45 protein-coding genes and 1 other RNA gene (1 of these 46 running past the window's edge) are annotated in these 57,671 nt (G+C 70.8%); 18 read left to right on the forward strand and 28 right to left on the reverse strand.

The genetic code is table 11. The features are described from left to right. Positions 1-111: 111 nt before the first annotated feature. Positions 112-1,335, reverse strand: a complete 1,224-nt coding sequence (locus tag MT346_RS14700) for a S9 family peptidase (RefSeq protein ID WP_243563844.1) — start codon at positions 1,333-1,335, stop codon at positions 112-114. A gap of 23 nt (positions 1,336-1,358) precedes the next feature. On the opposite strand from MT346_RS14700, the gene MT346_RS14705 reads away from it, so the two are divergent. The 5 genes from MT346_RS14705 to MT346_RS14725 all read left to right on the forward strand — a co-directional run bounded on the left by MT346_RS14705 (position 1,359) and on the right by MT346_RS14725 (position 7,205). Beyond that, positions 1,359-1,943, forward strand: coding sequence for a DUF3000 domain-containing protein (locus tag MT346_RS14705; protein WP_243563845.1), 585 nt, complete (start codon positions 1,359-1,361; stop codon positions 1,941-1,943). Continuing rightward, positions 1,936-3,324: an HRDC domain-containing protein gene (locus MT346_RS14710; RefSeq protein ID WP_374202532.1), complete on the forward strand. Its 1,389-nt coding sequence runs from the start codon at positions 1,936-1,938 to the stop codon at positions 3,322-3,324. Before MT346_RS14705 ends, MT346_RS14710 begins: the two co-directional genes overlap by 8 nt. A 133-nt stretch (positions 3,325-3,457) precedes the next feature. Continuing rightward, positions 3,458-4,669, forward strand: coding sequence for a thiolase family protein (locus MT346_RS14715; protein ID WP_243563846.1), 1,212 nt, complete (start codon positions 3,458-3,460; stop codon positions 4,667-4,669). A gap of 2 nt (positions 4,670-4,671) precedes the next feature. Then, positions 4,672-6,810, forward strand: a complete 2,139-nt coding sequence (locus MT346_RS14720) for a 3-hydroxyacyl-CoA dehydrogenase NAD-binding domain-containing protein (protein WP_243563847.1) — start codon at positions 4,672-4,674, stop codon at positions 6,808-6,810. A gap of 116 nt (positions 6,811-6,926) precedes the next feature. Next, positions 6,927-7,205, forward strand: a complete 279-nt coding sequence (locus tag MT346_RS14725) for a hypothetical protein (protein ID WP_243563848.1) — start codon at positions 6,927-6,929, stop codon at positions 7,203-7,205. Between the two features lie 166 nt (positions 7,206-7,371). On the opposite strand, the gene dxs is transcribed toward MT346_RS14725, so the two are convergent. From dxs to dut, 5 genes are all read right to left on the reverse strand, one after another. After that, positions 7,372-9,309, reverse strand: a complete 1,938-nt coding sequence (dxs, locus tag MT346_RS14730; protein ID WP_243563849.1) for a 1-deoxy-D-xylulose-5-phosphate synthase — start codon at positions 9,307-9,309, stop codon at positions 7,372-7,374. Between the two features lie 108 nt (positions 9,310-9,417). Continuing rightward, positions 9,418-12,255 carry an aconitate hydratase AcnA gene (acnA, locus tag MT346_RS14735; RefSeq protein WP_243563850.1) on the reverse strand — a complete coding sequence of 946 codons (2,838 nt, stop codon included), beginning with the start codon at positions 12,253-12,255 and terminating at the stop codon, positions 9,418-9,420. Between the two features lie 128 nt (positions 12,256-12,383). Then, positions 12,384-13,166, reverse strand: coding sequence for a DUF3159 domain-containing protein (locus MT346_RS14740; protein WP_243563851.1), 783 nt, complete (start codon positions 13,164-13,166; stop codon positions 12,384-12,386). A gap of 107 nt (positions 13,167-13,273) precedes the next feature. Next, a complete protein-coding gene (locus tag MT346_RS14745; RefSeq protein ID WP_243563852.1) occupies positions 13,274-13,996 on the reverse strand; it encodes a DUF3710 domain-containing protein in 723 nt (240 codons plus the stop codon). Further along, positions 13,993-14,457 (reverse strand): dUTP diphosphatase, encoded by a 465-nt coding sequence (dut, locus tag MT346_RS14750; protein ID WP_243563853.1) that lies wholly within the window; start codon positions 14,455-14,457, stop codon positions 13,993-13,995. Before dut ends, MT346_RS14745 begins: the two co-directional genes overlap by 4 nt. Positions 14,458-14,522: 65 nt before the next feature. On the opposite strand from dut, the gene MT346_RS14755 reads away from it, so the two are divergent. Then, positions 14,523-14,954, forward strand: coding sequence for a DUF3093 domain-containing protein (locus MT346_RS14755; protein WP_243563854.1), 432 nt, complete (start codon positions 14,523-14,525; stop codon positions 14,952-14,954). 116 nt (positions 14,955-15,070) lie between these two features. Here MT346_RS14755 and MT346_RS14760 read toward each other — a convergent pair whose 3' ends face one another. Beyond that, positions 15,071-15,370 (reverse strand): DUF4193 domain-containing protein, encoded by a 300-nt coding sequence (locus tag MT346_RS14760; RefSeq protein WP_031263038.1) that lies wholly within the window; start codon positions 15,368-15,370, stop codon positions 15,071-15,073. Between the two features lie 250 nt (positions 15,371-15,620). On the opposite strand from MT346_RS14760, the gene sepH reads away from it, so the two are divergent. Further along, the gene (gene sepH / locus MT346_RS14765) at positions 15,621-16,637 is read left to right on the forward strand and encodes a septation protein SepH (RefSeq protein ID WP_243563855.1); all 1,017 of its coding nucleotides are present in this window, start codon (positions 15,621-15,623) and stop codon (positions 16,635-16,637) included. Positions 16,638-16,716: 79 nt separating this feature from the next. On the opposite strand, the gene MT346_RS14770 is transcribed toward sepH, so the two are convergent. Next, on the reverse strand, positions 16,717-17,868 hold the full coding sequence (locus tag MT346_RS14770; protein ID WP_243563856.1) for an alkaline phosphatase family protein: 1,152 nt from the start codon (positions 17,866-17,868) through the stop codon (positions 16,717-16,719). Positions 17,869-17,912: 44 nt separating this feature from the next. On the opposite strand from MT346_RS14770, the gene MT346_RS14775 reads away from it, so the two are divergent. Beyond that, a complete protein-coding gene (locus MT346_RS14775; protein WP_243563857.1) occupies positions 17,913-20,399 on the forward strand; it encodes a DNA topoisomerase (ATP-hydrolyzing) subunit A in 2,487 nt (828 codons plus the stop codon). A 388-nt stretch (positions 20,400-20,787) separates the two neighbouring features. On the opposite strand, the gene MT346_RS14780 is transcribed toward MT346_RS14775, so the two are convergent. Continuing rightward, positions 20,788-22,914: a type IIA DNA topoisomerase subunit B gene (locus MT346_RS14780; protein ID WP_243563858.1), complete on the reverse strand. Its 2,127-nt coding sequence runs from the start codon at positions 22,912-22,914 to the stop codon at positions 20,788-20,790. A 201-nt stretch (positions 22,915-23,115) separates the two neighbouring features. Here MT346_RS14780 and MT346_RS14785 point away from each other — a divergent pair, with 201 nt between their 5' ends. Further along, positions 23,116-23,340, forward strand: a complete 225-nt coding sequence (locus tag MT346_RS14785; RefSeq protein ID WP_071300931.1) for a hypothetical protein — start codon at positions 23,116-23,118, stop codon at positions 23,338-23,340. A 71-nt stretch (positions 23,341-23,411) separates the two neighbouring features. Here the strand turns inward: MT346_RS14785 and MT346_RS14790 are convergent, their stop codons facing one another. From MT346_RS14790 to MT346_RS14815, 6 genes are all read right to left on the reverse strand, one after another. Beyond that, the gene (locus MT346_RS14790) at positions 23,412-23,861 is read right to left on the reverse strand and encodes a hypothetical protein (RefSeq protein WP_243563859.1); all 450 of its coding nucleotides are present in this window, start codon (positions 23,859-23,861) and stop codon (positions 23,412-23,414) included. A gap of 139 nt (positions 23,862-24,000) precedes the next feature. Beyond that, positions 24,001-24,774, reverse strand: a complete 774-nt coding sequence (locus MT346_RS14795; protein WP_243563860.1) for a type 1 glutamine amidotransferase — start codon at positions 24,772-24,774, stop codon at positions 24,001-24,003. After that, positions 24,771-26,030 (reverse strand): MurT ligase domain-containing protein, encoded by a 1,260-nt coding sequence (locus MT346_RS14800; protein WP_243563861.1) that lies wholly within the window; start codon positions 26,028-26,030, stop codon positions 24,771-24,773. The genes MT346_RS14795 and MT346_RS14800 overlap by 4 nt, the downstream gene beginning before the upstream one ends. Positions 26,031-26,037: 7 nt before the next feature. Next, on the reverse strand, positions 26,038-27,318 hold the full coding sequence (locus MT346_RS14805) for an RNA polymerase sigma factor (RefSeq protein ID WP_243563862.1): 1,281 nt from the start codon (positions 27,316-27,318) through the stop codon (positions 26,038-26,040). A gap of 195 nt (positions 27,319-27,513) precedes the next feature. Continuing rightward, positions 27,514-28,839, reverse strand: coding sequence for a nitrate/nitrite transporter (locus MT346_RS14810; RefSeq protein WP_243563863.1), 1,326 nt, complete (start codon positions 28,837-28,839; stop codon positions 27,514-27,516). Between the two features lie 145 nt (positions 28,840-28,984). Continuing rightward, on the reverse strand, positions 28,985-29,917 hold the full coding sequence (locus tag MT346_RS14815) for a proteasome assembly chaperone family protein (RefSeq protein ID WP_243563864.1): 933 nt from the start codon (positions 29,915-29,917) through the stop codon (positions 28,985-28,987). A gap of 76 nt (positions 29,918-29,993) precedes the next feature. Between MT346_RS14815 and MT346_RS14820 the strand changes: the two genes are divergently transcribed. The 3 genes from MT346_RS14820 to sucB all read left to right on the forward strand — a co-directional run bounded on the left by MT346_RS14820 (position 29,994) and on the right by sucB (position 34,595). Further along, on the forward strand, positions 29,994-31,475 hold the full coding sequence (locus tag MT346_RS14820) for a leucyl aminopeptidase (protein ID WP_243563865.1): 1,482 nt from the start codon (positions 29,994-29,996) through the stop codon (positions 31,473-31,475). A gap of 170 nt (positions 31,476-31,645) precedes the next feature. Further along, the gene (gene lpdA / locus MT346_RS14825) at positions 31,646-33,019 is read left to right on the forward strand and encodes a dihydrolipoyl dehydrogenase (protein ID WP_243563866.1); all 1,374 of its coding nucleotides are present in this window, start codon (positions 31,646-31,648) and stop codon (positions 33,017-33,019) included. Positions 33,020-33,083: 64 nt separating this feature from the next. After that, positions 33,084-34,595, forward strand: a complete 1,512-nt coding sequence (gene sucB / locus MT346_RS14830) for a 2-oxoglutarate dehydrogenase, E2 component, dihydrolipoamide succinyltransferase (RefSeq protein WP_243563867.1) — start codon at positions 33,084-33,086, stop codon at positions 34,593-34,595. Positions 34,596-34,678: 83 nt separating this feature from the next. Here the strand turns inward: sucB and MT346_RS14835 are convergent, their stop codons facing one another. Then, the gene (locus MT346_RS14835) at positions 34,679-35,500 is read right to left on the reverse strand and encodes a hypothetical protein (RefSeq protein WP_243563868.1); all 822 of its coding nucleotides are present in this window, start codon (positions 35,498-35,500) and stop codon (positions 34,679-34,681) included. Between the two features lie 127 nt (positions 35,501-35,627). On the opposite strand from MT346_RS14835, the gene MT346_RS14840 reads away from it, so the two are divergent. After that, on the forward strand, positions 35,628-36,341 hold the full coding sequence (locus MT346_RS14840) for a DUF4191 family protein (protein WP_243563869.1): 714 nt from the start codon (positions 35,628-35,630) through the stop codon (positions 36,339-36,341). Positions 36,342-36,574: 233 nt separating this feature from the next. On the opposite strand, the gene MT346_RS14845 is transcribed toward MT346_RS14840, so the two are convergent. Then, the gene (locus tag MT346_RS14845; RefSeq protein ID WP_243563870.1) at positions 36,575-37,012 is read right to left on the reverse strand and encodes an RDD family protein; all 438 of its coding nucleotides are present in this window, start codon (positions 37,010-37,012) and stop codon (positions 36,575-36,577) included. Between the two features lie 141 nt (positions 37,013-37,153). Between MT346_RS14845 and glnA (MT346_RS14850) the strand changes: the two genes are divergently transcribed. Beyond that, positions 37,154-38,578 (forward strand): type I glutamate--ammonia ligase, encoded by a 1,425-nt coding sequence (glnA, locus tag MT346_RS14850; RefSeq protein ID WP_071275783.1) that lies wholly within the window; start codon positions 37,154-37,156, stop codon positions 38,576-38,578. Between the two features lie 390 nt (positions 38,579-38,968). Here glnA (MT346_RS14850) and MT346_RS14855 read toward each other — a convergent pair whose 3' ends face one another. The 6 genes from MT346_RS14855 to MT346_RS14880 all read right to left on the reverse strand — a co-directional run bounded on the left by MT346_RS14855 (position 38,969) and on the right by MT346_RS14880 (position 48,829). Continuing rightward, a complete protein-coding gene (locus MT346_RS14855; protein WP_243563871.1) occupies positions 38,969-40,396 on the reverse strand; it encodes a UDP-glucose/GDP-mannose dehydrogenase family protein in 1,428 nt (475 codons plus the stop codon). Next, complete coding sequence (locus MT346_RS18475) at positions 40,393-41,904, reverse strand: glycosyl hydrolase (protein ID WP_243563872.1); 1,512 nt, start codon at positions 41,902-41,904, stop codon at positions 40,393-40,395. The genes MT346_RS14855 and MT346_RS18475 overlap by 4 nt, the downstream gene beginning before the upstream one ends. After that, entirely contained in the window at positions 41,897-43,504 is a 1,608-nt protein-coding gene (locus tag MT346_RS14865) for a glycosyltransferase family 2 protein (protein ID WP_243563873.1), read from the reverse strand. Before MT346_RS14865 ends, MT346_RS18475 begins: the two co-directional genes overlap by 8 nt. Before the next feature lie 501 nt (positions 43,505-44,005). Continuing rightward, on the reverse strand, positions 44,006-46,960 hold the full coding sequence (locus MT346_RS14870; RefSeq protein ID WP_243563874.1) for a bifunctional [glutamine synthetase] adenylyltransferase/[glutamine synthetase]-adenylyl-L-tyrosine phosphorylase: 2,955 nt from the start codon (positions 46,958-46,960) through the stop codon (positions 44,006-44,008). A 148-nt stretch (positions 46,961-47,108) separates the two neighbouring features. Further along, entirely contained in the window at positions 47,109-48,446 is a 1,338-nt protein-coding gene (gene glnA / locus MT346_RS14875) for a type I glutamate--ammonia ligase (RefSeq protein WP_243563875.1), read from the reverse strand. Positions 48,447-48,652: 206 nt separating this feature from the next. Further along, positions 48,653-48,829: an SPOR domain-containing protein gene (locus tag MT346_RS14880; protein WP_111107370.1), complete on the reverse strand. Its 177-nt coding sequence runs from the start codon at positions 48,827-48,829 to the stop codon at positions 48,653-48,655. 97 nt (positions 48,830-48,926) lie between these two features. On the opposite strand from MT346_RS14880, the gene MT346_RS14885 reads away from it, so the two are divergent. The 4 genes from MT346_RS14885 (at position 48,927) to rnpB (ending at position 53,357) form a co-directional block, all read left to right on the forward strand. Further along, complete coding sequence (locus MT346_RS14885; protein WP_243563876.1) at positions 48,927-51,056, forward strand: hypothetical protein; 2,130 nt, start codon at positions 48,927-48,929, stop codon at positions 51,054-51,056. Between the two features lie 70 nt (positions 51,057-51,126). Beyond that, positions 51,127-52,011: a type I methionyl aminopeptidase gene (gene map / locus MT346_RS14890; RefSeq protein ID WP_243563877.1), complete on the forward strand. Its 885-nt coding sequence runs from the start codon at positions 51,127-51,129 to the stop codon at positions 52,009-52,011. After that, on the forward strand, positions 52,008-52,757 hold the full coding sequence (gene ppgK / locus MT346_RS14895) for a polyphosphate--glucose phosphotransferase (protein ID WP_243563878.1): 750 nt from the start codon (positions 52,008-52,010) through the stop codon (positions 52,755-52,757). Before map ends, ppgK begins: the two co-directional genes overlap by 4 nt. 243 nt (positions 52,758-53,000) lie before the next feature. Beyond that, positions 53,001-53,357, forward strand: an RNA gene (rnpB, locus tag MT346_RS14900) — RNase P RNA component class A. 167 nt (positions 53,358-53,524) lie between these two features. Here rnpB and MT346_RS14905 read toward each other — a convergent pair. From MT346_RS14905 to MT346_RS14925, 5 genes are all read right to left on the reverse strand, one after another. After that, entirely contained in the window at positions 53,525-54,259 is a 735-nt protein-coding gene (locus tag MT346_RS14905) for a zinc ribbon domain-containing protein (protein WP_243563879.1), read from the reverse strand. 2 nt (positions 54,260-54,261) lie between these two features. Next, entirely contained in the window at positions 54,262-55,116 is an 855-nt protein-coding gene (locus MT346_RS14910) for a Nif3-like dinuclear metal center hexameric protein (protein ID WP_243563880.1), read from the reverse strand. A gap of 56 nt (positions 55,117-55,172) precedes the next feature. Further along, entirely contained in the window at positions 55,173-56,396 is a 1,224-nt protein-coding gene (locus MT346_RS14915; protein ID WP_243563881.1) for a hypothetical protein, read from the reverse strand. Between the two features lie 108 nt (positions 56,397-56,504). After that, positions 56,505-57,050: an alpha/beta hydrolase gene (locus MT346_RS14920; protein ID WP_243563882.1), complete on the reverse strand. Its 546-nt coding sequence runs from the start codon at positions 57,048-57,050 to the stop codon at positions 56,505-56,507. 36 nt (positions 57,051-57,086) lie between these two features. Beyond that, positions 57,087-57,671: the 3' portion of an AraC family transcriptional regulator gene (locus MT346_RS14925; protein WP_243563883.1), read on the reverse strand. It continues 375 nt past the right edge of the window; the window shows 585 of its 960 coding nt (coding positions 376-960); its start codon lies beyond the right edge, outside the window — the gene reads right to left on this strand; its stop codon occupies positions 57,087-57,089.

The following is a 57,671-nucleotide window of genomic DNA, read 5'->3' on the forward strand; positions in this document are numbered from 1 at the left end:
CCGGGTGCAGCGCCAGGTGCGCGCGCAGGTGGCGGTGCAGTAGACAGCACCACCGACGGACCGGAGGCCCGGTGCCAGCTGGCACCGGGCCTCCTGTCCGATCCGGCGAGACTACCGGGCCGCGCGCTGGTCGCGCGGCTGCACCACCTCGGTCAGCCACGCCAGGATGCGGGCGTCGAACCAGTCGGCGTCGTGGTTCCAGAGCTTGGTGTGCCGCGCGACGTGGGCGACCTCGAGCCGCACCAGGTCCGGGCGGGCTTCAGCCAGCGCGTGCGAGGCCGACGAGGGCACGAAGCCGTCGTCGTCGCTGTGCAGCAGCAGGATCGGCACGGTGAGTTCGTCGGCGCGGGCGACCATGTCGAGCTCGCGCAGGTCGACGGGCTGCTGCAGACCGGCCAACCGGTGCAGCACCGGCGTCCGCAGCACCCGCTGGGCCACCTTGCGCACGACCCGGGGCAGCCGGAGCGCCCGGCTCTGCGACTTCAGGACCGCGTGCCAGTCGACCACGGCCGACTCGAGCACGACACCGTCGACCAGCTGCGCCAACGGTGACCGGACCAGGGTCTGCAGGACGACCGCGCCACCCATCGACCAGCCCATCAGGACCACGCTGGTGGCGCCCTGTCCCTCGACCCAGCGGAGCGCCGCGTCGACGTCCTCCCACTCGGTGGAGCCCAGCCCGTACCGGCCGTCCACGCTCTTGGGCGCGACACCGTCGTTCCGCCACGAGGCGAGCAGCACCGAGTACCCCGCTGCCCGGAACACCGGCAGCGCGCGGATCGTCTCGGCACGGGTGACACCGCGGCCGTGCACCAGGACGGCCCACGGGGCGGCGGGGTCGTCGGCACGCACGACCCAGGCCGGAGCCGGGCCGTTCGGGGTCGGGACGTCGATGTCCTCGACGGGGACGTCGAGCTCGCCGGGGGTCAGGTAGAACCAGCCGCCCCACCGACCACGACGGGCCGTGGTCGGGTCACCGGCGTCGACGGCGATGATGCGCCGGGTGACGGTGGCGGTCGTGGTCTCGAGGACGTCGCCGACGCGCATGTGCCCGGTCCCGCCGCCGAACCACAGGCTGTAGCGGCCCTGCAGCTCGGTGTCGGGCGTGCGCTCGAGCACGACGGTCGCGCGCTGCAGGTCCACGGCCAGGATCGGGACCCGCTCGGTGCGCTTGCGGTCCGGGGTGACGACCATCCGGGCGATCGCGGCGACGAAGCCACCGACCACGGCGGTGCCGACGACGGCTGCGGCCAGACCGGCGCCCAGGGCGACCAGGCCGGCGGAGCGTGCGGTCTCCTGCACCACGTCCTCGGCGGGTCGCACGGAACGGGACATGGTCCGGAGCCTAGTCTGCATCCGTGTCCGAAACCCCTGAGCCCGAGGCCTTCGCGCAGCTCCGCGCGTACGTCGCCGCGGGCGGGACCCGTGCCGAGACGACCATCACCGAGATCCCGTCGCCCTCGCGCCTGGCGCCGTTCTCGATCGCCCTGGCCGCGGACGTGTCCGGCGTCGAGCACGGCGTCGACTCCGACCTGGGGACCGGCCGGTTCATCGCGTTGTACGACCCGTCCGAGCCCGAGGGCTGGGCAGGGGCGTTCCGCATCGTGACGTTCGCCCAGGCGCCCCTGGAGCCCGAGATCGGTGTCGACGAGTTCGTCGCCGACGTCACGTGGAGCTGGCTCGTCGACGCCCTGGCAGCGCAGGGTGCCGAGTACGACCGGGCGTCGGGCACCGCCACCAAGATCATCTCCCGCGGCTACGGCGAGCTCGCGGCGCAGGGCGACGGCGCACAGCTGGAGCTCCGGGCGTCGTGGACGCCGCGCGGCACCGACCTCGTCGCGCACGTCGAGGCGTGGGAGGAGATCGTCACCATGCTCGCAGGACTGCCACCGTCGTCGGACGGCGTGACGCTGCTCGGCCCCAGGAGGCTCGCCCGTGACTGACCCGAACAACCCCTTCCTGGCGCCGAGTGCGCCGCCGGCGGCTGCACCCGTCGCCGCTGCTGCGGCGGCGCCCGTCGCTGCTGCTGCTGCGCCGTCGGCTGGTGCTGTGCCCTCGTTCGAGGCCGGGCACGACGCCGTCAAGGTGATCGAGGACCGGTCGGACTACCTGGCGGCCGTCGCGGCCATCGCAGCGGGCCACGGGCCGGTCGCGGTCGACGCCGAGCGGGCCAGCGGCTACCGCTACTCGCAGCGGGCGTACCTGATCCAGGTGTTCCGACGCGGAGCCGGGGCCTTCCTGTTCGACCCGATCGCGATCGGCTCGTTCCAGGAACTGCAGGACGCCATCGTCGACCAGGAGTGGCTGTTCCACGCTGCCTCGCAGGACCTGCCCTGCCTGCTCGAGGTCGGGCTGGTCCCGACCCGCATCTTCGACACCGAACTCGGGGCACGCATCGCCGGCTTCCCGCGCGTCGGACTCGGCGCCGTCGTCGAGCAGCTGCTCGGCATCACGCTCGCCAAGGCCCACTCCGCTGCCGACTGGTCGACGCGCCCGCTCCCCCAGTCGTGGCTGGTGTACGCCGCGCTCGACGTCGAGCTGCTGCCCGACCTGCGCGACGCCCTGGCTGCCGTGCTCGACGACGCCGGCAAGTCCGACATCGCCGCGCAGGAGTTCGACGCCGTGCTGCACCGCGCGCCGAAGCCGCCGCGGGCGGAACCGTGGCGGCGCCTGTCCGGCATGCACGCGCTGCGCGGCACCCGGGCGCTCGCGATCGCCCGGTCGCTCTGGAGGGCGCGCGACGCGTTCGCGCAGGAGTCGGACACCGCGCCCGGCCGGATCATCCCGGATGCCGCGATCGTGGCCGCCGCCGCAGCGGCTCCCGAGACCCGCAAGGACCTGGCCGCGCTCAAGGCCTTCACGGGTCGCGCGAGCCGCTCCGAGATCGACCGCTGGTGGGCCGCCGTGGACGAGGGGCGCACGACCGACGACCTGCCGAAGCTCCGCGGCAAGGGCGAGCCCACGCTGCCCCCACCTCGCGCGTGGGCCGACCGGAACCCCGCTGCCGACCGTCGGTACAAGGGTGCTCGCGCAGCCGTCACTGCCGTCGCCGAACAGCTGGACGTCCCGCTCGAGAACCTGCTGACCCCGGACACGCTCCGCACGATCGCCTGGGAGCCGCCCGCGGCCGTCGACACGGCATCGGTGGGCGCTGCGCTCGCGGCCCTCGATGCCCGCCCCTGGCAGGTCGAGGCCACCGCCGGCGTGATCGCCGACGCGTTCACCGCGGCTGCCCGAGGGGTGTCCGCCAGCACGGAGGACGACCGTTCCCCGGTTGTGGCAGAAGGACAGGACGACGCCGCTGCGGGTCCCGCGGCGTCGTAGGAACCGACCAACCGAGGTGCATGCCCTCAGCCCGGGGGCATAGCGTCGGGACCGTCGTCGGGGTACGCCCCGACCAGGGTCGGAGCGCACCTGTCGCCCCGACTCGATCGATGTGGATCTGTGGAGGCCAGCTTTGCCAAAGGCATCAGACGTCGTCTTCGTCGACGGCGTGCGGACACCGTTCGGACGCGCCGGGGAGAAGGGGGTGTTCTGGCGGACCCGCGCCGACGACCTCGCCGTGCACGCCATGCGTGGACTGCTCGACCGGAACGCGTCCCTCGACCCCGCGGCCGTCGACGACGTCGCGGTCGCTGCCACGACGCAGCAGGGTGACCAGGGCCTGACGCTCGGACGCACCGTCGGCATGCTCGCCGGGCTGCCGAAGACCGTGCCCGGCTACGCCATCGACCGGATGTGCGCCGGCGCCATGACGAGCGTGACGACCCTCGCGGGGGCCATCGCCTTCGGGGCGGCCGACATCGCGATCGCCGGTGGTGTCGAGCACATGGGCCGGCACCCGATGGGCTTCAACTCGGACCCGAACCCCCGCTTCATCGCCGAGCGCATGGTCAACGCCGACGCGCTCGTGATGGGCAAGACCGCCGAGCGCCTGCACGACCGGTTCCCGGCGATCACGAAGGACCGCACCGATGCGTTCGCCGTGCAGTCGCAGCAGCGCTACGCCGCCGCGTGGGCAGCGGGCAAGCTGCAGCCGGACCTGGTCCCGATCGAGGTGAACACCGGGCAGGGCTGGGACATCGTGACGACGGACGAGCCGCCGCGCCCGGGCACCACGCTCGAGGCACTGGCCGCGCTCAAGACCCCGTTCCGTCCGCACGGTCGTGTCACCGCCGGCAACGCCGCAGGACTCAACGACGGTGCGACCATGAGTCTCATCGCCTCGGACGCCGGTGCCAAGCAGTTCGGCCTGACCCCGAAGATGCGGATGGTGTCCTTCGCCTTCGCCGGCGTCGACCCCGAGGTGATGGGCATCGGTCCGGTGCCCGCGACGGACAAGGCACTGGCCAAGGCCGGGCTGTCCATCGACGACATCGGGCTGTTCGAGATCAACGAGGCGTTCGCCGTGCAGGTGCTCGCGTTCCTCGACAACTACGGCATCCCGGCCGAATCCACGAACGTCAACGCCTGGGGCGGCGCGATCGCCGTCGGGCACCCGCTCGCGTCGAGTGGCGTCCGTCTGATGAACCAGCTCGCCGCGCAGTTCGCCGAGCGTCCCGACGTGCAGTACGGCATCACGACCATGTGCATCGGTCTGGGCCAAGGCGGCACCGTCATCTGGGAGAACCCGGGCTACAGCAAGTCAGCGGCACGGAAGGCGGCCTGATCATGACCCTCGTCGACAACGACCAGCTGCTCGCGCTCTCCGAGGACGAGGTGGTCACGCACTCGTACCTCAAGCACGTCCCGCTCCCCTCGGGCGGCACGCTCGGGCTCATCACGCTCGACAACGACAAGGACTACAAGCGTCCGTCGACGCTCGGCCCGCGCACGCTCATCGAGCTGTCGGGTGTGCTCGACACGCTGAAGACCGAGGCGGCGAACGGCACCGTGCAGGCCGTCGCGATCACCGGCAAGGAGTACTGCTTCGCGGCCGGAGCCGACCTGTCCCAGGCGGCGTCGGTGCCTTCGCGTGCGGTCGCCCACGACCTGGCGGCACTCGGACACGCGACCCTGCGCAAGCTCAGCGACCTCGGTGTGCCCTCGTTCGCCTTCATCAACGGCATCGCGCTCGGCGGCGGACTCGAGGTCGGGCTGCACTGCACCTACCGCGTGTTCTCGTCGGCTGCGCAGGGCATCGGCCTGCCCGAGGTCTTCCTCGGCATCATCCCCGGCTGGGGTGGCGCGACCCTGCTGCCGCGCCTGATCGGTCCCGAGAAGGCGCTCCGCGTCATCGTCGAGAACCCGCTGAAGAACAACCGCCTGATGGACGGGGCTGCAGCGGTCGACCTCGGCATCGGCGACGTGCTCATCCCCTCGGTCACGTTCCTGCCGTCCGCGGTGGCGTGGGCCGACGGCGTGGTCGCCGGCCGCACCAAGGTCGTCCGCAAGAACGAACCCGGCATGCTCGAGAAGGCCGCCTGGGGCACGGTCGTCAAGGTCGCCCGCTCGCAGGTCGCGTCGAAGATCGGCACCGTGCCGAAGTCGCCGTTCCGGGCCCTCGACCTGGTCGCCGCGGCGAAGAGCGGCAGCCTCGACGAGCGCTTCGCCGGCGAGGACGACGCGCTCGCAGACCTGCTCTCCGGCGACCAGTTCGCGGCCTCGATGTACGCGTTCGACCTCGTGCAGAAGCGCGCCAAGCGTCCGGTGGGCGCTCCGGCCGACGTGGAGCCGAAGAAGATCACCAAGGTCGGCGTGCTCGGCGCCGGACTGATGGCGTCGCAGTTCGCGCTGCTGTTCGCCCGTCGTCTGGGCGTGCCGGTGGTCATCACGGACGTCGACCAGACCCGTGTCGACGCCGGCGTGGCCCGCATCCAGGGCGAGGTCGCGAAGCTGCTCGACAAGGGCCGCGTGTCCCCGGACGACGCCAACCGCATCACCGCACTCGTCAGCGGCTCGGTGTCCTACGACGCCTTCGCCGATGCCGACTGGGTGATCGAGGCCGTGTTCGAGGAGATGGGCGTCAAGCAGGAGGTCCTGCGGAAGATCGAACAGGTCATCGCGCCGGACGCCATCCTCGCCACGAACACCTCGTCGTTGTCCGTCGCCGAGATGGCCTCGGTGCTGCAGCAGCCGGAGCGTCTCGTCGGGTTCCACTTCTTCAACCCGGTGGCGGTCATGCCCCTGGTCGAGGTCGTCCGTGCCTCCGACACCTCGGACCAGGCGGTCGCCACCGCACTCGCGGTCGCCAAGACCCTGAAGAAGACCGCGATCGTCACGGCCGACCAGCCCGGCTTCGTCGTCAACCGCGTGTTGGCGCGGGTGCTCGGCGAGGCGATGCGCGGGGTCGAGGAAGGCACCCCGTTCGACGTCGTCACCGCCGGTGCCCAGCCCCTCGGCCTGCCGATGTCACCGTTCGAGCTGCTCGAACTCGTCGGGCTGCCCGTCGGCGCGCACGTGCTCGACTCGCACCACGCGGCCTGGCCCGAGCGGTTCTACCCCGGCGACGGGCTGAAGCGCATCGCCGAGCACGGCACCATCCTGACCCGCGACAAGAAGGGCACGGTGACGGGCTACGACCCCGTGGCGGTCAAGCTCGTCGCCCCGGCCAAGAAGGACGCTGCCCCGGTCGACGCTGCCACCATGCAGCAGCGGTTCGAGGACGCCCTGGCCGACGAGGTGCACCGCATGTTGGAGGACGGCGTCGTGCAGCACGTCGAGGAGATCGACCTCGGGCTCATCCTGGGCGCGGGCTACCCGTTCCAGGCCGGCGGCATCAGCCCGTACCTCGACCGCTCCGGCGCTTCGGAGCGCGTGTTCGGCGGCACGTTCCACGACCCGCGGATCGTCGGCCCCGAGTCGCGCTAGCACCGCCAGCGGACCGTACCGCACGCCCGCACGACCATCGCGCCCCGTCCCCACGGGGCGCGATGTCCGTCCGGGGATGCGGTCCGCGTATGGTGTGGAGGCGTAGCGTCGACCGCGTGCAGGACTGGTGGGCACCGCGGGCACCGAGCGGACCGAGCGTCGTGCTCGCCGTCCCGCTCGTCGACCTCCCCGACGTCCTCCAGCATGCGGTGGACATCGTCCCGGGGGCAGCTGCGATGGAGATCCGCGACGACGGGGCGGTGATCGCTCGCCGCACCTCGTTCGCGGCACGTGCGGAGAACATCGTCATCCGCTTCGAGCCGGTCGATCCCACACACAGCCGGATCCGCATCGTCCGCGAGGGCCGCGAAGCACCGCTCGACCCGCTGCCCTGAGGCGTGGATCGCGTTCGCACAACGCAAAGCACTGCGCGCCACGTCGGTGTGTGGTGCGGGGTGCTTTCCGTTGTGCGAAAGGTCGCGGCGACCGACAACAGACGCCGGCGGACGGGAGGTCCGGCGCAGGTCCGGCGGGCGGGCCGCGGCCCGCAGCAGCGCGGCCCTACCGCTCGGCGGACTCCCGCGAACGGGACCGTGACGGCTTGGCCTGCGGCAGCTTCGTCCCCACGACCTGCTCGAACACGTCGCGCGCGATCGCCTCGGCCGTCAGCCCCACGTCGGCCAGGATCTGCGACCGGGTGGCGTGGTCGATGAACGCGTCCGGCAGACCGAGCTCGTTCACGCCCGTGTCGACCCCGGCGGCGCGCAGGTCCTGCCGCAGACGGGTACCGACGCCGCCGACGCGCACGCCGTCCTCGATGGTGATGACCAGCCGGTGGCTCCGCGACAGCTCGATGAGCGACTCCGGGATCGGCACCACCCAGCGCGGGTCGACGACGGTGACGCCGATGCCCTGCGCCTCGAGCAGCGCCGCCGTGTCGAGGGCGACGGGCACCATCGACCCGACCGCCACCAGCAGGACGTCCTCGTCCGACGCATCGGGCCGGTGCAGGACGTCGACGCCGTCGGACAGACGGGACAGTGCCGGGATGTCCGGCCCGACCTGGCCCTTGGACCACCGCAGGACGGAGGGTGCGTCGTCGATGGCCACGGCCTCGTGCAGTTCCTCGCGCAGGGTGGTCGCGTCGCGCGGGGCCGCGATGCGGATGCCGGGGACGACCTGCAGCAGTGCCAGGTCCCACATGCCGTGGTGCGAGGGGCCGTCGGGACCGGTGACACCGGCGCGGTCGAGCACGAAGGTCACACCCGCACGGTGCAGCGCGACGTCCATCAGGACCTGGTCGAACGCCCGGTTGAGGAACGTGGCGTACAACGCGACCACGGGGTGCAGCCCGCCGAACGCCAGGCCCGCGGCCGACGTCACCGCGTGCTGCTCGGCGATCCCGACGTCGATGACGCGGTCGGGGTGCCGCTGCTGGAACAGGTGCAGCCCGGTGGGCCGCAGCATGGCCGCGGTGATCGCCACGATGCGCGGGTCCGCGTCGCCGAGGTCGGCCAGGGTGGTCGCGAACACCGAGGTCCACGACGGCCCCGACGCGGTGTCGAGCGACTCGCCCGTCTCGGGGTCGATGTGCCCCACGGCGTGGAACTGGTCCGCCTGGTCGCGGAGCGCCGGTTCGAAGCCGTGGCCCTTCTCGGTGATCGCGTGCACGATGACCGGGGCGCCGTACTCCTTGGCCTGGCGCAGGGCACTCTCCATGGCCTGCTGGTCGTGGCCGTTGACCGGGCCGATGTACTTGATGTCGAGGTTCGAGTACAGCGCCTCGTTGTTGGTCAGCCGCGACAGGAAGCCGTGCAGGCCCCCGCGCACGCCCCGGTAGACCGCACGCCCGGGCGCACCGAAGCGGGCCGCGACGTCGCGGGACTTCTCGTACAGGGCGCGGTACTCACGCCGCGTGCGCACGGAGTTCAGGTAGCGGGCCATGCCGCCGATCGTCGGGGCGTAGGAGCGGCCGTTGTCGTTGACGACGATCACGAGCCGACGCCCGTTGTCGTCGGAGATGTTGTTGAGCGCTTCCCACGTCATGCCGCCGGTGAGCGCACCGTCACCGACGACCGCCACGACGGTGCGGTCGGACTGCCCGGTCTGCGCGAACGCCCGCGAGATGCCGTCCGCCCACGACAGCGACGACGACGCGTGCGAGGACTCGACGATGTCGTGCTCGGACTCGCGACGCTGTGGGTAGCCGGCGATGCCGCCACGTTCGCGCAGGTGCGAGAAGTCCTGACGGCCGGTGACGAGCTTGTGCACGTACGACTGGTGCCCGGTGTCGAACACGAACGGGTCGTGCGGCGAGTCGAACACGCGGTGCATCGCCAGGGTCAGCTCGACGACGCCGAGGTTCGGGCCGAGGTGTCCGCCGGTCTTGGCGACCTCGGCCACCAGGAAGCGCCGGATCTCGGCGGCGAGTTCGGTCATCTGCGCGTCACTGAGACGCTTCAGGTCGCGCGGGGACGTGATGCTGTCGAGCAGGGTCACGGGCGCTCCTTTCGTCGTGCTGTCGGCCCACTCTATGCGCGTCCCCCGACAGCAGACGGAAGGCCCGTGGCGGGTCCGCCACGGGCCTTCCGTTCGGTCCGGAATGCGTCAGACGAGCGATCGCAGCACGTACTGCAGGATGCCGCCGTTGCGGTAGTAGTCGGCTTCGCCGGGGGTGTCGATGCGGACCACGGCGTCGAACTCCACGGTCTGCTTGCCCTCGGGCGAGTGCGCGCTCGGCTCGGCGGTGACGTGCACGGTCGTGGGCGTGGTGCCCTCGTTCAGCGCGGTCAGGCCCGAGATCGAGACGACCTCGGTGCCGTCGAGCCCGAGGGACTCGATCGACTCGCCCGCGGGGAACTGCAGGGGCACGACGCCCATGCCGATCAGGTTCGAGCGGTGGATGCGCTCGAAGCTCTCGGTGATGACGGCCTTGACGCCGAGCAGGTTGGTGCCCTTCGCCGCCCAGTCGCGGGACGATCCGGAGCCGTACTCCTTGCCGCCGAAGACGACCAGCGGGATGCCCTGCTGCTGGTAGTGCTCCGAGGCGTCGTAGATGAACGCCTGGTCGCCGTCGGGGGTGGTGAAGTCACGGGTGTACCCGCCCTCGACCCCGTCGAGCAGCTCGTTGCGCAGCCGGATGTTGGCGAACGTGCCGCGGATCATGACCTCGTGGTTGCCGCGCCGCGAGCCGTAGGAGTTGAAGTCCTTGCGGTCCACGCCGTGCTCGGCGAGGTACTTGCCCGCCGGGCTGTCGGCCTTGATCGAGCCGGCCGGCGAGATGTGGTCGGTCGTGACCGAGTCGCCGAGCTTCGCCAGCACACGCGCGCCGGAGATGTCGGAGACCGCGTCGGGCGTCATCGTCATGCCGTCGAAGTACGGGGGCTTCCGGACGTAGGTCGACTCGGTGTCCCACTCGAAGGTGTCGCCCGTCGGGGTCGGCAGGTTCTTCCAGCGGTCGTCGCCCTCGAACACGGAGCCGTACTCGTGGGTGAACATCTCGGTGTCGATCGAGGTGTCGATGACCTGCTGGACCTCGGCCGCGTCGGGCCAGATGTCCGCCAGGTAGACGTCGTTGCCGTCCTGGTCGGTACCGAGCGCGTCCTTGTCGAAGTCGAAGTGCATCGATCCGGCGAGGGCGTACGCGATCACCAGCGGCGGGGACGCCAGGTAGTTCATCTTGACGTCGGGGTTGATGCGGCCCTCGAAGTTGCGGTTGCCCGACAGCACCGCGGTGACGGCGAGGTCGTTGTCCTGCACGGCCTGCGAGATCTCCTCGGGCAGCGGGCCCGAGTTGCCGATGCACGTGGTGCAGCCGTAGCCGACCGTGTAGAAGCCGAGCTGCTCGAGGTAGGTGGTGAGACCGGCCTTCTCGTAGTAGTCGGTGACGACCTTCGAACCGGGCGCCAGCGTGGTCTTGACCCACGGCTTGGCGGTCAGGCCCTTGTTGGCGGCGTTCCGCGCCAGGATGCCGGCGGCCATCATGACCGACGGGTTCGACGTGTTGGTGCACGAGGTGATCGCGGCGATCGCGACGGCCCCGTGGTCGATCGTGAACGGCGCACCGTCGGCGATGGCGACCGACGTCGGCTTGGAGGCCGTCGTCGGGGCGCTCGACGCGTGTGCGGGGACCTCGGAGGGCTGGGCGTAGTCGGTGTCCTCGACCGCGTGCTCGTCGCCGGGAGCAGCGGCGACCGGGTCGGACGCCGGGAACGTGTCCGCGACGGCCTTGTCCTGCTCGGAGTGGTCGGCGGTGGCGTAGTTGGCCAGGTCGACCTCGAACTGGTCCTTCGCCCTGGACAGCTCGATGCGGTCCTGCGGGCGCTTCGGGCCGGAGATCGAGGGCACGACCGTCGACAGGTCGAGCTCCATGTACTCGGAGTACGCCGGCTCGACCGAGGGGTCGTGCCACAGGCCCTGGGCCTTGGAGTAGGCCTCGACCAGGGCGATCTGCGCGTCGTCGCGACCGGTCAGGCGCAGGTAGTCGAGCGTGACGTCGTCGACCGGGAAGATGGCGGCCGTCGAACCGAACTCGGGGCTCATGTTGCCGATGGTGGCGCGGTTGGCCAGCGGCACGGCGCTGACGCCCTCGCCGTAGAACTCGACGAACTTGCCGACGACGCCGTGCGTGCGGAGTTCCTGCGTGATGGTGAGCACCACGTCGGTCGCGGTCACACCGGCGGGGATCTCGCCGGACAGCTTGAAGCCGACGACCTTGGGGATCAGCATCGACACGGGCTGGCCGAGCATCGCCGCCTCGGCTTCGATGCCGCCGACGCCCCAGCCGAGCACGCCCAGGCCGTTGACCATGGTGGTGTGCGAGTCGGTGCCGACCAGCGTGTCCGGGTAGGCGTAGGTCTCGCCGTCGAAGTCACGCGTGTAGGTGACCTTCGCCAGGTACTCGATGTTGACCTGGTGGACGATGCCGGTCCCGGGCGGGACGACCTTGAAGTCCTCGAACGCGGTCTGGCCCCAGCGCAGGAACTGGTAGCGCTCCCCGTTGCGCTCGTACTCCAGGTCGGTGTTGCGCTGCAGGGCGTCCTCGCGACCGAACAGGTCGGCGATGACGGAGTGGTCGATGACCATCTCGGCCGGCGACAGCGGGTTGATCTTGTTCGGGTCGCCGCCGATGTCGGCCATCGCCTCGCGCATGGTGGCCAGGTCGACGATGCACGGCACGCCGGTGAAGTCCTGCATCACGACGCGGGCCGGCGAGAACTGGATCTCGGTGTCCGGGTCGGCCTCGGGTCGCCACGAGCCGAGCGAGCGGATCTGGTCCGCGGTGACGTTCTTGCCGTCCTCGGTGCGCAGGAGGTTCTCGAGCAGCACCTTGAGGCTGTACGGGAGCTTCTCGTGTCCGGGGACGGAGTCGATCCGGTGGATCGCGTAGTCGACACCCCCGACCGACAACGTGTCCTTCGAGCCGAAGCTGTTGACTGCAGCCACTGTGCCGCCTCCTGAGTTGATCGGTGAGCCCCCATCCAAGCGGGCCGCCGAGCGTCCCACCAGCAAGGCAAACCTAATCCCGCGAGCGGTGGACCGCCCGGAGAAACTGTCTTGATGTCGAGAGAACTCTACACCGCGGCAGCGTCGTCGGCGGTGTCCTCGCGGTGGAAGACCGTGCGCACCAGCAGCCACGTGACCCAGAGCAGCGCGGCGTAGAGCGGCACACCCGTGATGAGCTTGATGCCCGCCAGCAGTTCGACCTGGGCGGTCAGGTACAGCGGGATCTCGATGACCAGCCGCAGCGCGAACAGTCCGACCCACATCCACGTCGCGACGGTCAGCACGCGACGCTTCGCACGGTCCGCACGCCAGTCCTGGGCGGTGCCGTCCGCGTCCGGTGGCAGCAGGAAGCCGACGATGACGCCGATCAACGGCCGCCGGATCGCGAGCGTGACGAGCAGCACGACCAGGCACGCCACGTTGATCAGGATGCCGGGGATGAAGTTGCTCTCGGCCTTGCCCGTGATGAGCGCCAGCCCGGCGGAGATCGCCACGCCGAGGATGCCGGCGAGGGACATCGCGAGCGACTGACGCTGCGCCAGACGGACCACCACGAAGACGGCCCCGACGGCGACCGGGATCAGCACGCTCGGCACGAGTTCCTTCGTGATCGCGTACACGACCAGGAACGCGAACCCGGGCAGCACCGACTCGGCGATGCCGCGTGCGCCGCCGATCGCGGTCATCAGCGCCCGCCCGGTGGGGGCCTCGCCGGGAGCCACCTGCCCGATGCCGGCGTTGCGGGCCGCGTCGCGCAGCTGCGCGTTCAGCGACACGGGCGCCTCGCGCTCGTCGGCGAGCGGGTCGGGGGTGACCCCGTCCGGGTCAGCAGGGTCGGGACGGTCCGGCACCGGGCCTCCAGGATCGGGTCGACGACAGGTCGAGTCGCCGACAGGTCGAGTCGACGACAGGTCGAGTCGCCGACAGGCAGCGTCGCCGACGAGTGGCGTCGAGCGGGTCAGATGGCCGACTGGGTCGACTTCGGCATGTGCAGGGGGATCAGGTCGCGCGGCGGCATCGGCGTGCCACCGCGGACCACCACGACGCTGCGGAACAGGTCCTCGATCTCGTCGGCGTCGTCGGGCTGCTCGGCGGCCTTGCCGGCGATGACACCGCGCAGGAACCAGCGCGGACCGTCGACACCGATGAACCGCGCGGGACGTTCACCGGCCACACCGCCGTCGCCGTCGACCACCACGGGGACCGACGCGCGGAGCTCGGGGCCGAACGGACCGTCGACCTCGGTCACGGAGCCGCCCTGGCGCTCGATCTGCTCGGCGATCTGCGCGCGGATCTCGTGCCACAGCCCTGTGGAGCGTGGTGCGGCGAAGGGCTGGACCTGCAGCGTCGACTCGTCGTAGTCGAGCCCGACCGCGACGACGCGCTGCGAGCCCTCTTCGACCTCGAGACGCAGGTGCAGGCCCTCGCGCGGCAGGATCTTGACGCCACCCAGGTCGACGTACGGCCGGACCGGGTTGGCCTCGGTCTCGTCGAGCGGGCCGTTGTCCTCGCGGTCGTCAGGTGCGGACTTGCCGGTGGGCGTGACCGCGACCACCTCGTCGAGGTCCGCGTCGGCCTGGTCAGCGAGGTCGACCTCCGCCGAGGTCTCCCCCAGTTCGACGTCGGCAGTGGCCTGTCCGGCCACCTCGACCTCGTCGCGCTTGCGTCGCCCGATCCTCATGCTTGCGTTCCTTCCTGCTCGCTGGTGACACCGTAGCCCGACGACCCGAACCCGCCCTGGCCACGCACGCTGTCCGGCAGCGCGTCCACGCGGGTGAACACGGCCTGCGCCACCGGCATGACGATCATCTGCGCGATGCGGTCACCGACCCGCACCGTGTACGGGGTCGTGGCGTCGGTGTTGAGCAGCGCGACCTTGACCTCGCCGCGGTAGCCCGAGTCGACGGTGCCGGGGGCGTTCACGATCGTGATGCCGTGCTTGGCGGCCAGGCCGCTGCGCGGGACGACGAACGCCGCGTGCCCCTCGGGCAACGCGATCGACACGCCCGTCCCGACGAGTCGGCGCTCACCCGGAGCGAGTTCGAAGGACTCGGTCGACACAAGGTCGGCACCGGCGTCCCCGGGGTGGGCGTAGCCGGGAGGGTTCTCCCCGGTCCAGAGCACGTCGACTGGTTCGGTCACGTGTCGAGGGTAGTGCAGGGCGTGACCGTACCGTGACCTGGCACGAGTCGTGGTCGAATGGTGTCGTGACCCTGTACCGCGAACGCCTCTGGGCGCCGCCGAGCCTGTACCTGGCGACGGCGCTCGTCATCCCCGCGAGCCTGCTCGTGTTCCTGCCGATCAGCATCGTGACGGGGATCATCGTCGCCGTCCTGATGGAGGTCGCCGTCCTCGTCCTGCTCTGGGTGCTCGCACCGGTCGTCGAGGTCACGGACACCGAGTTCCGGGCGGGTCGGGCGCACCTGCCGCGGGGGCTCGTCGGCCGGGCCGCGGCGTTCACCGGTGCCGAGGCGACCACGCAGCGCGGGCCGAAGCTCGACGCCCGGGCGTGGACGCTGTTCCGCGGGTACGTGCGGAACGTCGTGCGCGTCGAGGTGCGCGACGACGCCGACCCCACGCCGTACTGGCTGGTGAGTGTGCGCGACCCCGACAAGGTCGTGCAGGCACTGCAGTCCTGAGGGACTGGAGGCGCGGGGCGGGCCCGACCCGCGCCTCCAGTCCGACAGTCCGGCAGTCCGACAGCCGAACGGCCCGCCTCCCACGCGGGGAGACGGGCCGTTCGGGTGATGCGTGCCTAGAGCGCTGCGCACTCCGCGCAGACCGGGCCGAGCTTCGACTCGTGGTCGAGCTGTGAGCGGTGCTTCACCAGGAAGCACTCGACACAGGTGAACTCGTCGACCTGCGGAGGGAGCACGACGACGTCGAGGTCGACGTCGCTGAGGTCCTGTCCGGCGAGCTCGAAGCTGCCGGGGTTGTCGGAGTCGTCGTCGACGACCCCCGACATCTTGTCGGGCACGCGCTCCTTGAGGGCCTCGATCGACTCAGAATCAGAGTTGTCGTCGGTCTTCCGGGGGGCGTCGTAATCGGTGGCCATGCCCATCCATTTCTCGTATCGAGAGGTCGTCGCCGGAGATCGGCGGCGACAGTATGCAACACGCGCCACCCCGATGCAAACTGAACGGCGAGTGGCTCGTCTGGCCGTGCAACCCGGCGATGGTGCGGTCCATTCCCGCAGTCCGCAGAACGTCCACGGCACGCCCGTGCGCCTCCCCCGGATCGGCGCCGACGCGCTGCATACTTCCCGGGTACGACGCACGACCACGTGACGCTCGGAAGGCGGAACCATGCAAGACGTGAGAGTCATCGGAGTGGAGTCCGGGTCCCTCCTGCTCGCGACCGACGGCGGCAGCGAGTTCCGACTGCCCGTCACCTCGGCACTGCCGGGGCAGGTCCGGCAGGCGAACCCCGACGGCACACCGCACAAGCGTGTGTCCCCGAAGGACGTCCAGGCACGGATCCGTGGCGGCGCCGACGCGGTCGACGTCGCAGCAGCGCTCGACGTCGACGTCGAGTACGTCCGTCGCTTCGAGGGTCCCGTGCTCGCCGAGCGCGCGTTCATCCTCGACGCAGCCCGCCGCGTGCCCGTGACGCCGACCGACGACGGTGCGCCCGACGTCTTCGGCGAGGCCATCAGCGCCCGCCTCGAGGCCGGTTCCGCCACGACCGTGTCGTGGTCGAGCTGGAAGCACGTCGAGAACGGCTGGACCGTGCAGGTCCGCTACACGGCGACCGAGGTCGAGCACGACGCGCAGTGGCACTTCGACCCGAAGACCTCGACGCTCACGCCCGAGAACGGCGACGCGCACCGGCTGTCCCACACCGAGGACGACGGGATCGCGCCGCGACTGCGGGCCGTCGAGTCGACCGAGCAGGACACCGACGGCACCCGCTTCGACTCCGGCGCCTTCCGGGTCGAAGAGCCCGACGAGTCCGTCACGAACCCCGACGTCGCCGAGCGTGCACCGCTCCGCGCGCTGCTCCCCCGCATCGGCAGCGCCCAGATCGAGGAACGCGCGCCGGGCAACGAGACCGCCGACCTGCTCGAGGCGCTCCGCCGCCGCCGCGGGGAGCGCGAGTCCGTCGCCTTCGCCGAGCAGCCCCACGACGAGTCGCGCGGCTCGGTGAGCGTCGTCGACATCCCGCTGCAGGGATTCGAGGACACCAACGACACGAGCCCCCAGCCGGACGCCCGTCCGTCGTCGGCCCCCGAGCCCGAGAACCGCAAGAAGCGCAGCCGCCGCTCGATGCCGAGCTGGGACGAGATCGTCTTCGGCACGCGGCCGGACGACGACCTGGCGTAGTCCGCCACACCGCCTGGAGGCCCGGATCGCCCCGGTCGCGCATCGCGCGCAACCGGGGCGGTGCCGTCCCACCCCGTGGTCAGTTCGCGAAGGCGCCCGCCAGTCGCAGCGGCACGCCGACCTCGTCGTCCGTCAGCGCCCCGTGCTGGCCGATCATCCGCTTGGGGTCCTTGCGCGGGTCAAGCTGCCGGTCGTCGTTGAACGCCCACGACCCCCGCGCCACGATCAGCACGTCGCCGATGCGGGGCAAGACGTCGTCCGCCACGGCGCCGAACCAGCCCGCCGCCACCGCTTCGGCACGGCTGGCGACGTACCCGCGCTTGCCGATCGACGCACGCCAGGCCTCGACCAGCGCGGGCACGTCGGTGCCGGGCGCCACGGTGAGCTGCCGGCAGCGTGGGTCACCGGCGACCCCGACGACGTCGACCAGCAGGTCCGGGTCCATCGCGACGTTGGCCTCGTCCGGCACGTCGAGCACGCCGTGGTCCGCGGTGACGAGCACCCCGACGTCGGCCGCGACCCGGGCGTCCAGCCGCGCGAGCTCGCCGTCGAGCAGCTCGAGCGCGGCGGTCCACCGGTCCGACTGCCACCCGTGCTTGTGCCCGATCGAGTCGAGTTCCGGCACGTAGAGGTACACCAGGCTGTGGCCGCCGACGGTCTCGGCGATCGCGGCATCGACCCGCTGCGGGATCGAGTCGGCCGGCACGTAGCGAGCACCGCCGAGGACGTTCGCGGTCATCCCCGAGGAGCGGTACCGCGCCGGCCCGACCACGACCGGGTCCACGCCGAGCTCAGCGGCCGCGGTGAACAGCGTCGGCGCGAGCAGCCAGCCCGCGGGGACCTCGTCGTCCCACCCGCTCAGCAGGTTCATCACCGCGCCGGTGTCCGGGTTCCAGCCGCTGTACCCGACGACGCCGTGGGTGCCGGGCGACCGGCCGGTCGTCAGCGTCGACAGGGCCGCCGCGGTCGTCGTGGGGAAGCCGCTGCGCATCCGCTTCTTCGTCGCCGCCAGGAACCGGGCGTGCCCGGAGCGCGCGCTCAGCGCGTTGGCCCCCAGGCCGTCGACCAGCACGACGATCGCGGAACGGACGGGGCGGAGGGTGATCCGGGCCTCCAGGCCGTTGCTGCGCAACCATGCGTCGTCCGCGGCGCCGAGCGCGACGAGGCAACTCGGGAGGACGTCGGCGAGGTTCGCGGTGTCGTCGGGTGTCGTCGGTACGCTGGTTGCCATCCCCATGAGTCTCCCAGATCACACTGGGGTTGCAGGAAGGTGCCATGGCACGCACGGACGCAGTCGGCCTGCCCGACGGTGAGCGCATCGAGGACGTCGACGTCTCCGAGGAGATGCAGGGCTCGTTCCTCGAGTACGCGTACTCCGTCATCTACTCGCGCGCGCTCCCCGACGCCCGCGACGGCCTGAAGCCCGTGCAGCGCCGCATCCTGTACCAGATGGCCGAGATGGGCCTGCGTCCCGACCGTGGCCACGTCAAGAGCGCGCGCGTCACCGGCGAGGTGATGGGCAAGCTGCACCCGCACGGCGACGGCGCCATCTACGACGCCCTGGTGCGCATGGCCCAGCCGTTCACCATGCGCGTGCCGCTGGTCGACGGCCACGGCAACTTCGGCTCGCTCGACGACGGACCCGCCGCCGCCCGGTACACCGAGGCCCGCCTGGCCGAACCGTCGATGGCGATGACCGAGGGCCTGGGCGAGGACGTCGTCGACTTCGTCCCGAACTACGACAACCAGATCATGCAGCCCGGCGTGCTGCCCGCCGCGTTCCCGAACCTGCTGGTCAACGGCGCGTCGGGCATCGCGGTCGGCATGGCGACGAACATGGCGCCGCACAACCTGGGCGAGGTGGTCGAGGCCGCCAAGCACCTGCTGCTCAACCCGCAGGCCACGCTCGAAGAGCTCATGGAGTACGTGCCCGGCCCCGACCTGCCCTCGGGCGGCACCATCGTCGGGCTGTCCGGCGTGCGCGACGCCTACGCCACCGGGCGCGGCACGTTCCGCACCCGGGCGAAGGTCGCGGTCGAAGCCCTGACGCCGCGCAAGACCGGTCTCGTCGTCACCGAGCTGCCGTACCTGGTCGGTCCCGAGCGCGTGATCGAGAAGATCAAGGACGGGGTGCAGGCCAAGAAGCTCGTCGGCATCTCCGACGTCAACGACCTGACCGACCGGCGGCACGGGCTGCGGCTCGTGATCGGCATCAAGTCGGGGTTCAACCCGACCGCGGTGCTCGAGCAGCTGTACAAGCACACGCCGCTCGAAGAGGGCTTCGGCATCAACAACGTCGCCCTGGTCGGTGGATCCCCCCGCACCCTCGGACTGCGCGAGCTGCTCGACGTGTACGTGCAGCACCGCATCCAGGTGGTCACCCGCCGCTCGCAGTACCGACTGGCCCGCCGTCGTGAGCGGCTGCACCTGGTCGAGGGGCTGCTCGTCGCGATCCTGGACATCGACGAGGTCATCGAGGTCATCCGGTCGTCGGACGACTCCGAGGCCGCGCGCTCGCGCCTGCAGGACGTCTTCGACCTGTCCGAGGTGCAGGCCGAGTACATCCTCGAACTCCGTCTGCGTCGGCTGACCAAGTTCTCGCGGCTCGAGCTCGAGGGCGAGCGTGACCAGCTGCTCGCCGAGATCGCCGCACTCGAGGAACTGCTGGCGTCCGACGACCGGCTCCGCGCCCAGGTCGCGCTCGAACTGACCGAGGTGTCCGACAAGTTCGCGACCCCGCGGCGCACCCTGCTGACCGAGGCCGACGCCCCCGTGCGCGGCGGCAAGAAAGCTGTCGTCGACCCCGAGGACCTGCAGGTCGCCGACGCCCCGTGCCGCGTGCTCCTGTCGACCACGGGGCGCATCATCCGTGTCGACGTCGCTCCGTCCGAGCTCGACGTCGTGCGGGTCCCCAAGCGCTCGAAGCACGACGCCGTGCTGTCCTCGGTGCTGTCCACCGTCCGCGGGCAGGTCGGTGCGCTGACGGCCACCGGGCGCATCGTGCGGTTCACCCCCGTCGACGTGCCGGCGGTCCCGCCCGCGGCCGTCCGGCTCGATGCCGGCGTCCGCGTCAACGACTACCTCGGCATCCCCCGGACCGAGGCGGTGGTCGCGATCGTCGACCTGTCCGTCGCGGCCGAGCACTCGCTCGCGATCGGCACCCGGCAGGGCGTCGTCAAGCGCGTCGTCCCCGGGGCCTGGCCCGACAAGCCCGACTTCCCCGCCATCGGCCTGAAGCCCGGCGACCAGGTGGTCGGCGCCACGCAGTCCCCCGAGACCGACGACCTGGTGTTCATCACCTCGAACGCCCAGCTGCTGCGCTTCGGTGCCGCGGCCGTCCGACCACAGGGTCTCCCCGCCGGTGGCGTCGCCGGCGTCGCACTGGCGTCCGGTGCCGCGGTGATCTGGTTCGGCGCGGTGACCCCGTCCGAGGACGCCGTCGTCGCCACGGTCTCCACGTCGTCGGCCGCGTTGCCCGGCACTGAGACCGGGCGCGCCAAGGTGTCCGCGCTCTCCGAGTTCCCCGCGAAGGGTCGCGCCACCCAGGGCGTCCGCGCGCACGCCTTCCTGAAGGGCGAAGACGGCCTGACCGTGGGCTGGGCCGGCATCGCGCCGCCGCACGCGGTCGGTGCCGACGGCGCTGCGCGCACCCTGCCGGACTGGATGTCGAAGCGCGACGGGTCGGGCAGCCCGCTCGACGCCGAGGTCACGTCGATCGGCGGCAGCGCCGCGGCGCTCGACGGCACGCGCGGCGAGGCGTAGCGCACGCGGTCCCGTCGCGCTCGTCGCGCGGCGCGCGGCGCGACGCCGAGTCTCGGCTGGGCGGACAGAACTCGCGCCGCACGGGCCGCAGAGTGTCCGCGGGGCCGAGTCTCGGCTCGCATCCGCGACCACCCGCCGGACGGGAGGCGCGGTGCGGGCCCGCACCGCGCCTCCTGTCCGCCCCGGCGACCGGTCAGGACACCCCGCTCACGTCCGCCGAGTGGTCGCGTCCTGTCGACCGGACGCCCGCACAGCGACGATCTCCGACCAGTCGGCGGGACGCGCACGGGGTGTTGTGACCACCGGAGGGGCACCGCGGCGCAAGCACACGCGCCAGCACACGCGCCGGCGCCCGCGCCGGCGTCAGCACCAGCGCCCGCGCCCTCGCTCAGACGTCGATGCGGTCGCGGTCCAGGCCCTCGCCGGCCAGGATGAACTCCTTGCGCGGGGCCACGTCGTTGCCCATGAGCAGCTCGAAGACCTTCGCCGCACCCTCGGCATCGCTGACGTTCACCCGGCGCAACGTGCGGTGCGAACGGTCCATCGTGGTCTCGGCCAGCTGGTCGGCGTCCATCTCGCCCAGGCCCTTGTAGCGCTGGATCGGCTCCTGGTACTTCTTGCCCGACTTGGCGAGCTTCTTCAGCAGCGTCTGCAGCTCTTGCTCGGAGTAGGTGTACACGGTGTCGTTCGGCTTGCCGCGGTTGATGATGACCACGCGGTGCAGCGGCGGCACCGCGGCGAACACCCGCCCCTGCTCGATCATCGGCCGCATGTACCGGAAGAACAGCGTCAGCAGCAGCGTGCGGATGTGGGCACCGTCGACGTCAGCGTCGGACATGATGATGACCTTGCCGTAGCGGGCCTGGTCGAGTTCGAACGTACGGCCGGAGCCGGCGCCGATGACCTGGATGATCGAGGCGCACTCCGCGTTGCCGAGCATGTCCGACACCGACGCCTTCTGCACGTTGAGGATCTTGCCGCGGATCGGCAGCAGCGCCTGGTACTCGCTGTTGCGGGCGAGCTTGGCGGTGCCGAGCGCGGAGTCGCCCTCGACGATGAACAGTTCGGTGCCCTCGACGTCGTTCGAGCGGCAGTCGGCGAGCTTCGTCGGCAACGAGGAGTTCTCGAGCGCGTTCTTGCGGCGCTGGGTCTCCTTGTGGGCGCGGGCCGAGATGCGCGACTTCATCTCCGAGACGACCTTCTCGAGCAGCGCCGCCGACTGGGCCTTCTCGGTCCGCTGCGTGGACGTCAGGATCTCGGTGAGGCGCTTGGACACGACCTGATCGACGATCTTGCGGACCGCCGGCGTGCCCAGGATCTCCTTCGTCTGGCCCTCGAACTGCGGCTCGGGCAGGCGCACCGTCAGCACGGCGGTCATGCCCGCCAGCACGTCGTCCTTGTCGAGCTTGTCCTGGCCGACCTTGAGCTTGCGCGCGTTCGCCTCGACCTGGGTGCGCACGGCCTTCATCACGCCGCTCTCGAAGCCGGCCTGGTGCGTGCCGCCCTTCGGCGTCGCGATGATGTTCACGAAGCTGCGGAACACCGTCTCGTAGCCGCCGCCCCACCGCAGCGCAAGGTCGACCTCGCACGAGCGCTCGACGTCCGTGGAGACCATGTGGCCCTTGTCGTCGAGCATCGGGACGGTCTCGGTGAAGCTACCGGTGCCCTGGACCCGCCAGACGTCGGTGAGGGCGGTGTCCGGCGCCAGGTGCTCGACGAACTCGCCGATGCCGCCCTCGTACCGGAAGCGCTCGACGACCGGACCCGGAGTCACCTGGGTGCCGGTGGCCTCGGCACGTGCGGCCGCCGCTTCGATGGCGGCGGGACGCTCGTCCGTGATGGTCAGGCCGAGCCCGGGCACCAGGAACGCGGTCTGCCGCGCACGGTTCACCAGATCGGCCATGCTGAAGGCCGCGTCCTTCGTGAAGATCTGCCGGTCCGCCCAGTACCGGATCCGTGAACCCGTGACACCCCGCTTGACCTTGCCGACCACGCGGAGCTCGCTGCCCGAGGTGAACGGGGCGAACGGCGCGTCGGGGCCGATCCCCTTCGAGTCGTCGAAGACCCCCGGCTCGCCGCGGTGGAACGACATCGCGTAGGTCTTGCCGCCGCGGTCGACCTCGACGTCGAGGCGCTCGGACAGCGCGTTCACCACCGAGGCACCGACGCCGTGCAGCCCGCCCGAGGCCGCGTACGACCCGGAGCCGAACTTGCCGCCGGCGTGCAGCTTCGTGAAGACGACCTCGACGCCGGTCAGTCCGGTCTTCGGCTCGACGTCGACCGGGATGCCACGTGCCGTGTCCGTCACCTGCACGGAGCCGTCCGGGTACAGCCGCACCGTGATCTCGTCGCCGTGGCCGTCGAGGGCTTCGTCGACCGAGTTGTCGATGATCTCCCACAGGCAGTGCATCAGGCCGCGCGAGTCCGTCGAGCCGATGTACATGCCCGGGCGCTTCCGAACAGCCTCGAGTCCTTCGAGGACGGAGAGATGGCGCGCGGAGTAGTCGGAGCTCACCTGCCGAGCCTACCGAGCACCACGGACGAACCCGTGGTGCCACTCGCGTGACACCCGCTCTGGGGACGATCGATCCGCGCTCAGCGAAATGGCCCGCCACAATGCGCCGCATTCAGGCAGCACGTGTTGAAATGGTCGAACCAACCCGCAGCAGTGCGAGTTGCCCGACACGCACCCCTGCGATCCGTGAGGAGCACAGCAATGACCCAGACCGTGCAGGACCTCTCCATCGACGAACTCGGCAACCACCAGCTCACCGCTGCCGACCGTTGCGACAGCTGCGGAGCGCAGGCGTACATCCGCGCCACCATGGCCAGCGGCGAACTGTTCTTCTGCGCCCACCACGGCGCCGAGTTCAAGGACAAGCTCGCGGCGACCGCCATCGAGTGGCACGACGAGAGCAGCCGACTCCACGAGTCGAAGTAGTCGCAACCGACTGCACACAGACAGGAGGCGCGGTGCCAGCTGGCACCGCGCCTCCTGTCTGTGTCGGACGGTCAGAACGCCCGGTTCAGCGCCCAGGCCGCGCCGCGGTAGCTGTTCGGACCCCACACTCCGTCGATGGGACCGCTGTACTGTCCGTGCGCGGCCGCCCATCGCTGCAGCGCAGCGATGACTTCCGGGCTCTCGAATCCGTAGGCAACCGATGACTGGTAGTACCCACCGGTCGCCAGCTGGCGGGCGACGCCTGTCCACGAGTTCGGCCCCATCACGCCGTCGATCGGCCCCGTGTAGCCCGCCATGCTGCCGAGACACTGCAGGCGCTTGGTGAAGATCGGGCCGGGGACGCCGTCGTGCTCGGTCGTGGTCGTCGGTACCGAGCTGCAGGCCGCACTGATCCGCGTCGTGGCGGCATCGGCGGGCGTCGTCTGGACGACAGATCCAGCAGTGGCGAGGGACACGACGAGCGCACCGACCAGGGCGAGGACGTGCTTGTTGTGATGCATGGAAACCTCCTTGGTGGGCTTCCAACATGTCACATCTTGCTTGTCACCGGACAGGTTGCCAGATGTCGCCACCGGCCACCGGCCACCGACACGGCGATGGCCGGGACCTGATCGCACTCGGCCATCGTCTCCGCGGGGGTCAGGTGATGCGCTTGAACGCCTTGTCGACGTAGCGGTCCACGGTGGCGCGCGCTTCGTGGGCGTAGCGGTCGATGTCGGCGGTGCGCGCGGGGTCCGGCTCGTAGGCGCGGCCGAGCCGTGCGGTCGCCGCAGCGAGGACGGCGTCCGTCAGGGCCGGGTTCAGCGGCAGCAGCGGACCCTGCGCGTGCGTGCCGAACGAGGTCCCCGTGATCGCGCCCTCGACCGGCTGCCCGGCCTGGTTGCCACCACCCGACACGACGTCGGCGAACGGGGTGACGGCGTCGCCGAGCTCGATCTTCGTCGCGTGGTCCTCGAACGCTGCGAGACGATTCGACGCGCCCGGCAGCAGCGGGTACCGGGTCTCGAGCACGAAGTAGTTCACGCGACGCTCGGCACCACGCACTGCCCGGGCATCGAACACGCCGAAGCCGTCGACCGGAGCGCCGTCCGTCGGCACGACCTGCTTCGTCGCCAGGTCGAACCCGCCGCCGACCGCCACGACGGGCACGCCCGCGGCGGCGAACTCGCGCAGCGGAGCGCCGACACGTGCGACGTCGGCACCCAGGGAACGCATCGCGCTGAGCGGCCCGTTGCCGATCACGACGATGTCGGCAGTCGTCGGCAGCGGGTCGCCCGCGGCGTACTCGACGACCTCGGTCGGCACGTCGGCGGCCGCGGCGCGACGGGTCAGGGCCACGACGTTGCCGCGGTCACCCGACACCCCCATCTGGCGCGGGTAGACGTGCAGGATGGTCAGGCGATCGGCCGTCATGCGGTCTTCTCCAGGTCCGGGTGGCCGAGGGCCTTCCGGGCGATCATCATGATCTCGTAGTTGACGATGAAGTTCTTGGTGCCGGAGGTCGTCGACCCGAGCTGCTGCATGTGCGTGATCGCGGCCTCGACGTCGGGTTCGACGCGCCCGATGCGGACACCGGCGTGGTCGAGGGCGATCGCGATCTGCCACGCCTTGTCCCCGGACACGACATCGACGTGGTCGAGCTTGGAGAAGTCGATGTCGTAGATCCACGAGATGTCCGGCGTGCCCTCGTCGATGGCCATGAGCACCTGCTCGGGGTGCTCGGGCAGGGCATCGAGGTTGAGCTGCAGGCTGGCGGCGTTCTTGAACATCGTGAACTCGGCCGCCTCACCGGCGATCGGCAGACGTTCGCCGCGACCGTAGGCCGGCTTCATGGTGGCGAAGGCCGTCGTGACGGCGGACGCGCGGAACTGCGAGCCGAGTGCGGCGCTGGCCGTGGCGGTGGCCGCCGCGGCGTCGACCGCGTAGTGCAGGCCGCGTGCCGGCAGGCGCACCGGGATCGTCGCGCCGTCGAACACGATGGTGGCCGCGTCGCCGGTGTGCTCGGTGACCTCGGCGTCGATCGCCGTCGACGTGGCGTCGGCGCGGTCGAAGTCGTCGGCGTTCTGCAGGCCGTTCGGGCTGGCAGCGACCACCTCGGCACTCGCGCCGAAGCGGAGCACGCGCTGCCCGGCGACCCCGGCGTAGGCGTCGAGGAACTGGTCGTCGTGGTTCGTGACGACGTTCGCCGACGACAGTGCCGCGGTGTCGAGCATCATCGTCGCGACGCGCTCGGTCTCGAAGAACCGGTAGAGCTGGTCGACCTGCACGTTGAGCATCGTGACCGTCGAGGGCGACAGGATGCCGGCGAGCTCGACCGCGAAGGCCTCGTCGACCTCGAGGATGCCGATGTCCGCCTTGAGCTTGCCGGTCAGCGACACCTCGGACAGCAACGCCGAGGCGATGCCCTGCGGCAGGTTCGCACCCGACGGGTTCGTGAACACCCGGAGGCCGTGCGCACGCATGACGTCCGAGATCATGTGCGTCGTCGTCGACTTGCCGTTCGAGCCGAGGACGAAGACCACGCCGTTCGGGAACTGCCGGGTGACGCGCTGCAGGAAGTCCGGCACGAGCTTCAGCACGATGAAGCCCGGGTACGCGGACCCTCCGCCCCGGGCGCGAGCGAGGGCGCGGAGGATCCGCCCGATCAGGATCGGGATGAAGAAACGCACGTGCGGCCTACTCGAGGTAGTCGCGCAGGGACTGCGACCGCGACGGGTGGCGGAGCTTCGCCATCGTCTTGGACTCGATCTGACGGATGCGCTCACGCGTCACGCCGAACGTGTCACCGATCTGGTCCAGCGTCTTCGGCTGACCGTCACCCAGGCCGAAGCGCATCCGGATGACGCCGGCCTCGCGCTCGGACAGGGAGTCGAGCAGGCTCTCGAGCTGCTTCTGCAGCATCGTGAAGCCCACCGCGTCGGCCGGCACCACGGCTTCGGTGTCCTCGATCAGGTCACCGAACTCGGAGTCACCGTCCTCGCCCAGGGGCGTGTGCAGCGAGATGGGCTCACGGCCGTACTTCTGGACCTCGACGACCTTCTCCGGGGTCATGTCGAGCTCGCGGGCGAGCTCTTCCGGGGTGGGCTCGCGGCCCAGGTCCTGCAGCATCTGCCGCTGGACACGGGCGAGCTTGTTGATGACCTCGACCATGTGCACCGGGATGCGGATGGTGCGGGCCTGGTCGGCCATGGCGCGGGTGATGGCCTGACGGATCCACCACGTGGCGTAGGTCGAGAACTTGAAGCCCTTGGTGTAGTCGAACTTCTCGACGGCGCGGATCAGGCCCAGGTTGCCTTCCTGGATCAGGTCGAGGAACTGCATGCCGCGGCCCGTGTAGCGCTTGGCGAGCGACACGACCAGACGCAGGTTCGCGCCGAGCAGGTGCGACTTGGCACGCTGACCGTCACGCGCGACCCAGCGCAGCTCGCGCTCTTCGGGCTTGGAGAGCCCCGTGGAGTGCTGCAGCTTGTCCTCGGCGAACAGGCCGGCCTCGATGCGCATCGCGAGCTCGACCTCTTGCTCGGCGTTGAGCAGGGCGACCTTGCCGATCTGCTTCAGGTAGTCCTTGACAGGGTCGGCGGTCGCACCGGTGATGGTGGTCGAGTAGACCGGTGCCTCGTCGTCGTCGGACTGCGAGATGACGAGCGCGCCGGCGGCGACCGCGTTGGCGGCCTCGACCGCAGCGGTGCGCGGCTTGTCCTCGGTGTCGTCGTCGGCGTCGTCGGTCGCGTCGGCGTCGACGGGCTCGACCGGCTCTTCCTCGGTGTCGTCGTCCGATGCCTTCTTGGCTGCCGGCTTCTTGGCGGCGGGCTTCTTCGGTGCCGCCTTCTTGGCGGGGGCCTTCTTCACCGCGGCCTTCTTCGGCGCGGCGGTGCCCTCGGTGTCCGTGGCGTCCGCCTCGGTCACCTGGTCGGTGGTGTCCTTCGTGGGATCGATCGTCGTGCTCCGGGCAGCCATGCGATCACCTCTCTCGTCATGCCACGTTGACGGGTTCGTGGCCTTCCCTCGCTGCCCAGGGCCTGCGCCGCAGTCTCCCCCGCGTCACTGGTCCTATCCATCCGGGCAGCACTAGGACCCATGTCAAGTCCCCCGGCGAAACCGGCGCTCTGGAAGGAGCACCACTGACGGGGAACCCGATGGGTCCGTGCTTCATTATTGCACGCTCTGCTTCCGCAGGCGTGCAACGAGTGCAACCCAGAGCGGCGCCACGCGTATTCCGTCCTGCGCGTGCATGAGGGCACGGGTGCGCCGGCGCGCGTGCAGCAGCATCGCCACGCCGAAGCCGACGACCACGTACTGCACGGTCAGGGCGATCCGGAAGTTCGCCCAGGCGAAGACGGTCTGCCCCGTGGCGTGCGACACCGCGTCGAGCAGGGTGCCGATGCAGAACATCATCACGAACGCGGCCAGGAACCCCCCGACGTTGACGACGCCGTTCGCCGACCCCAGGGAGCCCATCGGGTTGAACGACCGCGCGAAGTCGAAGCCGATCAGCGAACCCGGCCCGCCGATGCCCATCGCGACGACGAGCAACAGCAGCAGCCAGGTCGGTGGGTGGCCCGGCCAGAGCAACACCGCGGTCCAGACGGCGCCGAGCAACACCACCACGCCGAGCACCAGGTTGGACCGGCGGAGGGGGAACCGTGCGCACAGGATGCCGAGCAGCGGGCCGGCGATGAACCCGACGACGACGATCACGGTCAGGAACCCGGCGGCCTCGGTCGAGGAGTACCCGAGCCCGCGCAGCATCGGCACGCCCCAGAGCAGGCTGAAGACCGTGCCCGAGGACTGCGTGACGTAGTGCGACCAGAAGCCGAGCTGGGTCCCCGGGCGACGGAGCGCGTGCCCGAACGTGTGGAACGCCCCGGACCAGGTGTGCGGGAGCGGCAGCGGGATCGTGTCGGTGCGGACGGGCACCGGGCCGTTCCGGACGAACACGAACGCCAGCACGAGACCGACCGCACTGGCCGCGGCCGCGACGCCGAACGCCGCGGTCCAGCCCGCGGTGTGCAGCAGCACCGCGAACGGGAACGCCGATGCCACCTGTCCGAGCTGGCCGAGGTTGCCCGTCCACTGCGAGATCTGCGGCAGGATCCGCCCGCTGAACCACATCGGCAGCAGGCGGATCACCGAGATGAAGGTCATCGCGTCGCCGGCGCCGACCAGGACCCGCCCGGCGATGGCCGGTCCGATCGTCGGCGACACCGCCACCACGACCTGCCCGACCGTCAGCAGCAGGGCACCCAACAGCACCAGCCGCCGTGGACCGATGCGGTCGAGTGCGATGCCGACCGGGATCTGCAGACCCGCGTAGACGGCGATCTGCACGACCGCCAACGTGGACAGCACGGCCGCCGACACCGCGAAGCGGTCCTGCGCGTCGACGCCGGACACACCGAGCGACGAGCGCTGCACGACCGCCAGCACGTAGGCCAGCACCGCGACGCCCCAGACCAGGAAGGCACGGCGGGAGTTCACCCGACAAGGCTAGCGGCGCGGCACCGCCGCCCCGGCGGCCTGTGGAGGACGTGCGGCGTGCGCCGGACCTGTGGAGGGCCTCCAGTCCGTCACGGGAGGCACGGTGCGCGTCCGCGACACCGGTCGCGTCCGGCGGCGGCCGGTCTCAGTCGTCGGTGGCGTCACCGTCGACGCGGCGGTCCGCCAGGAAGCGCTCGAGCTCCGCGGCGATCGCGTCGGCGGTGGGCACCTCGCCGTCGACGTTCGTGAGCGGCGACGCGACCGCGTTGCCCTCCATGTAGGTGTCGTGCCGTTCCTCGAGCGCGGCGACCAGCCGCTGCAACTCGCCGTTGCCCGCCACCTGCTCGTCCACCCGCGCCAGGAAGTCACGGCCCTCTTCGCGCAGGGCGTCGGTCGGGAAGATCAGCCCCGTCGAGGCGGAGATGCCGGACAGCGCGGCGACCGCGGCGTCCGGGTACTCGGTGTCGGACAGGTAGTGCGGCACGAGCAGCACGAGCCCCGTGACCTGCTGGTCGAGTTCGGAGAGCCGGTGCTCGACCAGGTGCAGGACGTTCGCCGGCGCCTGGGTCTGCGGCTTCCAGACGCTCATCGACTCGATCAGGTCGGCCCGGGTGCCCGAGACGGTCATGTTGATCGCACGGGTGTGCGGCACGGGCATCGGGATGGACTGCACCCACGTCGTGTCGACGACCTGCAGCTGGGCGGCCAGGTCGGTCACCGCGCGGACGAAGCGGTTCCACTGGAAGTCCGGCTCGTAGCCGGACAGGAACAGGAACGGCTGCCCGAGTTCGTCGCGCACCAGGTGCAGGGCGAGTCGGGGCGGCTCCACCGCGCTGATGTGGTCGTGGTCGAACGTGATCACCGGACGACGGGCCCGCCAGTCGAGCAGCACGTCGGGGTCGAACTCGGCGACCAGACGGGTCTCGAGGCGCTCGGTGATGGCGGTGGTCACCTGGGCCACGGCAGATCCGGCGTCCGCGAACCCGGTCAGCCCGGCGACCAGGTGGAGGCCGGCCGGCACCGTCGGGGCGGATGCGTCGAAGGTGTAGAGGTCCTCGGGGTGGTTCACCGTTCCCATGCTAGGCGGGGCGTTCGTCCACACCTGCTGCGCAACCCACGCCGACAGCGAACATGACGTGGGTAGGGTCGGGGACATGGTCCGACCAACGCTCTCCACCGACAGTTCCTCCCCCTCCGCGATCTCGGCCGACGTGCTCGTCGTCGGCGTCCGCCCCGGTGCCGACGGGGCTCCGGCGACCCTCGCCACGCCCGCCACCGGTGACCTCGGCGCACTCGACGGGCTGGATCTGGCCGCGATCGGTGCGACCGGCGCCAAGGACCAGCTCGTCCGGATCCCGGCGACCGACCTCGCCGCGGGCAGCATCGCCCTGATCGGGCTGGGGTCGGGTACCGACGCCGCGGCCGTGCGCTCCGCCGCCGGCAGCGCCGTCCGGCAGCTCCCCCAGGTCGCGTCGATCGCGCTCGCCCTGCCGACCGACTCCGCCGAGCTCGTCGACGCCGCACTCGAGGGCGCAGCACTCGGTGCCTACGCCTTCACGCGCCACAAGGGCACTGGTACGACCACGCCCGCACGCGGCTCGCAGGCCGTCACGGTGCTCGCACCGTCCTCGGTCGCCGCCGACGCGACCGTGCGTCCGGCCGTCGTCGCGGACGCCGCCGCATTGGTCCGCGACCTGGTCAACACCGCCGCCGGCGACCTCGGCCCGGCCGACGTCGCGTCCGTCGCGACGGACCTGGCCGCCGATCTGCCGCTCACCGTCGAGGTGCTCGACGAGACCGCGCTGGCCGAGCAGGGCTTCGGCGGCATCCTCGGGGTGGGCGTCGGATCCGTCCGTCCCCCGCGGCTGGTCGTCGTCCGCTACGCGCCGGAGTCCGCCACGAAGCACCTGGCCCTGGTCGGCAAGGGCATCACGTTCGACTCCGGCGGGCTCTCGCTGAAGCCCGCCGCGGGGATGCTCGGCATGAAGACCGACATGACGGGCGCCGCCACGGTGCTCGCCACCACGGTCGCCGCCGCCCGACTGGGCCTCGACGTCAAGGTCACCGCGTGGCTGTGCCTGGCCGAGAACATGCCCTCCGGCTCGGCGACCCGCCCCGGCGACGTCCTCACGCTCAAGAACGGCAAGACCGTCGAGGTCACCAACACCGACGCCGAAGGCCGACTGGTGCTGGGCGACGGCCTGGTCGCGGCCACGCTCGAGCAGCCCGACGCCGTCGTCGACGTCGCGACGCTGACCGGCGCACAGGTCGTCGCGCTCGGTGACCGCACCACCGGGCTGATGGGCACCGACGACCTCGTTGCGCAGATCCGTGCCGTCGCGTCGGGCGTCGCCGAGCCGATCTGGCCGATGCCGCTGCCCGAGGAACTCGATGCACGGCTGGCCAGCGAGGTCGCCGACATGGTGAACGCAACCGTCGGCAACCCGGCCGGCGGGATGCTGCTGGCGGGCAAGTTCCTCGAGCGCTTCATCGAGGGCGACGTCCCCTGGGCGCACCTGGACATCGCGGGTCCGTCGGAGAACAAGGGCGGTGGCTACGGGTGGCTCGGCAAGGGCGCGACCGGGGTCATGGTCCGCACACTCATCTCGCTCGCAGAAGAGCTCCAGTCCAAGTAGTAGGTTGGGTTCCGGCGGGGCGGCCGCTCCAGCGCCACCCGCCGGAACGAACGGGACGGGACCGGAACCATGCGGTCCGACCGACGGATGCCGCATCGGTGGTGTCCGAGTGCGGGCCAGTGTCCACCACAACGGATCCGGCCCCGACACGCACGAGGGAGTAGCACCAGGTGACGGAACAGACTTACGACGTCGTGGTCCTCGGTGGCGGTAGCGGCGGGTACGCCGCAGCGCTGCGGGCGGCCGAGCTCGGGATGAGCGTTGCGCTCATCGAGGGCGACAAGCTCGGGGGGACGTGCCTGCACCGCGGCTGCATCCCGACCAAGGCACTGCTGCACTCGGCCGAGGTCGCCGACGCCACGCGCGACGCCGAGAAGTACGGCGTGATCGCGGAGTTCGCCGGCGTCGAGGTCCCGAAGGTCATCGAGTACCAGCAGGGCGTCATCAACTCCAAGTACAAGGGCCTGCAGGGCCTGATCAAGGCCCGCGGCATCACCGTGGTCGAGGGCTGGGGACGCCTGACCTCGCAGAGCACCGTGCAGGTCGGCGACCAGACCGTCACCGGCAAGAACGTCGTGCTGGCCACCGGTTCCTACTCGAAGTCCCTGCCGGGCCTCGAGCTCGGCGGCCGCGTGATCAGCTCCGAGACCGCGCTCAAGATGGACTACGTCCCGAACAAGGTCGTCATCCTGGGCGGCGGCGTGATCGGCGTCGAGTTCGCCAGCGTCTGGAAGTCGTTCGGCGCCGAGGTCACCATCGTCGAGGCGCTCCCGCACCTGATCCCCGCCGAGGACGAGTCCATGTCCAAGCAGCTCGAGCGCGCGTTCCGCAAGCGCGGCATCGAGTTCTCGCTCGGCGTGCGGTTCCAGGGCGTCGAACAGCACGAGAACGGCGTCGTCGTGACGCTCGAGGACGGCAAGACCTTCGACGGTGACGTCCTGCTCGTGGCCGTCGGTCGTGGCCCGGTCACGCAGAACGTCGGCTACGACGAGGTCGGAGTGGCGATGGACCGCGGCTACGTCACCACGAACGAGCGCCTGGCCACGAACGTGCCGAACGTCTACGCCGTCGGCGACATCGTCCCCGGCCTGCAGCTCGCACACCGCGGCTTCCAGCAGGGCATCTTCGTCGCCGAGGAGATCGCCGGGCTCAACCCGGTCATCATCGAGGACAAGAACATCCCCAAGGTCACCTACTCCGACCCCGAGGTCGCTTCGGTCGGGCTCTCGCAGGCCAAGGCCGAAGAGCAGTACGGTGCCGACAAGATCGACATGTACGAGTACAACCTGGCCGGCAACGGCAAGAGCCACATCATCGGCACGTCCGGCGCGGTGAAGGTCGTGCGGGTCATCGACGGCCCCGTCGTCGGCGTCAGCATGATCGGCGCCCGCGTCGGCGAGCTCATCGGTGAAGCCCAGCTCGCCGTGAACTGGGAAGCCCACCCCGAGGACGTCGCCCCCCTCGTGCACGCGCACCCCACGCAGAGCGAGGCCCTCGGCGAGGCGTTCCTGCACCTGGCGGGCAAGCCGCTGCATGCACTGTGAGCACGGCAGCGCGCACCATGACATCCACCACCACGAACCACCCCTGCGACAAGGAGTCCACCCGATGAGCGAATCCGTCAACCTCCCGGCGCTCGGCGAGAGCGTCACCGAGGGCACGGTGACCCGATGGCTGAAGAACGTCGGTGACCGGGTCGAGGTCGACGAGCCGCTGCTCGAGGTCTCGACCGACAAGGTCGACACCGAGATCCCGTCGCCGATCGCCGGCGTCGTCGAAGAGATCCTGGTGGGCGAGGACGAGACCGTCGAGGTCGGGACGCCCCTGGTGAAGATCGGCGACGGCAGCGGGTCGTCCGACTCCGGTTCCGACGCGGGATCCGACGCCGCGCAGGACGACTCGTCGAACGAGGCCGCTGCCGACGCCGAGCCCGAAGCAGCTCCGAGCACCGAGCAGGACACCGAGACCCCGGCTCCGCAGCCCGCCCAGCCCGAGCCCACCCCGGCGGGCCAGACCCAGCCCGCGGCTCCGGCCGCCCCGTCGGCGCCGCCCGCGGCGTCGCCGGTCCCCCAGGCCGCTCCGGTGCCGCCGCCCGCGGCAGCTCCGGCGCCCCCGGCAGCGGTTCCGGCTCCGGCCGCCGCGGCGTCGAGTGCTCCGGCAGCTTCGGCCGCCGTGCCGAACCCGGCGCAGACCGGTGCCGCATCGGGCTACGTCACCCCGCTGGTGCGCAAGCTCGCCAACGAGCAGGGCGTGGACCTGTCCACCGTGACCGGCACCGGTGTCGGTGGCCGCATCCGGAAGGAGGACGTGCTCGCCGCCGTCCCCGCCGCTCCGGCAGCAGGCGCCTCGGCCCAGGGCGGCTCGGCTCCGGCCGCGTCCGGCCCGTTCGTCGCCGAGGTCTCGCCGCTCCGTGGCACCCGCGAGAAGATGACGCGTCTGCGCAAGGTCGTCGCCGAGCGTGCCGTGCAGTCGATGACGTCGACCGCGCAGCTCACCAGCGTGGTCGAGGTCGACGTGACGAAGGTCGCGCAGTTCCGCGACGCGCACAAGGCCGAGTTCCTCGAGAAGACCGGTTCGAAGCTGTCCTTCATGCCGTTCTTCGCCCTGGCGGCGTCCGAGGCGCTCAAGGCGCACCCGAAGATCAACTCGACCGTCGAGGGCGAGGAGATCGTGTACCCGGAGACCGAGAACGTCTCGATCGCCGTCGACACCGAGCGCGGTCTGCTCACCCCGGTGATCAAGGACGCCGCGTCGCTCGACCTGGCGCAGTTCTCGAAGTCGATCGCCGACCTGGCCGAGCGCACGCGCAACAACCAGCTCAAGCCCGACGAGCTCGCCGGCGGCACGTTCACCCTGACCAACACCGGTTCGCGTGGCGCGCTGTTCGACACCCCCGTCGTGTTCCTGCCGCAGTCGGCGATCCTGGGCACCGGCATCGTCACGAAGCGCCCCGCGGTCGTGAAGGTCGACGGCCAAGAGGCCATCGCGATCCGTTCGTTCGTGTACCTGGCGCTGTCGTACGACCACCGGATCATCGACGGTGCGGACGCCTCGCGGTACCTGGTCGCGGTGAAGAACCGCCTCGAAGAAGGCAACTTCGCCCCGAACCTGGGGTACTGACCCCAGGTCCGACCAGCACGGCCCGTCCGACGGCCCCGGTTCTCCCTGGTGGGAGCCGGGGCCGTCGGCGTCCGAGCGCCGCGTCACGGTGTCCCGAGGGCGAACACACCGGCTGCAGCGACCCCGACCACGACGACACCACCGACCAGCAGCCGTCGAGCGGAGACGCGCAGTCCGCCGGGGACCGGGACACCCTGTTCGACGAGCCGACGCACGATGCCGGTCAGGTCACCCTCCGCCGGCTCGGCAGGACCAGCGAAGACGAAGTCGTCCCGCGGCGGCTCCCATCGCACCGGCCGCGGAGGACCACCGCCGCGAACCACCTCGAGCAACCGCAGCACGTCCGGCACGCCGCCGTCGAGTGCGTCGGCCACGGCCTGGTCCACCGTCCGTCGGCAGGGCTCGCGCGGGTCGACACGTTCCCACACCGACCGGACGGCGAACAGCAGCGCGGTCGCACCGGGCACCTGGGTCGACCGGCTGACCGAGGAGACGTGGCGCCGGTCCGGCACGTCGGTCTCGGCGTCCGTCCCGGCGTCGACATCGGCGTCCGGCGGGTGGTCGACCAGCACCGTCACCCCGGCGTCGTCGACCAGGACGTCGTCCGGACGGGCGTGGCCGAGCAGCATCGAACCGGCCCGCGCCTGCGCCGCCAGTTCGATCAGCGGCACGGTCAACGTGACGGCCACCCCCACAGTCGGGGTCCCGATGCGGTCGAGTGCATCGGGCAGTCGGGTCCCCCGCAGCGACTCCGCCCGGACCACGAGCCGTCCCGCCGGGTCACGCCCGACGGCGGCGACACGCACGCAGTGCGTCGGCTCGGCCGCCGCGCGGTCCGCGACCCAGGCTGCGAACGGACCGGTGTCCGCGCCGGTCCACCAGTGTTCCACCGTGATCGTCTCCATGCGGACCAGCCTGTCGGGGGCGAGCGGGGCCTCCTGGCCGTGCCGGCGACCTGTGGAGAACCCCGTCCGCCCACAGCCTGTTCACCTGCGGTCCACGATCGGTCGACCAGGCCGTATCCTTGACGGCATGGCACGCAAGAGCACAACCGACACGAAGGCGAAGGAGCCGGGGCGTCTCAAGCAGATGTTCCAGGTCTTCCAGATGACCCGTCGGGCCGACCCGACGTCGATCTGGTGGTTCGCCGCCGCGTTCCTCGTCCCGGTCGTCCTCGGGGTGGTGCTCGCGCTCGTGCTGCCCGGGCAGAACTGGCTGGCTGTCGTCCTGTGGATCGTCGCCGGTGTGCTGCTCGGTGTGCTGCTGTTCCTGATCGTGCTCGGTCGCCTGGCCGAGCGGGCCGCGTACTCGCAGATCGAAGGACAACCCGGTGCCGTGGGTGCCGTGCTGACGAACTCGCTCCGTCGCCAGTGGCGCTCGAGCGAGATGCCCGTCGCCGTCCACGGGCGTTCGCAGGCAGCTGTGTACCGTGCCGTCGGCACCCCGGGCGTCGTGCTCATCACCGAGGGCTCGCTCGGCAACCTCTCGCGTCAGGTCGACGAAGAGCGCCGCAAGGTCCAGCGGATCGTGCCGAACGTCCCCGTGCACGTGGTGCACGTGGGTGACGGCGACGACGCGGTGACCCTGCACAAGCTGCCCCGTGCGATGAACAAGTACAAGAAGTCGCTCAACCGCAACGAGGTCCTGGCGGTCGCGAACCGCCTCGACTCGCTCACCCAGAGCCCGGCGTCCGCCATCCCGAAGGGCATCGACCCGACGCGCGTGCGTGCTGGTCGTCCGCGCTGATCACCCGCTGACCTGACGAACGCCCTCGGCCGCCCGGTCGGGGGCGTTCGTGTGTCTGGCGCAGGGCTGCGTCTGCCGGGTCAGCACCGCGCGCCGCGCCGCACCGCGCCGCGTGCTGCACCGGTGCGAGGTTGGTCGGCCGGTGCCAGGAAACGACCTCGCGCCGAACGACCAACCGGGCACGGCGCGCCCCGCGGCCGGTCAACCTCGCACGGCGCGCCCCGTGCACCCGGTCAACGACGCACGAGCACCGTGCCCACCGCGGCGTCGTGCAGCGGCCGACCGTCCTTCGCGTGGATGAGCGCCGGCACCACCAGGCAGAGCAGCACGGTGCGCACCACCGGACGCCAGACCCCGACGTACCCGCCGCGGATCGGCACGACACGCAACCCCACGCACACGTGGCCGAACGACCCGGACAGCAGCGCGACGAAGACCACCTGCAGCGCCGCGAAGATGCCGAGCGTCGCGAAGTTGCCCGCCGCGCCGTACGTCCCGATCGCCAGCGAGATGACCGAGGCCAGCGCCCAGTCGATGACGAGCCCACCGATGCGCCGACCGATCCCGCTCATCGACCGAGGGCCCGATTCCGGCAGCCCGAGCAGCTTGCCCGGCCAGGAGTCCGACGAGCCGGCGGCAGCAGCGGACGAGGGTGGAGTGGAGCGGGCCATACCCTGAGTTTAGGCGCGCACCCCGTGCGTAACACGCCCGAAACAACGTAGTCACGTCCGGGAAACCCCACGTCAATACCCTCGTCGGAGGGTGCCTCCAGGTTCCCTCGACCAACACCCAACCATTGGAGAACGACTCACATGTTCAGTGATTCCTCCGAGGTGCTCGCCTTCATCAAGGACACGGACGTCAAGTTCCTCGACATCCGGTTCACGGACCTCCCCGGGGTCCAGCAGCACTTCAACATCCCCGCGTCCACGGTCGACGAGGACTTCTTCTCGGTCGGGCAGCTCTTCGACGGCTCGTCGATCCGCGGTTTCGCGTCGATCCACGAGTCCGACATGCAGCTCATCCCGGACGTGACGACCGCGTACGTCGACCCGTTCCGCGCTGAGCGGACGCTGATCATGGTCTTCGACATCTACAACCCGCGCAACGGCGAGATCTACAGCCGTGACCCGCGCCAGGTCGCCAAGAAGGCCGAGAAGTACCTCGCCTCGACCGGCATCGCGGACACCGCGTTCTTCGCCCCCGAAGCCGAGTTCTACATCTTCGACGACGTCCGCTACTCGGTCACGCAGAACGAGTCGTTCTACGCGGTCGACTCGGAAGAGGGCGCCTGGAACACCGGTCGCACCGAAGAGGGCGGCAACCTCGCCAACAAGACCCCGTACAAGGGCGGCTACTTCCCCGTGTCGCCGGTCGACAAGACGGCCGACCTGCGCGACGACATCTCGCTCAAGCTGATCGACTCGGGCCTCGAGCTCGAGCGTGCGCACCACGAGGTGGGCACCGGCGGCCAGCAGGAGATCAACTACAAGTTCGACACGATGGTCCACGCCGCGGACGACATCCTGAAGTTCAAGTACATCGTCAAGAACACGGCCGAGCAGTGGGGCAAGGTCGCCACCTTCATGCCGAAGCCGATCTTCGGTGACAACGGCTCGGGCATGCACACGCACCAGTCGCTCTGGTCCGACGGCACCCCGCTGTTCTACGACGAGAACGGCTACGGCGGGCTCTCCGACCTCGCCCGCTGGTACATCGGCGGCCTGCTCAAGCACGCTCCCGCCGTCCTGGCGTTCACGAACCCGACGATCAACTCGTACCACCGTCTGATCCCGGGCTTCGAGGCCCCCGTCAACCTCGTCTACTCGGCGGGCAACCGCTCGGCCTCGATCCGCATCCCGATCACGGGTACGAACCCGAAGGCCAAGCGCATCGAGTTCCGCGCGCCCGACGCCTCCGGCAACCCCTACCTGGCGTTCGCCGTGCAGCTGATGGCGGGCCTCGACGGCATCCAGAACCGCATCGAGCCGCACGAGCCCGTCGACAAGGACCTGTACGAGCTCCCCCCGGAAGAGGCGAAGAACATCCCGCAGGTGCCGGCCTCGCTCGACGCCGCGCTCGCAGCCCTCGAGGCGGACCACGAGTTCCTGCTCAAGGGGAACGTCTTCACCGAGGACCTCATCCAGACCTGGATCGACTACAAGCGCGAGAACGAGATCCTGCCGATGGCGCAGCGTCCGCACCCGTTCGAGTACGAGCTGTACTTCGGCGTCTGAGTTCGAGTTCGACCCGCACGACACGAAGGGCCCCGCACCGTCAGGTGCGGGGCCCTTCCGCATGCGGCGCCGAGACTCGGCGATGCGGACAGGATGCGCGCGCGGGACGGCGCAGATTGTCCGCCGGGCCGAGACTCGGCGCGGCTGCGCGGGGGTGGGTGCGGACCGACCGCCTGGAGGCCCGGTGCCGGTCCGGCGGACCGGCACCGGGCCTCCAGGCGGTGGCGATCGCATGCGCGCCGCCGAGACTCGGCGATGCGGACGGAATACACCCGCGGGACGGCGCACGCTGTCCGCCGGGCCGAGACTCGGCGCACGAGACGGACCAGGGCCAGGCGCACGCGAACGGGGTCCGTGCCGCCCCGGCACGGACCCCGTCTGCTGCGGTGACTAGCGGCTCGTGGCCAACGAGTCGGAGGTCCCCGCTGCCACGCTCACGGGTGCACCCGCGACCGGTGTGGGCCGTCCCAGGGAACGGACGGTCCACCCCGCCTTGACCCAGTCCTGGACCGGGAGACAGTTGCGCGCGTCGATGACCACACGACGCCCGACGAGCTCACCCAGTGCGGCCGGGTCGGCACCGATGACCTCGTCCCACTCGGTGAGCACCAGCACGATGTCGGCACCCTCGATCGCGTCGGTCATCGACGTCGTGTAGCTCAGCGTCGGGAACGACCGCTTGGCCGTCTCCATCGCCTCGGGGTCCCACAGCGTGACCTGGGCGCCGCGCAGGTGCAGCGCCGCGGCGACGTTGAGCGCCGGCGAGTCGCGGACGTCGTCGGTCAGCGGCTTGAACGCGGCACCGATCACGGCGATGCGGCGGTTGAGCACCGATCCCCCGGCCGAGTCGATCGCCATGTCGATGACCCGCTGCCGCTGGCCCATGTTGATCTCGTCGACCTGCTGCATGAGCCCGACGACCTGCCCGGCACCGATCTCGTTCGCCCGGTACATGAGCGCGCGGATGTCCTTCGGCAGGCACCCGCCACCGAAGCCGAGTCCGGCGTTGAGGAACTTGCGGCCGATGCGCGCGTCGTGGCCCAGGGCATCGGCGAGTGTGGTGACGTCGGCTCCGGTGATCGCGCACATCTCGGAGATCGCGTTGATGAACGAGATCTTCGTGGCGAGGAACGCGTTCGCGCTGACCTTGACGAGCTCGGCGGTGGCCAGGTCGGTCGTGATGACCGGTGTGCCCTCGCTGATCGGCGCGGCGTACACCTCGCGGATCACCGCGTCGGCGGCGTCAGAGGCACCACCCCACACCAGACGGTCCGGGTGCAGCGTGTCGTCGACCGCCTTGCCCTCGCGCAGGAACTCGGGGTTCCAGATGAGCTCCGCGGTGATGCCGGCGGGCGTGAACTCGCGGACGATCCCGCGCAGCCGTGCCGCCGTGCCGACCGGCACGGTCGACTTGCCGACGATCAGCCCCGGGTGGGTGAGGTTCTCGGCGACGCCGCGCGTGGCGTTCTCGACGTAGGTCAGGTTCGCGGCGTGCGACCCGGCCTTCTGCGGGGTCCCGACGCAGACGAAGTGCACGTCGGCGGCGGCCACGGCCTCGGAGATCGAGGCGGTGAAGCGCAGCCGGCCGGTCGCCACGTGCTTCGTGATCAGTTCGGGCAGCCCGGGCTCGTAGAACGGGACCTCGCCGGCGGACAGTGCGGCGAGCTTCGCCGGGTCGACGTCCACACCGATGGTCTCGAAGCCCATCTCGGCCATGGCGGCGGCGTGGGTGGCACCGAGGTAGCCGGTGCCGATCACACTGATGACGGGGGCCGGTCGGACGTCGGCGGCGGACGGGGTCTTCTTCGGAGCACTCACGGGGTGACCTCCTGCAGGTCGTAGTCGGTGTCGGTGCGCTTGATGCCGTCCACGAAGGCCTGGAGGCTGTCAGAACGCGAGTTGAGGCGCCAGTCGTTGGTGGAACGGACGCCGTCCACCACGGTGGTCGCGGTCTCGGAGAAGTACGAGAACCCGATGACGTCGTCGTTGGCCGGCTGCGCGAGGGCGTCGAAGAGCGAGGTGATCCACTTCGCCTTCTGACCGCCCGACACCGAGGTGCCGGACTCGGTCGCGCCGATCTCGCTCAGCAGGATCTTCTTGCCCGGAGCCACCTGCCGCAGCTGCGCCACGGTCGCGCCGAAGGTGTTCTGGAACGTCGGGTCCTCGTCGGCGTCGCGGTAGTACCCGCTCATGCCGACCCAGTCCACGTCGTCGTCACCCGGGTAGTACTCCTTCAGGTAGTCGAGCGTCTGGTACTTGGCGTTGCCGAGCTTGTCGATGCGGCTGGGGGCCCAGTTCCAGATGACGTAGTCGTTGGCACCCTGCTTGGCGAAGACGTCGTGCACGTGCTGCCACATGGCGACGTACGAGCCCTGCGCGTTCTGCTGGTCCTTGCCCTCGGACCAGTTGTACCAAGAGCCGTTCATCTCGTGGTCGAGGCGGATGACCATCGGCTGCCCGTTCGCCTTGAGGGCGTCGGCGTACTTGGTCAGGTAGGCGTCGAACTTGCCGGAGATGATGTCCTGGTTCGTGTAGCCCGCGACGAACTTCTGGTCGTTGCCGGTCTTCGCCGGCACGGACTCCCACGTCATGAGCGGCAGCCGCCCGTTGGCCCACGCACGCTGGACGGCGTTCGCGTTGAAGTCCTGGTCGAAGCCCTGGAAGAACCCGACCATGTTCGTGGCCTTGCCGACCGACTGGGAGACCTGGTCGTACTCGGCCCAGTTGAACGGCGACTGCTCGGTGTACAGCCCGTACCAGCGTGACGGCTGGGCCAGGATCTGCTGCTTGCTCGGGACGGCGACCGGGGTGGTCGTCGGGTCCTTGGACGGACCGGTGTTCGGGTTTGTGACGCCCCCGCCGGAACTGGCCGTGTGCGTGCCGGAACCCGACCCGCCGGACGAGGACGAGCCTCCCGTCCCGCTGGCGGACGACCCGGAGCCGGACTTGCCGGCGGCCTGCGCCTGGGCCGAACCGAGCTGGGACTGCAGCGAGGCGATCTGTGCCTTGAGCTGCGCGAGCTGGTCACCGCGCGAACCGGACTGGGCGCTCGTGGACTTGAGCTGTCCCTCGAGCTTCCAGATCTGCTTCTGGGCGGCGGTCAGCTTGGTCTGCAGGACCTCCGGGTCGGCAGCCTTGTCCGAGGCGGTCTTGACGCCCAGGGCGTGGTGGACGGCGGTGGCGACGGGGCTGGACGGGGACACCCAGACGGACCAGGTGATCAGGCCGAGCGCCAGGACGATGGCGGTGGTGCCGACGGCCGTGCGCTTGGCGTGCTTGCTGGACGGGGCCCACCAGCTGTGGGAGGAGCGGAACAGGTCAGACAATGAGGAACGCCTCCAGGGCGAAGACGGCGATGCCGATGCAGTACGGGATGGCCGCGTAGGGGTTGTAGCGACGGACCTTGGTGGGCTTCGCGGCGGGCGCAGCGTGTGTGCCGGCCGTGGCGGCCGCAGCCGTCGCGGCGGCCGCTTCGCGCCGGGTCGCCAGGACCGTCGAGGTCGAGTTGGTGGACACGTCCAGCTCGCGACCGTGCGCCGCGGCGGACGGTCCGAACAGGTCGTCGAACGCCCGGTCCGCGGCGGCCTGGTCGTCCGTCACCGGTCCGATGCGGTCGACCGGGCTGACCGGCGTCTGCCCACCGGGGGCGACGGGCTGCGCGGCCTCGGTCTCCATCGGTCCGCCGGCGTAGGCACCGGCGCGGGTCCCCCAGCCGCTGGCGTGTGCCAGACGGAAGAACCCGATCAGGCGGATCGGCATCAGGAAGAACGTCGACACGATGATGAACATCGGCAGGCGGAAGAAGTCGCTGGGCTTCTCGGCCAGGTGCCGCATCTGCCGGATGGCCATGCTCAGCACGCTCGACACGACCATCAGTCCGGCGACGTAGACGAAGCCCGTCGAGAAGCCGTACTGGTGCAGGATCCCCTGGTACAGGTTCTCGCCCTGCCCGGTGATCGCGCGGTAGATCCAGCCGGCGATCACGCCGAACAGCATGAACGGCAGGATGATGTCGGTGATGAAGAACAGCGCCAGGATCGGTGCGTGCCCGATCATCCAGGGCAGCATGCGCAGCGTGTTGTACTGCGAGCCGCGCGCCCAGCGGAGCTGCTGCTTGAACAGCTTCTTCACCTGCAGCGGGGCGTCCGTGTAGACCAGCGAGGTGTACTGGTAGACGGTCCGGTAGCCCTCCTTGAGCGTCAGGTTCGTCAGCGTCCGGTCGTCGGACACCTCGAGGAACACGCCCATGAACTTCTCGTGCATGAACTTGTCCATGACCCGCACCAGGATGTTCCGGCGGAACGCGATCGTGCGCCCGGGCAGGCAGCCGATCTGACCGAGGACGCTCTGGGCGGGCATCGAGTAGAGCGCGCGGGAGTTCTCGAGCCAGTCCGCCCAGCGGGTGATCCACGAGCGGGTGGGCTCGAGGATGCGCTGCCGGGTGGTGACGCCGCCGACGGACTCGTCGGCGAAGGGCTTCAGCAGCTCCTCGAGCGCGCCGGGCGTCCAGACGGTGTCGGAGTCGACCAGGACGGTGATGTCCCCGGTCGACATCTCGGTGCCGACCTTGACGGCGTTGCGCTTGCCGGGGATCGGGGTGTGGGTCCAGCGGACGAGTGGGGCGAACTCGTCGCAGACCTCCTCGAGGGCCTCGTTGCGCGCGCCGTTGATGACGACGATGATCTCGCCGGGACGCTGCTCGACCATGCGGCCGATCACGTCACGGAACAGGTCGAGTGGCTCGTCCACCACCGGGACGACGACACTCGTCGTCCCGGTGTACGTGCCGGTGAAGGGGCGGTAGCGGGCGGACAGCACGACCTTGAGCAACCAGAGCAGCCAGATCACCATGGAGTACACGGCGAAGAGGTAGAACTCGGGGTGCCCGTCGACCATCTGCCTGATCTGCAGAATGAAGGTGAACATCGATCCCTGCTTCAACGTTCGGGGTGGAGATTCCGCGCCATCGGGAAATCGGGGGTCGGTTCGGGTGACACCATTCATGCATCTCGGAGGGTGCCGGTGCAACGTGACCCTCACTCGGGGGCGTTTCGGATTCGTTACGGGGTACACCCCTGTCCCCTGCCCGCCGCCCCGGATCTGTCCCCCCGGTTGCTGTCAGCAGATGTGTGGACCGCGCCATCGGACTCTGGTACCGCTCCCACTCTGGACACCAGCCGGGAGGCTCTGCTCACCAACAGCGGAAATCCCTGGTCAGCAGTTGGTCGGGTACACAAGATGCCGGTCGCCGTCGACGCGGTCGCCCCACGGGCGCGCGGTCACGTCGAGCATCCGGCCCGCGGCACCCGCGCAGGTCCACCGGGGTACATCCAGGCGTGCCCGGGGGACGACATCCGAAACGCAGAATTCACCTGCGGCGACCCGTCGCCGAGAGGCCGAACAGGGCGTCCCGGGCGTGTCGAGGCGTCAGACCGTGCCGTAGAACTCGCGCTCGAACACCTGCCGCGCACGCCGCGTGATGCCGAGGTAGTCCTCTTCGAGCTGCGACGCCGACCCGGGCGGGTACTCCATCAGGCGGGCGACGCCCTCGAGCTGGATCCGGTCGACGGGCAGCACGTCGGTGGTCTTGCCCGACCACAGCACCAGGGCGCTCCGGGTCCGTGAGGCGAACCGCCACGCCGCAGCCAGCCGCTCGCCGTCCTCGGGCGCCACGAGCCCCTCGGCGACGGCCCCCGCCAGCGCATCGAGGGTCGAGGTCGTCCGCAGCGCCGGGACCCGCAGCGCACCCTGCAGCTGCAGGAGCTGCACGAACCACTCCACGTCGCTGAGCGAGCCACGACCGAGCTTCAGGTGCCGGGCCGGGTCCGCACCGCGCGGCAGCCGTTCGGACTCGACCCGGGCCTTGATGCGGCGGACCTCGCGCACCTCGCGGTCGGCGATGGACGCCGGGTAGCGCGTGCGGTCCGCCAGGTGCTCGAAGTCGCGCAGCAGGGCATCGTCACCGACAGCACCGCGGGCTCGCAGCAGCGCCTGCGCCTCCCATGTCAGCGACCACCGGGCGTAGTACGCGCCGTAGGACTCGAGGGTGCGGACGACGGGCCCGTTCTTCCCCTCGGGGCGCAGGTCGTTGTCGAGGTCGAACGGGTAGATCGTGTCCTCGGTCAGCCGGTTCAGCTCGCGCACGATCGTCTGGGCCGCACGCGACGCGGTCTCCGGCGGCACGTCGGGTGCGCGGTACACGTACAGGACGTCGGCGTCCGAGCCGAAGCCGAGTTCGCGCCCGCCGTACCGGCCCATCGCGATGATGCCGAACTGCAGGCGGTCCGGAGCGTCGCGGCGGGCCAGGTCGAGCGCGCCGGTCAGGGTGGCCTCGGTGATGTCGCTCAGCGCCGGTCCCAGCTGGTCGACGTCGAGTCGGCCGAGCGTCGCGGCGATCCCGAGTCGCAGGGTCTCGCGGCGACGGACGGACCGCAGCAGCGACGCGGCAGCATCGACGTCGTCACCGTGTCGGGCCGTGGTGGCCCGGACCTCGGACAGCAACGCGCCGATCGGCCGCGGCGTCAGCAGCGTGTCGGGTTCGTCGAGCCACGCGACGGCCTCGGGGAAGCGCTCGAGCAGCCCGGCCAGGAACGCCGACTCCGACAACACCGTCGTCAGGCTGTGCGCTGCACCCGAGGAGTCCCGCAGCATCCGCAGGAACCAGCTGGACTCGCCGAGCGTGTCGCTCAGCCGCCGGAACGCCAGCAGCGCCCGGTCCGGGGCCGGTCCCTCGGCCATCCACCGCAACAGGACCGGCAGGAGGTTCCGCTGGATGGCCGCACGACGCGAGGTGCCCTGGGTGAGCGCGCGGATGTGGCGCAGGGCACCGTCTGGGTCGGCGAAGCCGATCGCGGCGAGGCGGTCACGCGCCTGGCCGCTCGTCAGGACGATGCCCCCGTCCGATGCCGCGACGGCGGAGAGCAGCGGCCGGTAGAACAGGCGCTCGTGCAGGCCGCGGACCTCGAGCTTCACCGAACGCCACCGGGCCTCGAGCGCGGTGGCGCCCGTCGCGACACCGCTGGAACGCGCCAGGATCCGCAACTCGTCCTCGTCGGCCGGCATCATGTGCGTCCGCTGCAGCTGACGGAGCTGGATGCGGTGCTCCAGCACCCGCAGCAGCGCGTAGTCCGGACCGAACCGCGCGGCCTCGGGACGCCCGACGTAGCCGACTTCGGTCAGTGCGTCCATCGCCTCGAGGGTGGATCGGACGCGGACGCTCTCGTCGTCCTGCCCGTGCACGAGCTGCAGCAGCTGCACCGTGAACTCGACGTCACGCAGGCCGCCCGGCCCGAGCTTGAGCTGGCGGTCCACCTCGGCGTCCGGGATGTGGTCCGTCACGCGCTCGCGCATGCGCTGCACGGACTCGACGAACCCCGGTCGCTTCGACGACCGCCAGACGAAGGGCGCCACTGCCGCGCTGTAGCGCTCCCCCAGGTCCATCGACCCCGCGATCGGCCGCGCCTTGAGCAGCGCCTGGAACTCCCACTCCTTGGCCCAGCGCTCGTAGTACGCCACGTGCGAGTCGAGGGTCCGGACCAGCGCGCCGTCCTTGCCCTCGGGCCGCAGGTTGGCGTCGACCTCCCACAGCGCGGGCTCGGCCGCCAGGTCGGTGATGACGTGCGTCGCCGCGATCGCGATCCGGGTCGCGATGCGCACGGCCTTGTCGGTGTCGACCGTGTCGTTCGGCTCGGTGACGAAGATGACGTCGACGTCGCTGACGTAGTTGAGCTCGCGAGCCCCGGCCTTGCCCATCGCGATGACCGCCAGCGGTGTCGCGGCGACCTGCTCGGCCGGGAACGGGACCTCGCGGCGCGCGACGTCGACCGCGACGTCGAGCGCGGCCCCGGCCAGGTCGGCCAGCCCGGCGGCCACGGCGGGGAACGCGAGCGTCGGCGACGGGTGCAGCACGTCGTAGAGCGCGATCTGGGCGAGGTGCCGGCGGTAGCGCACCCGCAGGCGCATCCGGGCGGCCTCGTCGGTGGCACCGTCGACCGCCTGCGTCAACGACTCGGTGTACTCCGCCTGGGTCCGCGGCTCGGTGACCGGACGCAGCAACAGGTCGAGCTCGGCCGGGCGCCGCTGCAGGAACTCACCGAGCCCCACCGAGGCGCCGAGCAGCCGCACCAGCCGCTCCGTGGCTGCCTGGTCGTCGAGGATCGGGCGCAAGGCGTCGCGGTGGGCCTCGACCAGGCGTTCCAAGCGTCGCAGCGCCCCGTCCGGGTCGGCGGTCGACGACCACAGCGCCGGCCACGTGCTGACCGACACCGGCAGATCGGTGCCGAACCGGCCCTCCAACGCGGACAGCCGCTCCAGGCTCTCCGACAGCTCCGCGAAGCCCAGCCGGGCCAACTCGGAGCGCGACGTCTTCGTCCGTCCTGTCACGTTCTCTCCCGATCGACCCGGCCTGGCGCGGAGCTGCCTGTGGGTACTGTGGCGCGGAACTGCCTGTGGGTACTGTGGCGCGGAACTGCCTGTGGGTACCTGGCGCGGAACTGCCTGTGGGTACCTGGCGCGGAGCTGCCTGTGGGTACTACAGCATGCCCAGGTTCGTGTCCAGCTCGAACGGCGTGACCTGGTCGCGGTAGCGCTTCCACTCCTGCCGCTTGTTCAGCAGCACGAAGTTGAACACCTGCTCGCCGAGGGTCTCGGCCACGAGCTCGGAGTCCTCCATCAGGGACAGCGCGTGGTCGAGACTTGCCGGCAGCTGCGCGTACCCGAGGGCCTTGCGCTCGGAGTCGGACAGGCTCCAGACGTTGTCCTCGGCTTCGGCGGGGAGCTCGTAGCCCTCTTCGATGCCCTTCAGGCCCGCCGCCAGCAGCAGGGAGTACGCCAGGTAGGGGTTCGCCGCGGAGTCGATGCCGCGGTACTCGATGCGGGACGACTGGCCCTTGTTGGGCTTGTACAGCGGCACGCGCACCAGGGCCGAGCGGTTGTTGTGGCCCCACGTGACGAACGAGGGGGCTTCGTCGCCGCCCCACAGGCGCTTGTACGAGTTGACGAACTGGTTGGTCACCGCGGTGATCTCGGGCGCGTGCTTGAGCACGCCGGCGATGAACTGCCGGGCGGTGGCAGAGAGCTGGTACTCGCCGCCGGGCTCGTAGAACGCGTTCTGGTCGCCCTCGAACAGCGAGACGTGCGTGTGCATGCCGGAACCGGGCTGGCCGGAGATCGGCTTCGGCATGAAGGTCGCGTAGACCCCCTGCTCGATCGCCACTTCCTTGACCACGGTGCGGAACGTCATGATGTTGTCGGCCATGGTGAGCGCGTCGGCGTAGCGCAGGTCGATCTCGTTCTGGCCGGGGCCGGCTTCGTGGTGCGAGAACTCCACCGAGATGCCGAGGTCCTCGAGCATGCGGACGGCACGACGACGGAAGTCGTGCGCGCTGCCGCCGGGGACGTTGTCGAAGTAGCCGGCCTGGTCGACGGGCTTGGGGCCGCCGTCCTTCCAGTCGCGGTCCTTGAGCAGGTAGAACTCGATCTCGGGGTGCGTGTAGAACGTGAACCCACGCTCGCTCGCGCGGGCCAGCGTGCGCTTGAGCACGTTGCGCGGATCGGCCACGGCGGGCTGCTCGTCGGGCGTGGCGATGTCGCAGAACATCCGCGCGGTGGGGTCGATCTCGCCGCGCCACGGCAGGATCTGGAACGTCGAGGGGTCCGGGTGGGCCAGCACGTCGGCTTCGTACGAGCGGCTGAGGCCCTCGATCGCGGAGCCGTCGAAGCCGATGCCCTCGGCGAACGCGCCCTCGACCTCGGCCGGGGCGATCGCGACCGACTTCAGGGTCCCGATGACGTCCGTGAACCAGAGTCGGATGAACTTGATGCCACGCTCTTCGATGGTGCGGAGCACGAAGTCCGTCTGCTTGTCCATGCACGCCCTCTCCGTGGTGCTCGGACCGGTCCGGCCCGTCCCGCACAGCCTATTGCCGATGTCCGCGCCGGCGCGACGCCTGTGGACGGCGCGGCGCGCGTGCGCGGCCTGTGGACAGCGCGGCGCGGTCGTCGACGTGATCCGTGACGGACGGGAGGCCCGGTGCGTTCCCGGCACCGGGCCTCCTGTCCGTCAGCTGGTCGCGATCAGGACTCTTCGTCCCACTGCTCGTTGTTCGCCTTGATCCGGTCGAGGGCGTGCTCGGCTTCCTCGCGCGTCTCGAACGGACCGATCCGGTCGCGCTGCGGGGACTGCGGGCCCTGTTCGACGGTGTGGGTCTTGTCGTTGAACCACCACTGGGACTCGATGCGTTCGTCGCTCATGCCGTCACCGTACTCGGGCATCGCACCCGGGATGCTCTCAGCGTCACGCTCGGCATGCACCTATGGTCATATTTCACATTCCTTCTGGAAGGACCACATGACCAAGCGCCCTGTCATCACCGTCGCGAGCATCGCCGGACTCACCATGGCCACCCTGGCCGTCGGCCTGCCCGCGGTCGCGAACGCCGCCCCGAACCCGACCGTACGGATCGCCAGCATCGGCGGTGAGACGGTCTACGACGACTACGCCAGCCCGCTGGACCCGGACGAGCGCGGCAGCGCACTCTTCACCGGAGCCCGCCCGGAGATCACCGCCGAGGTCGGTGCTCCGGTGCGTCGCCTCGAGATCCGCGACGAGACGACCCACGCCCTCATCTGCTCCACCACGGTGTCGGTGGGTGCGGGTACCGCCTCGTGCACCGCCACGACCGCGTTCGGGTGGGGCACCAACCCGATCGAGGCGGTCGGCCTGAACGCGGCCGGCTCGGTCGAGGGCACCTCGATCGGCGTCGACGCGATCCGCGAGCTCGACACGCCGACCATCGACATCAGCGCCTTCGACGCCGACCAGCACACCGCGACCGTGTCGGGGACGGGCGTCCCCGGCGCCGAGTACCAGGTGCGGTTCGACTCGGACCGGAGCGTCGTCGTGGCATCGGGCACGATCGCAGCGAACGGCACCTGGACGGAAGACGTCGCCGGTGCCCAGGCCGGTGACCGGCCGTACGTCATGACCGAGCTCAACGGCGCGTCCAACCACCGGTTCGGGGCGTTGTTCGGCGGCGAGGGCGCCGAGCCGATCGTCGCGACCCTCGCGCCCGGCGCGACCGACCCCGGTTTCACCGTCCCGGGCAGCACCGTCGAACCGATCGTCGCGGTCCCCGCTCCCGGTGCGACCGACACCGGCTTCACCGCGCCCGGCACGGAGTCTGGTTCCGGGGTCGGCACCCCCGTCGTCAGCGAGGTGACCCTCGGCCAGCAGTCCGGGTGGCTCACCGTCGTGGGCACCGTCCCCTCGGGCGGGACCGCGACGATCGAAGACGCCCACGGCACCTCGGTGGGAATCCTCACCTCGCGCTCGAGCCACGACGGGACCGACGACGTTCGGTTCGCCGTCAGCGCACCGGAGTCCGGCGCGGAGTACTCCCTCGTCTCCACGAGCGACCGCGGCACCTCGCGCACCAGCTTCACGGCCCCGGTGATCCCGGAGTTCGGTGCTGCCACGGTCAGCGACCTGAGCATCGACGACTCGAGCGGCCACAGCTACCTGCACGCCATCGCCCACCTGCCGTCGGCCGGCATGTTCGAGGTGCTCGACGACGACGGCAAGGTCGTCTCGAGCCGCGTCGGCAACGGCAACGTCACCGGTGGCGACGTCCAGTTCGGCATCATGAACGCCACGCCCGGGGCCGAGTACACCCTCCGTCTCAGCAACATGCAGGGGACGAAGTCCGTCGACACGGTGTTCCGCGCTCCCGGCGGCGACGTGGCGAAGCCGAACCCCGGCGAGACCGACCCCGGGTTCACCGCGCCCGGCTCCGGCGAGACCCAGCAGCCGATCGTTGCGAAGCCGGCCCCCGGCGAGACCGACCCCGGCTTCACCGCGCCCGGCTCCGGCGAGACCCAGCAGCCGATCGTGGCGAAGCCGGCCCCCGGCGAGACCGACGCCGGGTTCACCGCGCCCGCAGCCGGGCAGCCAGCTCCGATCACGGTGTCCGACCCGCACTACGTCGGACAGAACCTGGACGTGACCCTCGCCGTTCCTGGCGCCGGTCAGTACTCCGTCAAGGACCCGTCCGGGGCGACCGTCGCGGGCGGCGACGTCTACCGCGACCTGCCCACCTCGTTCACGGTGCAGGTGCCGAACCCTCCGGTCAGCACCACCTACACGATCGAGTTCACCTCCACCGCCGGCACCGTGTCGACGACGTTCACAACGCCCGACACGAAGCCGGAGCCGCCGGCAGCGCTCGCCGGCACGGTGACCGTCGACGCGTTCGACGAGGCCACCGGCGCACTGACCGTGTCGGGCAAGGTGAACGACCCGTTCGCACACGTCACGGTCCGGGTCCTGCGGGCCGGCCACGAGATCGCGCTGCCGGTGCGGCCGCGCATGAACCAGGACGGGACCTGGACAGCCGACGTCGCGGGTGCTCGCAAGGGCGACACCGTCCGCGTCCTGATGGTCGCCAACACGGTGCTGGTGCACGCCGAGACCACGGTCTGACCCACACACACGGGCGGTGCACCACGGCGCAGGTCGTGGTGCACCGCCCTGCGTGGCTAGAGTTGTCCGCATGCCCCGGGACGAACACGGACACCTGACCGCCGGCCGGATCTCCCCGCAGCGCTCCGTCCCCAAGGACATCGAACGACCCGAGTACGTCGGCCGCGTCGAACCCCACGAGCACGGCCTGGGCGACACGTACACACCGGACGAGGTCGAACGGATCCGCACCGCCGGGCGCATCGCCTCGCAGGCCATCGACGCCGTCGGTGCCGCGATCCGCCCCGGCGTCACCACCGACGAGCTCGACCGCATCGGCCACGAGTACGTCGTGTCGCACGGGGCCTGGCCCTCGACGCTCGGCTACCGCGGGTACCCGAAGTCGCTGTGCTCCTCGGTCAACGAGGTCATCTGCCACGGGATCCCGGACGACACCGTGCTGCAGGACGGCGACATCGTCAACATCGACATCACCGCCTACAAGGACGGCATGCACGGCGACACCAACCGCACGTTCGTCGTCGGCACGGCCCTGCCCGAGGTCCAGGACCTGGTCACGCGCACCGAGGAGGCCATGCGCCGGGGCATCCGCGCGGTCGCTCCCGGTCGGCAGGTCAACGTCATCGGCCGGGCCATCGAGTCCTACGCCAAGCGCTTCGGCTACGGCGTCGTCCGTGACTACACCGGTCACGGCGTCGGGCGGGCCTTCCACTCCGGCCTGATCATCCCGCACCACGATGCGCCGCAGTACGACACGGTCATCGAGGCCGGCATGGTGTTCACCATCGAGCCGATGCTGACCCTCGGTGGCATCGAGGCCGACATCTGGGCCGACGACTGGACCGTCAGCACGCGCGACAAGTCCTGGACCGCACAGTTCGAACAGACCCTCGTCGTCACGGAACGTGGCGCCGAACTCCTCACCGTCTCCGGAAAGGGACCCAGCTCCTCATGACCTCACTCGCAGTCGGCGTCGACATCGGCGGTACGGGCATCAAGGGCGCGATCGTCGACACGACGACCGGCGAACTCACCACCGAACGGATCAAGAAGGCCACCCCCGAGGGCGGCAAGCCGCACGACATCGTGGCCGTGGCGGCGTCCATCCTCGACGAACTCTCCCCCGCAGCGGACGTGCCGGTGGGCGTGTGCTTCCCCGCGGTCGTCCGTGACGGCAAGACGATGTCGGCGGCGAACGTGTCGAAGAAGTGGATCGGCTTCGAGGCCGAGGCGCTCTTCGAGAAGGAACTCGGGCGCTCCATCCACTTCGTCAACGACGCCGATGCCGCCGGGTTCGCCGAGCAGCAGTTCGGTGCGGCGAAGGGTCGCGACGGGCTGGTGGTCATGACGACGCTCGGCACGGGCATCGGCACGGCGCTGATCAACGACGGCGTGCTCATCGTCAACGCCGAGCTGGGGCACCTGGAGATCGACGGGGTCGACTACGAGACGAAGGCCTCCTTCGCGGCCAAGGAACGCGACGAACTGTCGTGGAAGCACTGGGCGAAGCGGCTGCAGAAGTACTACTCGCACCTCGAAGCGCTGCTCTCCCCCGAGCTCTTCGTCGTCGGCGGCGGAGTGTCGAAGCACTACGAGGAGTTCCTGCCGCTGCTCGACCTGCAGGCCGACATCATCCCCGCGACGCTCCGCAACAACGCGGGCATCATCGGCGCGGCGACGCTGGCTGCTCGCAGCGCCTGATCCACGACGCACGGCCCCGATGCACGCATCGAGTGGTCACGACACCCCGCTGGTGCATCGGCGAGTGGTCACGATTCGTCGTCCGGCGAGACCGACACCGACGACTCGTGACCACTCGGCAACTGGCACGCGGGGTGTCGTGACCACTCAGCGGCCGTCTCGGGGAGGCGTGGCACGCCGTGCGAACGGGTCGCCGGTAGAGACGCTGCACGGACCCGCCACCCGGTACACTGAACCCGCGAACGGGTCGGTGAGACGGTCGCGTCACTCCCCCGGGAGTGCCGAGGAACGTCCGGGCTCCACAGAGCAGGGCGGTGGGTAACACCCACCCGGAGCAATCCGCGAGACAGTGCCACAGAAAGCAGACCGCCGGTGGCGACACCGGTAAGGGTGAAACGGTGGTGTAAGAGACCACCAGGGGTCCGGGTGACCGGATCCGCTCGGTAAACCTCGCCCGGAGCAAGGTCAGACAGAGGACGCTGAGGCTGCTCGCCGAGTCCTCGGGTAGACCGCTGGAGGCCGACGGCAACGTCGGTCCGAGAGAGATGGCCGTCACTGCCGCAAGGCAGGACAGAACCCGGCGTACGGCCGGCCCGTTCGCACAGGCCACGGAACCACCAGACAGACGGAACCACCAGACGGACGGAACCACCAGACAGACGGAACCACCAGACGGACGGAACCACCAGACGGACTGGAGGCCCGGTGCCAGCTGGCACCGGGCCCCACCAGTCCGTCGCGGTGTCGGTCCGAAGACCGGAGTGGGTCTACAGGCCGGATTCGGCGGTGCGGACCAGGATCGCCTCGCTGTCGGGGCAGAGCACGACGTCGTCCGGAGCCGCACGGCGCACGTCCTGCAGGTCTGCGCCCGTCAGGGTCACCCCCGACGCGGTCGAGACGCCGCCCTGCAGCAGCGACGCCCCGAACCCGTAGCGCGCACGCTGCCGCTCGTACAGTGCGAGCAGGTCCTCGGGCACCTTGGCGGCGACGTCGGCTCGGGCCTGCACTGCCGAGGCGCGGTCGTTCTCGAGCCGCCCGATCTCGGTGTCGCGCTCGGAGACCAGGGCGCTGCGGGCGGCCTCGGCGTCGGCGAGCTTCGCCTCGATGTCGCCGACGCGGGCGCGGAACACGTCGAGCTGCTCCATCACCTCGAGCTCGGACGTCTCGAGGTCGCCGATGCGCCGCTGCAGGGAGTCGAGTTCGCTCTGCAGGCCGGCGGAGTCCTTGGTGCTCGACGAACTCGCGAGCAGGGTGGTGTCGCGGGTGACCCGGGCCTGCGCGGTCGCGGTGTCGGACTCGAGCCGGGCCAGGTCGCGCTCGGCGTCCTCGACGTCACCGGTCGCTGCCGCGAGCTCGCTGCGGAGCTTCGCCGCCGCGGTGCCGAGCTCGGTCAGCCGGTCGCCCTTCTGCAGCGAGCTGATCCGGTGCTCCAGCCGCGTGATGTCGTTGTCGAGTCGTTGGACGTCGAGGAGGATGACCTGGTCCTCGGGTGCTGCCTTCATGGTCAGGCTCCTTCGTGGTGGTGCTCGGTGGTGGGGGTGGGCGCGCTCGGCAAGACGGCGAAGTCCCACGGGTCGGTGCGCAGGTCGCTGACCGTGACGCGGACTCCGGCGGCGCGACGGAGCTGGTCGGCCGCGACGTCGAGCCACAGCCACTCGGTCGCCCAGTGCGACGTGTCGATCAGTGCCGGGCCATGGGTCAGCAGCGCTTGTTCGCGGAACTCCGACGCCGGGTGGTGGCGCAGGTCGCTCGTGACGTACACGTCGGCCGCGTTCACGAGCGGGTTGCCGAGGTACGCGTCGCCCGCGCCGGCGCACAGTGCGACCGTGCGCACCGGGCGGTCGTAGTCGCCGGAGACGCGGACGCCCGAGGCCGTCGCTGGCAGCACGTCGACGACCCGGCGCGCCAGGGCACCCAGGGTCATCGGTTCCGCCAGCACCCCGACTCGGCCGATCCCGGTGTCGTCGGTGGCCCCGGGTTCCAGCGGACGCTGCTCGGTCAGACCGATGCGCTCGGCGAGCACCGCCGAGGTGCCGGTCGCCACGACGTCGGCGTTCGTGTGCGCAGCGACGAGCGCGCAGCCGCCGCGGATCAGCGTCGCGAGGACGGCACCCTTGTACGTCGACTCGGCGACGGTCGTGACGCCGCGCAGCAGCAAGGGGTGGTGGGTCAGCAGCAGGTCGGCACCCAGGGACACGGCTTCGCGCGCGGTGTCCGGCACGGCGTCGACCGCCAGGTGCACGTGGTCCACCGGGGCGTCGAGGTCACCGGAGACGAGCCCGACGCTGTCCCACGACTCGGCACCGTCGACCGGCCACAGGGACTCGATCACGGCCTGGAGATCGCGGAGCGTCGGCATCCCGTCAGTCTACCGAGGGGTCGACGGCGTCGAGCGCCGCGATGGACGCCCGGAGGTCACCGACGGCCGAGCAGACGCAGGACCGCGGCGACCGCGCGCGCCCACCAACCGGGCTGCTCCGACGTCGCCGGGGTGACGGCGTCGGTCCGCTCGGCAGCGGCACCGTCCGCCTGGTCCGCCACGGCCAGCTCAGCCGGGAACACGACCGGCGTACCGGCGGTCTCGGCACGGTGGGTGCGGAGCACCGCAGCGAACGCGTCGCGGTCGATGACCGTGGGCCCGGTGGCCGGCTGGATGAGCGGGGTGGGCCGGGTGTTCGCAGACACCGGCGGCACGGACTGGAGGCTCGGCACCGGTCGCGCAGGCTCGTCGCGGTCGTCGTCGGCGGCGTCGAGAGCGGCGGTGTCGAGCGCGGCGGTGTCGCCGAGCGCGGCGCCGCCGGTGAGCGACACCGGCGCGGCGACGGACGACAGCACCAGGACCGGCGCAGCGGACGCGCTCGGGTCGGCCGGCGCGCGGCGCTCGGTCGTCTCGGCGGTGAACGCCGGGGCGGGCGTGGCGGGGACGACCGTGACCGAGCCGGTGGCGGCACGGCGGGCAGCGGCCCGGTCGCGTCGGTCGGCTTCGTCGGCAGCGTCCGCGAGCAGGTCGGCGAACACCGAGCGGGCGTAGGCGCGCGCGGCCTCGACCTCGGGGTCGGACAGGTGGGCGACGACGGCCTCCCACGCGGTCAGACGCGCCAGGTCCTCGTCGCGGCGGCGGACCTCGTCCTCGAGCACGACGATGCGCTCGATCGTCGGGCGACCGCTCTGCGCCGAGACCTGGACGGCGAGCTCGTCGATGCGCAGGGCGATGCGCTCGGGCGGCTCGGGGAACGACGGCGCGCAGACCGACGCGTGCCGGCCGTGGTCCCGGGGGCGACGGAAGGCCTGGTCGGAGTCCGCGGGCGTGACGACGTCGGTCGCGGCGAGTTCGGGCGCGACGAGGTCGGGCGCGACGACTGCGGTCCGCGCGGTCGCGGTCTCGGCCAGCCCGGGCTCGACGGCGCCGCGCTCGAGGGTTCCACGCTCGTCGGCTCCGGGCTCGGCGCGTTCTGCGGTGTGGGCTTCGGACGTGCCTTCGCGGACGGTGTCCGGTCGCTGCACCGGGCCGGTGACGGGCGGGACCACCAGGTCCGACACGTACGGCGCACGGGTGGCCGGAGCGTCGCGGAGCCACTCCTCGAGCTCGCGACCGAACGGGTCAACGAGCGGGGTGCGTGCGCCGGACTGCGTCTCCATGTCCCGAAGGATAAATATCGCGAGGTCGATCACGTGGGACATCCGCGGTGTGTCGCGGCATCCGGTGGCATGTCGCGCCGAACATGAACGGCGTGTCGCACCCGCTGATCAGCAGCGCGCGCTGAAGTCCTCGAGGATGTCTCGTCCGATCGGCCAGTCCCCCAGCCCGCTCGCGACGTTCACGTGACCGTGCGCGCCGATCCGGTGCGTCTCGGCGCCGATGCGCACCGCCATCGTCAGCGCCCGGTCGAGGGAGCAGTAGGGGTCGTCGTCACTCACGACGAGCGCGGTCGGCGTCGTCACCGAACGGTCCGGGAGCGTGAATCCCGCCGCTGCCGTCGGGAACCCCGTCGCCGCGGGGTCGGGTGGCGCGACGAGGAACGCCCCCGCGACCCGGCCGTCGTCGTGGTCCACGAGCCACCGCCAGGCCGCGATGACACCCAGGCTGTGGGCGACCAGGACCGGTGGCTCGTCGACGGCCGCGACCGCGCGGTCGATCGCGCGCGACCAGTCGTCGGGGTCCGGCTCGGACCACGAGGTCGGTGCGATGCGGACCGTGGAACCGGGCCGCTCGGCCTGCCACCGGGACTGCCAGTGCTCGGGGTCCGAGTTCCAGATGCCGGGGACGATCACCCAGGGTCGAGGTCGGCGCACGCGTCGAGCCTACGCGGAGCGGGGACGCGGCCGACCTCAGCCCTGCAGCGTGTCCCGCGGGTACTCGCCGAAGCGGTTGGCGTACGCCGCCGAGAACCGCCCGAGGTGCGCGAAGCCCCACTTCACCGCGACGGACGCCACCGTGGTCTCGCGGACGGTGCCGTGCCGCAGCTCCTCGCGGATGCGGTCCAGTCGGATGCCGCGCAGCATCGAGTTCGGTGCCGTCCCGACCTGCCGCTGGAACGCCTGCTGCAGCCCGCGCACGCTGAGGCCGACGTGCTCGGCGACGTCGGTGGTGGTGATCGGTGTGTGCGCGAACGCGTGCATGTACTCGACGGCTTCGCGGACCCGGCCGGTCGCGCCCTGCGGCAGGGACACGTCGGGCGCGAGCAGGCGGTGGGGGAAGGTCCGCAGGAGCGTCATGGCGGTGGCGCGGGAGGTCTCGGCCAGCAGGAGCGGGGAGACCGGCGCGGCACCGAGGACGGTCGCGGCGGCGTCCTGCACCTGTCGGTTCCACGAGCGCAGGCCCTCGGGCGACAGGGTCGCGGCGTGGTCGAACACCAGCGGGCCGGGTTGCGCGCCGTGCAGTTCGGCCGCCATGCCCTCGAGGTACGTCCGTTC

This window comes from Curtobacterium sp. VKM Ac-2922 (assembly GCF_022815645.1).
Taxonomy (GTDB): domain Bacteria; phylum Actinomycetota; class Actinomycetes; order Actinomycetales; family Microbacteriaceae; genus Curtobacterium.

Bases quoted from the DNA above. Each gene is read 5' to 3' on its own strand.
- MT346_RS14700 (WP_243563844.1), bottom strand. From the start codon at position 1,335: ATGTCCCGTTCCGTGCGACCCGCCGAGGACGTGGTGCAGGAGACCGCA.
- MT346_RS14720 (WP_243563847.1), top strand. From the start codon at position 4,672: ATGACCCTCGTCGACAACGACCAGCTGCTCGCGCTCTCCGAGGACGAG.
- MT346_RS14745 (WP_243563852.1), bottom strand. From the start codon at position 13,996: ATGAGGATCGGGCGACGCAAGCGCGACGAGGTCGAGGTGGCCGGACAG.
- MT346_RS14760 (WP_031263038.1), bottom strand. From the start codon at position 15,370: ATGGCCACCGATTACGACGCCCCCCGGAAGACCGACGACAACTCTGAT.
- sepH (WP_243563855.1), top strand. From the start codon at position 15,621: ATGCAAGACGTGAGAGTCATCGGAGTGGAGTCCGGGTCCCTCCTGCTC.
- MT346_RS14770 (WP_243563856.1), bottom strand. From the start codon at position 17,868: ATGGCAACCAGCGTACCGACGACACCCGACGACACCGCGAACCTCGCC.
- MT346_RS14775 (WP_243563857.1), top strand. From the start codon at position 17,913: ATGGCACGCACGGACGCAGTCGGCCTGCCCGACGGTGAGCGCATCGAG.
- MT346_RS14785 (WP_071300931.1), top strand. From the start codon at position 23,116: ATGACCCAGACCGTGCAGGACCTCTCCATCGACGAACTCGGCAACCAC.
- MT346_RS14790 (WP_243563859.1), bottom strand. From the start codon at position 23,861: ATGCATCACAACAAGCACGTCCTCGCCCTGGTCGGTGCGCTCGTCGTG.
- MT346_RS14795 (WP_243563860.1), bottom strand. From the start codon at position 24,774: ATGACGGCCGATCGCCTGACCATCCTGCACGTCTACCCGCGCCAGATG.
- MT346_RS14805 (WP_243563862.1), bottom strand. From the start codon at position 27,318: ATGGCTGCCCGGAGCACGACGATCGATCCCACGAAGGACACCACCGAC.
- MT346_RS14815 (WP_243563864.1), bottom strand. From the start codon at position 29,917: ATGGGAACGGTGAACCACCCCGAGGACCTCTACACCTTCGACGCATCC.
- MT346_RS14820 (WP_243563865.1), top strand. From the start codon at position 29,994: ATGGTCCGACCAACGCTCTCCACCGACAGTTCCTCCCCCTCCGCGATC.
- sucB (WP_243563867.1), top strand. From the start codon at position 33,084: ATGAGCGAATCCGTCAACCTCCCGGCGCTCGGCGAGAGCGTCACCGAG.
- MT346_RS14835 (WP_243563868.1), bottom strand. From the start codon at position 35,500: ATGGAGACGATCACGGTGGAACACTGGTGGACCGGCGCGGACACCGGT.
- MT346_RS14840 (WP_243563869.1), top strand. From the start codon at position 35,628: ATGGCACGCAAGAGCACAACCGACACGAAGGCGAAGGAGCCGGGGCGT.
- MT346_RS14845 (WP_243563870.1), bottom strand. From the start codon at position 37,012: ATGGCCCGCTCCACTCCACCCTCGTCCGCTGCTGCCGCCGGCTCGTCG.
- glnA (WP_071275783.1), top strand. From the start codon at position 37,154: ATGTTCAGTGATTCCTCCGAGGTGCTCGCCTTCATCAAGGACACGGAC.
- MT346_RS14865 (WP_243563873.1), bottom strand. From the start codon at position 43,504: ATGTTCACCTTCATTCTGCAGATCAGGCAGATGGTCGACGGGCACCCC.
- glnA (WP_243563875.1), bottom strand. From the start codon at position 48,446: ATGGACAAGCAGACGGACTTCGTGCTCCGCACCATCGAAGAGCGTGGC.
- MT346_RS14880 (WP_111107370.1), bottom strand. From the start codon at position 48,829: ATGAGCGACGAACGCATCGAGTCCCAGTGGTGGTTCAACGACAAGACC.
- MT346_RS14885 (WP_243563876.1), top strand. From the start codon at position 48,927: ATGACCAAGCGCCCTGTCATCACCGTCGCGAGCATCGCCGGACTCACC.
- map (WP_243563877.1), top strand. From the start codon at position 51,127: ATGCCCCGGGACGAACACGGACACCTGACCGCCGGCCGGATCTCCCCG.
- ppgK (WP_243563878.1), top strand. From the start codon at position 52,008: ATGACCTCACTCGCAGTCGGCGTCGACATCGGCGGTACGGGCATCAAG.
- MT346_RS14905 (WP_243563879.1), bottom strand. From the start codon at position 54,259: ATGAAGGCAGCACCCGAGGACCAGGTCATCCTCCTCGACGTCCAACGA.
- MT346_RS14910 (WP_243563880.1), bottom strand. From the start codon at position 55,116: ATGCCGACGCTCCGCGATCTCCAGGCCGTGATCGAGTCCCTGTGGCCG.
- MT346_RS14915 (WP_243563881.1), bottom strand. From the start codon at position 56,396: ATGGAGACGCAGTCCGGCGCACGCACCCCGCTCGTTGACCCGTTCGGT.